Below are 57671 nucleotides of genomic sequence, written 5' to 3'. Positions count from 1 at the left end.
CACCACGTTGGCGCCGCTGAAGCTGCTGCTGTAGGCACCCGAAGCGAGGATCTGGTTGGCAGGGATCTGCGCGAACAGCTGCACGGACTGCGCACCGCTGCCGCCGGCCAGCAGCGGCACGTTGTAGCTCATGGTCAGTTCCTGCGCGGGTGGCGTGCCGCGTGGCACCAGGCCGGTGGCCTGGCTGTAGCTGGCGGTGTTGTACAACTGGAAGTTCATGGTGTTGCTGGTGGAGGTGGACATCGTGCGGAAGGTGGCGCTGCTGCCGCCGCCACTGCCTGCGCCGATACCCACGCAGACGCGTACGCCGGTGGTGGCCAGCAGGCTCAGTGCGGCAGTAGTGCAGGTCACTGTGATGTTCAGCGTCGCCGCCGTAGGGCCGGGAGCATTGCTGTTGATGTTGCCGAATGGCAGGGTCGGGTTCGCGGTTGCCGTGCAGACCGCTGTCGCCCGGGCCGGTAGTGCCGCGAGCAGGCCGACGACCAGCAGCATGCCGAGCAGCAGCACCCTCACGGCGCCACCTCCGGGATGCACAGCAGCGGTGCCGGCTTCGGCCGGGCGCCGGACGCCACCACCTTGGGCTGGTCGGGTACCTTCACCCGGCACTGGCCGCGGCTGGTGGTGATGTACAGCACGCTGCCGGCAGCAACGTCTTCCAGATACAGCAGGCCGTCATAGCCCACCGTGGCCTGGCGTCCATCGGGCAGCTGCACTTCGCTGCCCACTTCCAGTGGCTGCCCGTCCATGCCCTGAAGCGTCAGGCTCAGCGAGGGGCGCGAGCGCAACTGGAACGTCACGTGGGTACCGGCGCGCTGGCGCGGTGTCACCCAGTCTTCGATGCGGTCGGCACGCATGTCCTCGGGCAGGTCCAGGGTGTCGATCGAGACCCGGTTGCGCTGCCAGGACAGCAGCGGACTGACCAGCAACAGGCCACGATCATCGGTGACGCCGATCAGGCGGTTCTCCAGCCGCACCGGCACGCCGCCGACGCCGTTGGTGCTGATCACCGCGAACGCGTCGGAGACCTCGCGGGTGGCGAACGCGTGCCCGCCCATCCAGACCAGGCTGCCACTGGCGCTGCCGTAGGCATAGTTGAGCCCGCCCTGGCGCGAGGCGCCGAACGAGTAGCGGCCGACGTCATTGAGGATGCCGACTTCGGCCAGGCCACCATTGCCGTCCTCGCCGTGGCGCAGCTGCGCGCGCCAACCGATACCGCCTGCACTGCCATCGCCGGGCACCGGCTGGGTGACGTCGGCCACCCAGCTCTGGCTGTCGCCGTTGCGCTGGCTGGACAGGCTGGCCTGGCGGTTGTTGCCCAGGCTGGCGGTCACCGACAGATAGATGCTGCGGTCATCACTCCGGTCCAGGTTCTGGTTCACCGACAGGTAGGCCGACCAGCGTTGGCTCCAGGTGCGCGACCAGAACAGGCTGGCATAGCGGTTGTCTTCGCCATCGGGGTAGCGCAGGCGCAGGTAGCTGGCGCTGAGCGTGCCCAGCCGCAGCAGATCCAGCCCGACCGTGGCCTGTTCGCTGATGCTCGGCGGCAGGTTGCCCTGTAATGCGCCCAGGTCGCGGTAGTCGCCGTGGCTGCGCACGCTGCGTAGATTGAAATTGAGGCGACGGTTGTTCCAGCTGTAACCCAGTGCCCACTGCCCGCCCTGCAGGCCGTGGTAATTGCTGTGCGCATAGGCCGCGTTGAACACGCCGGCGCCGCCCAGCAGCCACCAGCCGCCGATGCCGGCCTGGGCCAGGCCGCCTCCGCCCTCGGCATGCGCTTCACCGGTAAAGGTATCGCTGATGCCGCCGCGCCAGCTGGCACTGGCCACGGTGCGATCGTCGTAGGCGAAGGAGCGCTGGCCGAAGTCTTCGCGCAGCTGGCCAACACCGACCGACCAGTCCGACAGGCCCTTGGCCAGCAGCTGCTGGGTGCCATAGAAGCTGAAATCCAGGGTCTGCATGCGGCCGAACGCATCGGTCACCACCACCTGTGCGCTGCCGGTGCCGCTGATGCCCGGTTGTGCCGCCAACTGGAACGGGCCGACCGGGACCTGGCCGCTGTACTGGCGCAGACCATCGACGTACAGCTCGACCGTGGACGGCACCACCGCCTGGCCGAGGAAACTGGGCGTGGGGGTCAGTACACGATAGGGCTGCAGGCCGTAGTTACGACCGATCTGCAGGCCACCCAGGCGTACCGGCCGGGTCCAGTCGACGAAGCCGCTGTAGAAATCGCCGACCTCCAGCGTCATCGCCTGGTCGGGGAAATCCAGGCTCCAGCGCGTATCCAGGCGCACGCTCTCACCGCGCCAGCGACGGTCGCCTGGCTGCTGGTAGCGCCGGCTGACCGCGGTGTTTTCGAAGGTACCGTTGCCGACGCCGAACAGGCGCAGTTCCGAGCTCAGGCTGAGGTTGCCGAGCGTATCCACCCGGCTGCCATACACGTCGTAGTTGAGCAGCAGCCCGGGTGAGGCACTGCCTGCGGGGGCGCGCGTCTGCGGGCGGCTGAGCACGGTGGTCGGCAAGGTCAGCTGGTCCAGCGGCACGTCCAGCGCCAGGGTCTGCAGGCGTGCGTCATAGCGCACCACCGCGCCGCTGATCTGGTCCAGGTACACCGGTGCATCGCCGTGGGCGTTGAAGCCGAGCTGGCGCAGTACGTCGGGGCTGGCCTGCAGGCGGCCACGGTTCTCGATGAAAGGCAGCAGTCCGCGTGGGGTGCTGTTGAGCGAAACGTCCAGGTACAGCGTCTGGTTGGCGGTCAACGGTGTGGGCGGTGGCAGGATCGCATCGGCGGAGATGCCTGATACATCGGCGGCGGCGGTGGCCGCTGCACCGGACACATCGGCGGCTTGGATCGCCGCGGGAGCCAGGGCAGCAAGCAGCGCGCCCATCAACGCCTCAGCGAGCCGATGGGGGCGACAGCGGCGTCTGTTCCGACTCGCCATTGAGCTTGGCCGTGATCTGGTCGTTGTCGCGGTCGATCGCCGTGCGCTCGATCGGCCAGCGCATCACCTGCCCGGGCAGCACGTAACCCAGCAGTCCGGGATGCACGATGCGCGGGCGCGTGGCACTGCCCAGCGCGAGATCGGCGATCTGCGCATAGCTGTTGCCCGCGTTGGCCACCTCGACGCCGTTGCGGCCATCGGGCAACTGCACCAGGCGGGCCTGCAGCTGCGGCGCAAGCTTGCCGGCGGCGGGCTGCACGAACACCGGTATCGAATAGCGCAGTACGAACTGCATGCCTTCGGCGCGGGTGGCCAGATCGGGCACCTCGTCGACAATCAACCGGTAGTGCTGCTGTGCAGGCGGTGGCGTCCTGTCCGGACGCATCACCCGGACCAGCTGCTGCTGTCCGGCAGCCAGTTCCTGCATCGGCGGGGTGACCACCAGCTCATCGGTGGGCAGCAGTTGCTCCTGGCCGCCCTGCTGCACCCAGCGGAACACCCGCACCTGCAGCTTCACCGGCGAGGTGCCGCTGTTGGTCAGCCAAAGCTCGCCGGCACGCTGGCGCGCTTCCAGCTGCAGGCTGGTCGGGGCGACCTGCAGGCTGGTGGCTCCGGCCGGGGCGGCGAGTACCAGGCTCAGGACGAGCAGCGCCACGCCGGTGGCGCGCCACGGGCGGGGTCCGGCCATGCGGGCGTACTCCATCAATAGGTGATCGTGGCGGTAACCGTATCCAGGTAGTTACCGGTCGCCGGGTTGTTCGTGCTCAGGTTCAGGATCTGGCCGTAGACGATGTAGGGCACCGCCAGGCCGGTGCCGATGCCAGCCTGGGTGTTGGTGCCGGAGGTGGCGCCCCAGACCAGGGTGTGCGCGGCGTCCTGGTACAGCTGGTAGCCCACGAAGTTGTTGGCGGTCACCGCGGCGTTGGTGTTCTTCATCCGGCGGGTGGTGACGTCGTTGGCGGTGCTGGCATTGGCGCCCGCATTCAGCGAGATCGTGTAGGGCGTCAGTGCCGAGCACTGGGCGGTCACCGTGCCCTGGCCCAGGGTGGGGGTCGCGGTGGTCGAGGCCGCCGTGCCGAAGTCGACGTTGGTGGCGGCAGCAGCCGTGATCGTGCAGGCCTTGGTGACCACCAGGGTGACATTGAAGGTGGTGGTGTCTGCGGCCAGGGCCGGGCTGGACAGCAGGACCCCGGCCAGGGCCCAGACAAGCGGGGAACGAAGCGCGGATCGCATGGACAACCTCCCTGACCCGAAGGTCCGTTGAACAAGGCGAAGGCGGCACGATCGGCACCGCTTCGGCGACGGTGACCCCAGCTTAGGTGGCGTAAGTGTCTGTATTCCGTGATAAACAGGGAGGCGAAAGGGTGGCGGCGATCACGCTTTCACTTTCCTTGCCGGAACCGTGCATGGCCCGGATCGCCAGTTGGGTGGCGTTCGTTCAGATTGCGGCCGGATCGGCGATAATGGGGGCCATGAGCGTGAATCTGAAAACCCCGCAGGAAATCGAGATGATGCGAATCGCCGGCCGCATGGCCAGCGAAGTGCTCGACATCGTCACCCCCCACGTCAAGCCCGGTGTCACCACCGAGGAACTGGACCGCATCTGCCACGACCACATCGTGAACGTGCAGGGCGCCGTTCCGGCCAACGTCGGCTACCGCGGCTTCCCGAAGACCGTGTGCACCTCGGTCAACAACGTCATCTGCCATGGCATCCCCAGCGAAGGGAAGGTGCTCAAGGATGGCGACATCATCAACATCGACGTCACCGTCATCAAGGATGGCTGGCACGGCGACACCAGCCGCATGTACTTCGTAGGCACGCCGTCGGTGATGGCCCGCCGCCTGGTGGAAACCACCTACGAAGCCATGTGGCGCGGCATCCGCGCGGTACGACCGGGCGCGACCCTGGGCGACATCGGCCATGCCATCCAGAGCTATGCCGAAGGCGAGCGTTTCAGCGTGGTGCGCGAGTACTGCGGCCACGGCATCGGCAAGGTCTACCACGATGAGCCGCAGGTGGTGCATTACGGCCGCCCGGGCCAGGGCCTGGTGCTGCAGCCGGGCATGACCTTCACCATCGAGCCGATGATCAACGAGGGCACCCGCTACAACAAGGTGCTGCCGGATGGCTGGACCGTGGTGACCAAGGACCGCAAGCTGTCGGCACAGTGGGAGCACATGATCGCGGTCACCGAGACCGGCGTGGACGTGCTGACCCTGTCGCCGGGCGAGTCGCAGGTCTCCTGAAGATGCTGCCGGCGAGTTCGCTGCTGGACACGCCGGCCGCGTCGCCCAACGACCCGGACTGGGCTGCTGCCGCGCGCCAGGCGCTGCAGCAGGCCGATGCCCGCCTGTACCGCCGCTTCGACCAGGGCGACAACATCGAGCGCCTGCTGGCGCTGCGCGCGCGTGCCGCCGACCATCTGATCCGCCTGGCGTGGCAGCGTTGCCTGCCGGCCGATAGCGGGCTGTCGTTGTTCGCGGTGGGTGGCTACGGCCGCGGTGAGCTGTTCCCGCGGTCGGACATCGACCTGCTGGTGTTCGGCGATCCGCCGGCACAGTTGGCGCATGAATCGGCACTGGCACGCCTGTTCGCACTGCTGTGGGACTGCGGGCTGGCGGTCAGCCATGCGGTGCGTTCGGCGCCGCAGTGCCGCGAGGCGGCGGCGGACCAGACCGTGCTGACCGCGCTGATCGAGGCGCGCCCGATCCTGGCCGATGATGCGGCGCGCCGCGCGCTGCGCGAGGCCATCGACGATCGGGAACTGTGGCCGGCACGCGCGTTCTTCCTGGCCAAGCTGGAAGAGCTGCGCAACCGCCACCAGCGTTTCGGCGACACCGCCGACAACCTGGAACCGGACCTCAAGGATGGCCCCGGTGGCCTGCGTGATCTCAACACGCTGGGCTGGATGGCACTGCGTGCCTTCGGCGTGCGTGACCTGGAGGCGCTGGTCGGGCTCGGTCATCTGGGCGCTGACGAAGCGGCGGCGCTGAAGCGCGAACGTGCGGTGCTGGCGCGGCTGCGCTTTGGCCTGCATCTGGTCGCGCGTCGCCCGGAAGAGCGCCTGCGTTTCGATTACCAGAAGACCCTGGCTGCACGCCTGGGCTTTGAAGACGATGCCGAGAATCTCGGTGTCGAGAAGATGATGCAGGGCTTCTACCGCGCTGCGCTGGTGGTGCGCCGGATCAGCGACCGCCTGCTGCAGCGCTTCGAGGAACAATTCGATGGCGAGGCCCAGCCGGAACCGCTGACCGTGGGCTTTTCCCTGCGCCGTGGCTACCTGGCGGCCAACGAGGCCGACTGGCCGCGCGGTGATATCGGCCAGGTGTTCGCGCTGTTTGCCAGCTGGGCCAACAACCCGCAGGTGCGCGGCCTGCATTCGCTGACCGCGCGCGCGCTGGCCGAAGCGCTGCCGCTGTTGCCGGCCTACGACCAGGCCGACGCCGATGCGCGCGAGCAGTTCCTGGCGCTGCTGCGCGGCCAGCGCCCGGTCGATACGCTCTCGCGCATGGCGCGGCTGGGCGTGCTTGGCCAGTGGATTCCCGCCTTCGCCCAGGTCAGCGGGCGCATGCAGTTCGACCTGTTCCATGTCTACACCGTCGACCAGCACACGCTGATGGTCCTGCGCAATATCGGCCTGTTCGCCAGCAGCCGTGCCGACGAGCGCTTCTCGATCGCGCATGAAGTGTGGCCGCGCCTGCGCAAGCCGGAGCTGCTGCTGCTGGCCGGCCTGTTCCATGACATCGCCAAGGGCCGTGGCGGCGACCATTCGGAGCTGGGCGCGGTGGACGCGCGCGCGTTCTGCCAGGCGCATGCGCTGAGCACGTCCGATACCGAACTGGTGGCGTGGCTGGTCGAACAGCACCTGCGCATGTCGGTGACCGCGCAGAAGCAGGACATCGCCGACCCGGAGGTGATCCATCGCTTCGCCACCCTGGTCGGCAGCCGCGACCGCCTGGACTACCTGTACCTGTTGACCTGCGCCGACATCGCCGGCACCAGCCCGAAGCTGTGGAATGCCTGGAAGGACCGCCTGCTGGCCGACCTGTACTTCGCCACCCGGCGCGCGCTGCGCGAGGGGCTGGAACACCCGGTGCCGGCGGCCGAGCGCGTGGCCGAAGCGCGTGACAGCGTGCGCGCACTGGTGCGCGAGCGGGGTTACGACGATGCCACCATCGACCGCCAGTTCGCGGTGATGCCCGACGAAGGCTTCATCCGCCTGCGCCCGGAGCAGCTGGCCTGGCAGGCCGCCGCGCTGGTGCCGGTGAAGCAGGGCCAGGCGCTGGTGAAGGTACGCCGGATCAGTGTCGACGACCCCGCGCTGGAAGTATTCGTGCATTCGCCGGACCGCGACGGCCTGTTCGCCGCGATCGTGATGACGCTGGACCGCAAGGGCTACGGCATCCACCGCGCACGCGTGCTGGACGGTCCGGCCGATACCATCTTCGATACCTTCGAAGTGAACCCGGCCGATACCTTCGCCGATGGCAGCAGTGCCAACCTGGAAGCGGCGCTGCGCGAGGCACTCAGCGGTGACCTGTCGCGCCTGCGGCCGTCACGCCGGGTGGTGCCACGGCAGCTGCGGCACTTCCGTTTCGCCCCGCGCATCGAGTTCCGCGATGAGCCGGGCGCAACCCGTTTTGCCCTGGTCGCCCCCGACCGCCCCGGCCTGCTGGCCGATGTGGCGTTCGTGCTGCGCAACCAGGGCCTGCGCGTGCATGATGCGCGCATTGCCACGTTCGGCGAACGCGCCGAAGACACCTTCGTGATCAGTGACGAACACGACCTCCCCCTGACTGAACCTGCCCGGCAGCAGCTGCATGACGCGATGCTGGCCTGCCTGGACCCTGATCGAAACGCCGGAGACCCCGCCTGATGGCCACCAAGCCCGCCAAGAAGACCGCCGCGACCCCCAAGAGCGCAGCGGCCCGGAAACCTGCTGCCGCCGCACCGGCCGCGAAGAAGACCACCGCGCCGAAGAAGGCTGCTGCGGTGAAGGCCCCGGCGAAGAAAACGGCGGCGGTGAAGCGTGCTGTGAAGAAGCCGGCGCCGGCCAAGAGCGCCGAAGCCGTCCGCGCCGAAACCATCGCCCGCAAGTCGCTGCGCAAGCCGTCGGCCCCGGGCGTGGAAGAACTGAAGTTCGGCATCGAGAGTGCCTTCGAGCGCCGCGCCACCTTGACCCTGCATGAGCTGGAAGGCTCGACCAAGCCGCTGGTCAACCGCGTGATCGACGGCCTGGAAAGCGGCGAGTTCCGCGTCGCCGAGCCGGACGGCCAGGGCGGCTGGAAGGTCAACGAGTGGCTGAAGAAGGCCGTGCTGCTGTATTTCCGCGTCAACGACATGGCCGTGGTCGACGCCCGCCCGGCGCCGTTCTGGGACAAGGTCGAATCGCGCTTCGCCGGCTATGACGAAGCGAAGTTCCGCCGTGGTGGCGTGCGCGTGGTGCCGGGCGCGATCGCCCGCCGCGGTACCTACTTCGGCAAGGACGTGGTGCTGATGCCGAGCTTCACCAACATCGGCGCCTACGTCGGCGAAGGCACCATGGTCGATACCTGGGCCACCGTCGGTTCCTGTGCGCAGATCGGCCAGCACTGCCACCTGTCCGGCGGCGCCGGCATCGGCGGCGTGCTGGAGCCGCTGCAGGCCAGCCCGACCATCATCGAGGACCACTGCTTCATCGGTGCCCGTTCGGAAGTGGTTGAAGGCGTGGTGGTCGGTCACCACAGCGTGATCGGCATGGGCGTGTTCCTCAGCCAGAGCACCCGTATCTACAACCGTGCCACCGGCGAAATCACCTACGGCTACATCCCGCCGTACAGCGTGGTGGTGTCCGGCTCGCTGCCGAGCAAGGACGGTACCCATTCGCTGTACTGCGCGGTGATCGTCAAGCAGGTTGATGCCAAGACCCGCAGCAAGACCAGCGTCAACGACCTGCTGCGCGGCCTGGCCGACTGAAGGTGGCTGCGCCGGAGGATCTGGCGCAGTCCGCGATCTACCGGCATCCGTCCGACACCCTGTTCGGGCGGATGCTGCCGCGCCTGCTGCACGCCCCGCGCTGGACCCGGCTGCGCCGCGCGCTGTCGCGGCGCTGGCCGATGCCGGCGCTGGTCAGTGACGTGCGCGATGTGGTCTACGTGAGCTGGTGGGTCGACGTGCGCCACGCACCAACGCCACCGCCGGGCCATCATTACGTGGTCCATGCCGGACGTACGCCTTACACCATCCTCAGTTACCGTCACGGCCACTTCGGGCCGGCGTTGGCCGGGCCGCTGCGCTCCCTGATGCCGTCGCCAAGGCAGAGCAACTGGCGCTGGTACCTGCGTCGTGATGACGATCCGGACGGGACACCGGTGGTGCTGTTCGATCGCAACGTGATGGACCAGCTGGCCTTCGTCGCTGGCGCGCGCGCTTTCAGCGATGCCATGCAGCCACACCTGTCCGCGCGCTTCGAGCATGTGGTGCGCGCCGATGGCGGTGGGCACACCCGGATCGAAGGCGGGCAGGGCAGTGCGCCGGGGCTGCACCTGCAGTGGCAGGCCGCTGCGGGCTGGAAGGATGCGGCGTGGACGGCCGCCTTCAGTGACCATCAGGCCCTCCTGCGTTTCCTCACCTGCCAGGACGAGGCCATCGCCCGCACCTGCGACTGTCGCTGGGCCAGCACCCGCATCGCGCTGCCGGTGGAGATCGACAGCCTGCAGCCGCTGCAGCTGGATGGCGAGCTGCAGTGCCCGCGCCTGCAGGCGATGGGCGTGAACCTGGCCGAGGGGCTGGCCTTCCTGCTGCCACGGGTGCCGTTCCGGGTCGTGTCCGAGCGCCTGTTGTGAGATTCTGGCCCTCTGTTTTCCAGCATCACAGATGGCCATGAGCACCACTGTCTACGGTTTGAAGAACTGCGATACCTGCAAGAAGGCGACCAAGTGGCTGGACCGCTTCGGCGTGCCGTACACCTTCATCGACTACCGCGACAACAAACCCAGCCCTGAAATGCTGCTGGCGTGGGCAGCGCAGCTGGGTGGCCTGGCCGCGATGGTCAACAAGTCCTCCACCACCTGGCGGCAGCTGCCGGACAACCGCAAGGCCGCCGATTCCGAGGCCGAATGGAAGCTGCTGCTGCGCGAGTACCCGCAGCTGATCAAGCGCCCGCTGGTGGTCACCGCCGACGGCACGGTCAGCCAGGGTTTCAGTGACAACGGCTTCAAGGCCCGCTTCGGTGTGGGTGACGCATGAGCGCGGTCCTCGACCTGACCTGCGAACTGATCGCACGCCCCTCGGTGACGCCCGATGATGCTGGCTGCCAGGTCCTGCTGGCGGCACGCCTGAAGCAGGCCGGGTTCCAGTGCGATCACCTTCGCCTGGGCGAGGTCGACAACCTGTGGGCGACCCACGGGCAGGGCGCGCCGGTCCTGGTCCTGCTGGGCCATACCGACGTGGTGCCAACGGGCCCGCGCGAGGCCTGGACCAGCGACCCGTTCACGCCGCAGATCCGCGATGGCGTGCTGTATGGCCGTGGCACCGCCGACATGAAGGGCAGCGTGGCCGCGTTCGTGGTGGCCGCCGAGCAGTTCGTCGCCGCGCATCCCGATCATCCCGGTACGCTGGCGGTGCTGCTGACCAGCGACGAGGAAGGCGACGCCATCGATGGCGTGCGCCACGTCGCGCGACTGTTCGCCGAGCGCGGCCAGCGCATCGACTGGTGCATCACCGGCGAGCCGTCGTCGACCACGGTCCTGGGTGACCTGCTGCGCGTGGGGCGTCGTGGCAGCCTGTCGGCCAAACTGCGCGTGCAGGGCGTGCAGGGCCACGTGGCGTATCCGGAAAAGGCACGCAACCCGATTCACCAGACCGCTCCGGCCCTGGCCGAACTGAGCGCGCGGCGCTGGGATGACGGCTACGAGAGTTTCCCGCCGACCAGCCTGCAGATCTCCAACATCCACGCCGGCACCGGTGCCAACAACGTGATTCCCGGCGAGCTCGAAGTGGATTTCAACATCCGCTACAACCCGCACTGGGATGCGCCGAAGCTGGAGGCGGAGATCACCGCACTGCTGGACCGGCATGGCCTGCAGTACACGCTGAAGTGGCACCGCAGCGGCGAGCCGTTCTACACCCCGGAAGGCACGCTGCGCGCCACCGCGCGTGCGGTGCTGGCCGAGCACATCGGCCGTGCCCCGGAAGAAAGCACCGGCGGCGGCACGTCCGATGCGCGCTTCATCGCGCCGCTGGGTGCGCAGTGCATCGAAGTGGGGCCGGTCAACGCCAGCATCCACCAGGTGGACGAGAACGTGCGCGTGGACGATCTGGAAGCGTTGCCGGGGCTGTACCAGCGCCTGGTGGAACGGCTGCTGGCGTGAGCCTGCGACGGTGGGTGCCGACCGTTGGTCGGCACGCCTCCTGCCGGGCTCGGCTCTACTCCGAAAAAATGAAGAACGGCGGCTCGACTGCCTTCTTCCAGTAACTCGGCGCGGCCATGTAGAAGTACTGCGCCTCGGCCTTGGCAAACCAGCGCGCCGCCGCCTCGGTGTCCTTCTCCACCCCCGGCGCACTACGGCCCAGCAGCAGTCCGGCGAAGTACTGGCCGAACACATTGCCCTTCTCACCGGCGCGCTGGTAAAGCCGCAGCGCACGCGCCGGATCGCGCGGCAGTCCCATGCCCTTTTCCAGCAGCGCGCCCAGGTCTACCTGCGCTTCGGCGTCGCCACGCTCGGCGCGGCGCTGGATCTGCGCAACCAGTGGATGCACGGTGGCTCCCTGTGCTGCTACCGCATCCGGTAGATGTGACGATGAACTCGGGTAGCGCTCGTAGATCATTCCGCGCAGGTCCCAACGCAGCGCCTGTTGCGCGTCGCCCCGCTGACGATAGGCCTTGGCGAGCCCGTGGAACGCATAGGGATTGCCGTGGTTGGCGGCCGCCAGATAGGCGCGCTCGCCACGTCGCCAGGACGCGCGCAGCACCGGCGACGGGTTGATGTGGGGGCTGTCGGCATGGCGCAGCGTGCCGGAGGTCCAGATCCGGCCCAGTGCTTCTTCCGCCCTGGTGTTGTGGAAGGTCCAGGGTGTGACCGCGGCGGCACGCTCGTAGTAGGCGATGGCGCGCGGGTCGTTGAAGCGCTCGAAGGTTTGCGCGGTATCGAAGGCACCGTCGAAGCTGCCGTCGGTTCCGCGTTGTTCCAATGCCTGCTGCTGGGACTGCGGCAGGGTAGAAGGCGGGGCCAGGGTCTGGCAGGCCGTCAGGCCCAGGCAGAGCAGGGCAGCCAGTGCCCCGGTGCGTCCATTGCGGTGTTGCATTCCTGTTACACGGTTCAGGGCGCGCCATTATGCGCTCCAGGCGTGGTTGCCGACGCAACTGTTGCGCCGCGCCGGAAACCGGGGTAGGGTCGATGCCATGTCGATCCGCCTGGCCACCGCCGTCAATAACAACAACCGCAATAATCTGCGCGCGAATAATCGTGCGCGGCCGATGCGGGACTGCGCCCTGGGTAGATAGACAGCAACACACGCCCGGACACCAGAAAACCCGCATCAGCCGATGCGGGTTTTTTTGTGCCCGGGCGCAGCCCACCCGGGCCTGGATGGCCGGTCGAACACCTTCCCACCCGTGAAATTCCCCAACAGGAGCTCCCCCATGTGTTCGATCTTCGGAATCTTCGGCCTGCAGGCCGGTGACGATCTTCCTTCCCTGCGCCGCCATGCGCTGGAACTGTCGCAACGCCAGCGCCACCGTGGCCCCGACTGGAGCGGCGTGTACATCGACGAAGGTGCGCTGCTGGTCCACGAACGGCTGGCCATCGTCGATCCGGCCGGCGGTTCGCAGCCGCTGCTGTCGGCCGATGGCCAGCTGGCGCTGGCAGTGAACGGCGAGATCTACAACCATCAGGCATTGAAGGCGGCGCTGACCACCGCCTATGACTTCCAGACCGGCTCGGATTGCGAGGTGATCAACGCGCTGTACCGCCAGGGCGGCTCGCCGGCGCAGTGGCTGGAGCAGCTCAACGGCATCTTCGCCTTCGCGCTGTGGGACCGTGACAGTGGACGCGTGCTGGTGGCGCGCGACCCGGTCGGCGTGGTGCCGCTGTACTGGGGCCACGATGCCCAGGGGCGCCTGCGCGTGGCCTCGGAAATGAAGGCGCTGGTCGATACCTGTGCCGACGTCGCGCAGTTCCCGCCGGGACACTACTTCGACAGTGCCCGTGGTGAGCTGGTGCGCTACTACCAGCAACCGTGGCGCGACTATGCCGACGTGCAGGGCCGCCAGGCGGATCTGGCCGAACTGCGCCAGGCCTTCGAGCATGCGGTGGAACGCCAGCTGATGAGTGATGTGCCGTACGGCGTGCTGCTGTCCGGTGGCCTGGACTCGTCGCTGGTGGCGGCGGTGGCTGCGCGCTACGCACGTCGCCGCATCGAGGATGGGGGGCAGACCGAAGCCTGGTGGCCGCGCCTGCACTCGTTCGCGATCGGCTTGAAGGGCTCGCCTGATCTGGCCGCCGCTGCGATCGCCGCCGAAGCGCTGGGTACCGTGCATCACGGCTTCGAATACACCTTCGAGGAAGGCCTCGATGCGCTGCCGGAAGTGATCCGCCACATCGAGACCTACGACGTCACCACCATCCGTGCATCGACGCCGATGTTCCTGCTGGCACGACGGATCAAGGCGATGGGCGTGAAGATGGTGCTTTCCGGCGAGGGCAGCGACGAGATCTTCGGTGGCTACCTGTACTTCCACAAGGCGCCGGATGCGCGCGAATTCCACGACGAGCTGGTGCGCAAGCTCGACGCGCTGCACAACTACGACTGCCTGCGTGCCAACAAGTCGATGATGGCCTGGGGCGTGGAGCCGCGCGTGCCGTTCCTCGATCGTGAGTTTCTTGATGTGGCGATGCGCTTCGACGCCGCGCACAAGATGGTCGGTGCCGGCTTTGGCGGCCGCCGCATCGAGAAGGCGGTGTTGCGCGAGGCGTTCGACGGCTACCTGCCGGACAGCATCCTGTGGCGGCAGAAGGAACAGTTCAGCGATGGCGTCGGCTACGGCTGGATCGACGGGCTGAAGGCGCATGCCGAGGCGCAGGTGAGCGACCGTGTACTGGCGGCGGCCGACAAGCGTTTCCCGCACAACCCGCCGCAGACCAAGGAGGCGTACTACTACCGCCACCTGTTCGAGCAGTTCTTCCCGAGCCGCGCGGCTGCCGAGACCGTGCCAGGCGGCAAGTCGATCGCCTGTTCGTCGCCGGCGGCCATTGCCTGGGACGCCAGCTTCGCTGCGGCTGCAGACCCCTCGGGCCGCGCGATCGCCGGCGTGCACGAGCAGGCGCTGGCCTAAGCCCCCAAAAAAGGGGACGGAGGGGATTAAGTCGTTAGTGGCACAAACGACTTAATCCCCTCCGTCCCCTTTTTGTATGATCGCCCCCTGCGCATTGGGGAATGTTCATGGACGTACAGGCAGGCGGCAACGTGCCGCCCACGAAATGGGGATGGCGTTATCTGGCCTGGGCCGGTGTCCCGCTGCTGGCCGGCGTGCTGCTGGCGCGGTATGCCGGGCCGGCGGCGCCCGAGGCGGTCGCCCGTGCCACGGTTGCTGCCGAAGGCAGCTGGGCGCAGCATCTGGCGTCACCGCTGGGCCTGTTCCTGCTGCAGCTGCTGGTGTTGCTGCTGGTGGCCAAGGGCGCAGGTGCGCTGCTCAAGCGCTTTGGGCAACCGGCGGTGATCGGCGAGATGGCCGCAGGCCTGATGATGGGGCCGCTGGTGCTCGGCAGCCTGTTGCCGCAGTTGCATGGTGCCCTGTTCCCGGTCAGTTCGCTGGGCCCGCTGGGAATGCTCAGCCAGCTGGGCGTGCTGATGTTCCTGCTGGTAGCCGGTGCCGAGCTGGACCTGGCGGCGCTGCGTGGGCGGCGACGCTTCGCCTTCACGGTCAGCCATGCCGGCATCGCGGTCCCGTTCGTGCTCGGCGTCGCCCTCGCGATCTGGCTGTATCCGCAGCACGGCCCGCAGGGCGTGGGCTTCACTGCATTCGCGCTTTTCGTTGGCATTTCGATGAGCATCACGGCCTTCCCCGTGCTGCTGCGCATCCTTGCCGACCGCGGCATCACGCAGACGCCGCTGGGGCAGACCGCCATCGCCTGCGCGGCATTGGGCGATGCCACCGCATGGTGCCTGCTGGCGCTGATCGTGGCGGCTGCACAGGCCAGCGGATGGCTGCCGGCAAGCCTCAACCTGCTGTGCGTGGTCGCCTTCATGGCGCTGATGCTGGGGCTGGTGAAGCCGTGGTTCGCGCGCCAGCAGATCGCACCGGGCCGTGAAGGGCGCTGGCTGCTCGGCATCCTGCTGCTGTCGCTGGGCAGTGCCCTGATCACCGAGATGCTGGGCATCCACGCGCTGTTCGGTGCCTTCGCTGCGGGCGTCGCGGTATCGTCCAACGCGCAGCTGCGCGACCTGTTGATGGCCCGCGTCGAACCGTTTGCGGTGACCCTGCTGTTGCCGTTGTTCTTCGCCATGACCGGCCTGCGCATGCGCGCCGATGCGCTGCAGGCCAGCGACATCGTGTTGTGCGGGGTGGTGATCGTGGTGGCCACGGCGGGCAAGCTGCTGGGTACCTTCAGTGCTGCACGCAGCGCGGGCATGCCCACGCGCGAGGCGTGGCGGCTGGGTGCACTGATGAACACCCGTGGCCTGATGGAGCTGATCGTGCTCAACCTGGGTTACGAGCTGGGGCTGCTCGGCGACCGCCTGTTCGCGGTGCTGGTGATCATGGCGCTGGTGACCACGGCGATGACCGGGCCGCTGCTGAACCTGATCGAGCGTCGCAGGGCTTGAGCGTTGAACGGTAGTGCCGGCCGCTGGCCGGCATCCATGCCGGTGTGTCCAGCATCATGAGGTTGCCGGCCAGCGGCCGGTACTACCGCGCCGGCACCAGCGTCATCGTGTGCTGTGCCTTGCCAGGCAGGAACGGCGTCGGCCGCCCATGCACCCAGTCTTCGTGGCCGGCGCCCCAGTACGGCGACAGCGGGTGCCCGCTCTGTCCGCCGGGCATGTGCACGATGCCGTCGGCCTCGTGGCCGGGCGAGACCACCATGCGTTCGGAGGCACCGAAGTTGGGCGTCTGCACGCGTGGCATGTCACGGTCGCCGGGCAGCTGGTCGGCGGGCATGCACAGCCAGCGCTTGGCGACCTCGGGCAACGCCCGTGCGATGGGGTGGCAGAGCGCCGCGGTGTTGCGTTCGCCCCAGGTGCGCTTGGCCAGCGGGCCCTGCTTGGCCAGCTCGCTCTCGGTGCGGCGTGCGGCATCAAGCAGCAGCGTGTCCCAGCTGTCGTAGGCCGGTGGCAGCAGATTGGCGGGGCGCTGCTGCAGCATCGGCCAGGCCACACCTTCCAACTGCGCCAGGCGCGGATCCAGATAGTCATCGCCCAGCTGTGCGTTGGCCGGCGCCAGCAGTGCATCGGACAGGGTATCCATCACCTGCGTGCGGAACTCGCGCACCACCCGGTAGCTGACCGAGCTGGCCGAGGCCCGGCCGCCCCACTGGTGACTGACCGCCTTCAAGCGCTTCAGTGCAGGGTCGTCACTGCGTTCGATGACGTCGTGCAGCAGGGCCCACCAGCGCTGCAGGAACACGGCGCGGTCGTCGAGCTGGATCGCCAGCAGGTCGTGTTCGTCGAAGCGCTCCTGGATCGCCAACAGGTCGCGGATCTGCCGCGCACGGGCGCCGAGGTCATAACCACCGTTGCCGACGGTAGCCAGCGCCTCGCCGTCGAGGACACGACCGTTGGCGGTCCACAAGCGATGGTTGGGGGGATCGATCAATGCCGGCGAGGCATCACTGCGGATCGGCCACGGCGCACAGTCCTGGTTGCTGGCGGCGGTGAAGCCCGCAGGCGCACAGCCGGGACCGCGATCAGGGCGGGCGCCGATCAGCCGCCAGGCGATGCGTCCGCTGCGGTCGCCGACCACCAGGTTCTGTGCGGGAATGCCGGCGCGGTCGGCGAACTGCAGGGCACCGTTCAGGTCAGCGGCACGGGCCAGGTCACCGAAGTCCAGGCGCACCGCACCGGGCAGGTGGGCGACCCAGCGCAGCGCATCGCCGCTGCCGTCGGCATGGGTATGCAGGATCGGACCCCAGGCGGTTTCGCGCACCGGGAACAGCACGTCGGCCTGGCCAGCCACGGCGATGCGCTCTTCATGCACGGTCACTGCGGCGTTGGCCGGTTCAGTGCGGTAATCGGCGGTGTCGATGTAACTGTTGGTGAAGCCCCAGGCCACGTGCCCGTTGCTGCCGACGATCACCGCCGGCAGGCCGGGCAGGGAGAAGCCGGTGACGTCGACCTGGCCGCCCGCGGCCTGCGGGTCGGGATAGCGCAGGCGCACACGGAACCACAGGCCGGGCGCGCGCAGGCCCAGGTGCATGTCGTCGGCGACGATCGCGCGACCGTCGGCGGTGAGCGCACCGGCCACCGCGAAGTTGTTGCTGCCGATGACATCGGCCTCTTCCTGCGCGGTGCCCGGTTTTCCATTCAACGTGCGCAGATCGAGCTGGCTGGCATCGGGGAGCGCGGCGTTGCCGGTCGGTTCGCCGAACAGCGGTGCATCCCATTCGGTGCCGTCGTGGGCAATCAGCGCGTACAGCGCGGGCGGCACCACTGCGCGGATGCGGCTCAGTGCAAGCTCGGTCTGGTTGTCCGGGTCCTGCAGGTCGGCATACATGGCCAGCCCGGCCAGCACGCTGTCGCTGGCCTGCCACGGTTGCGGCGACTGCCGCAGCAGCAGGTAGGCCCATGGCCGCACCGAGAGATCAGCAAGGCCTTCGTTGACGCCGTCCACATAGGCGCGCACGACCGCACCGTTGCCGCCCAGCGCGGTATCCAGATGCGCTTCGGTACGGGCGCGCAGGCGGTGCACGCGCATGCGCTTGTCAGCGTCGATGGCCTTCGGGCCAAACAGTGCGGACAGTTCGCCGGCCGCGCTGCGGCGCATCAGGTCCATCTCGAAATAGCGTTCCTGCGCATGCACGCGGCCGAGTGCGCGCATCGCGTCGGCCTGGCTGCCGGCAGTGATGGTGACCACGCCCAGCGCATCGCGCTCGATGGTGACCGGCTTGGCCAGCCCGGGCAGCGCATGCTCGCCGTCCAGGTCGGCCAGGCTGCCACGCAGCAGCAGCCACAGGACCAGTGCGGTAACCAGCACGATGGCGACCAACACGCCCAGCACCCAACGCCATGTACGTCGCATCGCACGTCCTTTCCGAACTCGTGGGCCGATTGTAGCCGCAGGCGCAACTGCGACTGATTCCGATTAGATCACCGTATTTTGAAATGCGGCACCCTATGCCACATCGATTCACAGGAGCCCCCCCATGAAAGGCAACCCGGACGTCATCGCCTGCCTGAAGGAACTGCTGCGCGGCGAGCTTGCAGCCCGCGACCAGTACTTCATCCATTCCCGCCGCTACGAGGACCAGGGCCTGTTCGCGCTGTACGAACGCCTGAACCACGAGATGGAAGAGGAAACCCAGCACGCCGATGCGCTGCTGCGCCGCATCCTGTTCCTCGGCGGCGACCCGGACATGCGCCCGCATGCCACCGAGCCGGGCAAGACCGTGGAAGAGATGCTGCAGAAGGATCTAGACACTGAATACGCGGTTCGGAACAATCTCGCCGCCGGCATGAAGCTGTGCGAAGAGAACGGCGACTATGTGAGCCGCGACATCCTGCTGGCGCAGCTGAAGGACACCGAGGAAGACCACGCCTGGTGGCTGGAGCAGCAGCTGGGCCTGATCAAGCGCATCGGCCTGGAGCTGTACCAGCTGAGCAAGATCGACGGCAACGGCGCCCCGGCGCACTGACCGCAGGTGGCGCCGGGCCATGCCCGGCGACTACCCGGTAGAGCCGACCGCTGGTCGGCTGCTCTGCGAAATGCAGCCGGCCAGCGGCCGGCTCTACCAGAAGAAGCACAGCGTTCTGTCGCCCGCCAGCACCGGAGCACCGCCAGCCAGCCTTCGCCAGCCAGCCGCTCCATCGCCCGCCAGCCGACAACGAAAAAGCCGGGGAATGCCCCGGCTTTTTCGTGTCCGGGGTCGGATCCGTTTTCAACGAAAACGGCTCTGACCCCATTGGGATCGAAAACGCCAACCGAGGTTGGCGTCTACCGGGGTAATGCGTGTCAACCAAGGTTGACACCCACCTCAACCAAGGCTGACACCCACCACGGGCAGGGCCCCAGCCCTTACTCCACCGACAACCCTTCCACCTTCTGCCAGCCGCGCGGCAGCAGGTGGCCGCGGGTGGCGCGGGCGCCGAGGTAGGCATCCAGCTCGTTGAACTTCAGGCCCATGGTGCGCTGGCCGCTGCGTACCTGCAGGGTCTGCCCCGGGCTGATCGCCACGATGGCGACCACGCGTTCAGTGGCAAGCTTGGCCTTCGGGATCTCGATGATCTTGTTGCCCTTGCCCTTGTCCAGTTCCGGCAGGTCGTTGGCGGCGATCGCCAGCAGGTTGCCGGAACTGGTCACCGCCACGATGCGGTCGGTGGCGACGTTGGCGACCACCGATGGGGTCAGCACCGACGAACCCGCAGACAGGTTCAGCATCGCCTTGCCGGCCTTGTTGCGGCCGATCAGGTTCTCGAAGCGGGTGACGAAGCCGTAGCCGTGGGTGGAGGCCAGTACGAAGCGGGTGTCCGGTTCGGCGCTGGCCAGGGTCACGAAGCTGGTACCCGCTGCCGGCGAGAAGCGCCCGGTCAGCGGTTCACCGTTGCCACGCGCGGAGGGCAGGGTGTGCACCGGCGTCGAGTAGGCGCGGCCCTCGCTGTCGAGGAACGCGACCTGCTGGGTGCTGCGCGCACGCACCGCGCCCTGCAGGGCGTCTCCGTCGCGGTAGGACAGGGCGGATGCATCGACGTCGTGGCCCTTGGCGGCACGGATCCAGCCCTTCTCCGACAGCACCACGGTCATCGGCTCGCTCGGTACCAGCTCGGTCTCGTCGATGGCCTGCGCGGCCTGGCGCTGCACCAGCGGCGAACGGCGTGCGTCGCCGAACTTCTTGGCGTCGGCGGTCAGTTCGTCGCGGATCAGCTTCTTCAGCTTGGCCTTGCTGTCGAGGATGCCGAGGATCTTCTCGCGCTCCTTGGCCAGCTCGTCCTGCTCGCCACGGATCTTCATCTCTTCCAGGCGGGCCAGCTGCTTCAGCTTGGTTTCCAGGATGTACTCGGCCTGGTCGTCGGACAGGCCGAAGCGCGCGATCAGCGCCGCCTTCGGTTCGTCCTCGGTCCGGATGATGTGGATCACCTCGTCCAGGTTGAGGAAGGCGACCAGCAGGCCTTCCAACAGGTGCAGGCGGCGCTCGACCTTCTGCAGGCGGTGCTGCAGGCGGCGGGTGACGGTGTTGCTGCGGAAGGTCAGCCATTCGCTGAGCAGCATCTTCAGGTTCTTCACCTGCGGACGGCCGTCCAGCCCGATCACGTTGAGGTTGACGCGGTAGCTGCGTTCCATGTCCGTGGTCGCGAACAGGTGGCCCATCAGCTGGTCGGCGTCGACACGGTTGGAACGCGGCACCAGCACCACGCGCACCGGATTGGCGTGGTCGGACTCATCGCGGATGTCTTCCAGCCACGGCAGCTTCTTGGCGCGCATCTGCGCGGCGATCTGCTCGATCACCTTCGACGGCGACACCTGGAACGGCAGCGCGGTGACCACGATGTTGTGCGCTTCCTTGGTGAAGGTCGCACGTGCGCGCACACTGCCGTTGCCGGTTTCGTAGATGTTGCGCAGGTCGTTGGCCGCGGTGATGATCTCGGCGCTGGACGGGTAGTCCGGGCCCTGCACGTGCTCGCACAGGTCGCGCACGCTGGCGTCGGGGTTGTCCAGCAGGTGCAGCAGCGCGCTGACGATCTCGTTGAGATTGTGCGGCGGCACGTCGGTGGCCATGCCCACGGCGATGCCGGTGGTGCCGTTCAGCAGCAGGTGCGGCAGCCGCGCCGGCATCCAGGTCGGTTCCTGCAGGGTGCCGTCGAAGTTCGGTGCCCAGTCGGTGGTGCCCTGGCCCAGCTCGCCCAGCAGCACTTCGGCGATCGGGGTCAGCTTGGATTCGGTGTAACGCATCGCCGCGAACGACTTCGGGTCATCGCTGGAGCCGAAGTTGCCCTGGCCCTCGATCAGCGGGTAGCGGTACGAGAACGGCTGCGCCATCAGCACCAGCGCCTCGTAGCACGCGCTGTCGCCGTGCGGATGGTATTTACCGATGACGTCACCGACGGTGCGCGCGGACTTCTTCGGCTTGGACGCGGCATTCAGGCCCAGCTCGCTCATCGAATAGATGATGCGGCGCTGCACCGGCTTCAGGCCGTCGCCGATGAACGGCAGGGCGCGGTCCAGGACCACGTACATCGAGTAGTCGAGGTAGGCGCGTTCGGCGTACTCGCGCAGCGGCAGTTGTTCGAATCCGTGGAACACGGGGCGGGCAAGTTCGGTCATGCGGCGTTGTTACCTGTTGTCGGGAGGCGGCGACGGCGGTCGCCGCTCGCAATCCTGTGATTATCCGGATGCGGCGGGGGATGCCAAGCCGCGCGCAGGGTCCAGCCCGGTTTCCAGGCCGTGTCCGGCCCGTGCCAGGTAGCGCCCCGGCGGCAGCCCGAAGTGGCGGCGGAACACGGTGACGAAGGCGCTGGCGCTGCTGAAGCCCAGCGCGTGGGCGATGTCGGCCACGCTTCGGCCGTCGGTCAGCTGGCGCAGGGCCTCGGACAGGCGGGCCTGCTGCCGCCACTGGGCGAAGCTGAGCGTGGTCTCGTCGCGGAAGTGACGGGTCAGGCTGCGCGGCGACAGGCCGGCCCAATGCGCCCATTCGGCCAGGCTGCGCTCGTCGGACGGGTCGGCCAGCAGCTGCGAGGCGATCTTCAGCAGGCGCCGGTCGTGCGGCATCGGCAGATGCATGCGCTGGCGCGGCGCGGTGCGGATCTCATCCAGCAGCACCTCGATGATGTGCTGGCGCTCGGGCGTGGTGCCATAGCCCAGCGGCCATTCGCAGATGCGGTCGGCCAGCGCCTGCGCCAGCTTGGACAGGCCCAGCACGCAGGGATCGGCGGGCAGGGTGGCGCAGGCCGGCGCGGCCAGAGCCATGCCCCAGCCGCGTAGCGGGCCGTCCAGGGTGACCGTATGCGGCTCCAGCGGCGGCATCCAGCCGGCCGAGCCCGGCGCCAGTGACCACGTGCCGTGCGAGGTCCGGGTGGTCAGCAGGCCGCGTTCGACACAGATCAGCTGCGCGCGCTGGTGGTGGTGCCAGTCCACTTCGCGGACCAGGCCCAGGGGGCTGTCGAAGCGGAAAGCGACAACCGGCGGCCCGTCATTGCGCTCGAACCAATCCAGCGCGTCGTCGCGCAACAACCGCTTGGAAGGGGGGATTTCTGCCTTGTTCATCATATCCGCTGGCTGAAATGTGTCATCCATTGGCTGAATTGTACTACCGGGCCACCTGACCAGATCATTAAGGTAGGCGCCTTCATTGATCCAGCCCGCTGCTGCAACACAGCATTCGATGCCAGATCGAATATTTCCATTGAGAAATATTTTTTTTGGAAGAGAATGCTCCCCCATGATCTGTCCTGCAACCACTCCCCCCAGCTTCGGCCTGCTGCTGCGCCAGGTGCGCGACGGCCTGGTCCGTCAACTCGACGCATCCATGGCCGAAGAAGACCTGGGTATCGGCTTCACCCATTACATCGGGTTGAAGGTGCTTTCCAACATGGCCCCGTGCACGGCCAACGAGCTGGCCCAGGCCATCGACCAGGTGCCCAGTGCGGTGACCCGCTTGCTGGACAAGCTGGAGTCGCTGGGCTGCGTCCGCCGCGAACCGCATGCCCAGGACCGGCGTGCGCTGCAGATCGTGCTGACCGATGAAGGCCGCGCACTGTGGGCGCGGCTGAAGCTGCGCGGCGACGCGGTGATGGATTACGCCCTGCGTGATCTTTCCGCCGACGAGCGCACGCTGCTGCTGTCCCTCCTTACCCGAATCCGCGATTCCCTGACGACCCCATGAACCCGATCCCGCATTCCACTCTCCGCCGGTCCGGGCGCGCGCTGCTGGTGTCAGCGCTGGCCCTGGCCCTGGCCGCCTGCGCCAGCAGTCGTGGCCTCAACCCGCAGGGCCACCTGCTCGACGTGGACAGCCTGCACAGCGAACGCACCCTGGCCGACACCGACCTGAGCGCCACCGGCTTCCCGGCGCAGGACTGGTGGAAGGCACTGGGCGATGCGCAGCTGGACGCCCTGGTTGCCGAAGGCCTGGCCGGTCACCCGAGCCTGGACGCCGCCGATGCGCGCCTGCGCCAGGCCCAGTCGCAGGTGGGTACCGCGCGTGCCGATCGTCTGCCGAGCCTGTCGGTGTCCGGTGGCTATACCGGCCTGCGCCTGCCTGAGTCGATGGCAGGCAGCGAGATGGGTGGCCACTACGCCGGCAGCAGCCAGGTCGCCTTCGACTTCAGCTATGGCGTGGACCTGTGGGGTGGCAAGCGCGCTGCCTGGGAAGCGGCCGTGGACGGCGCCCATGCCGCCACTGTCGAAGCCCAGGCTGCACGCCTGAACCTGTCCACCGGCATCACCCAGGCCTATACCGACCTGGCCTATGCATGGCAGCTCAATGACGTGGCCGAAGAAGAGCTGGGCCGCTCGCAGAAGTCGCTGGAACTGACCCGCCAGCGCCGCAGCGCCGGCATCGACAGTGATCTGCAGGTGCGCCAGGCCGAGGCCCGCGTGCCCGCCGCGCAGCAGCAGGTGCAGGCCGCGCAGCAGCGCATCGATGCCGCCCGCACCGCGCTGGCCGCGCTGGTCGGCAAGGGCCCGGACCGTGGCCTGTCGATCCAGCGCCCGCAGGCACTGAACCCGATGGCACTGCAGTTGCCGGGCGTGCTGCCCAGCGAACTGCTGGGTCGTCGCCCGGACATCGTTGCCGCGCGCTGGCGCGTGGAAGCGGCCGACAAGCAGATCAAGGTAGCCAGGACCAAGTTCTACCCGAGCTTCAACCTGACCGCGCTGGCCGGCGTGGTCGCCCCGAACGTGGGTGACCTGCTGAAAAGCAGTTCAACCTTCGCCTACATCGGCCCGGCGCTGAGCCTGCCGATCTTCGAAGGCGGCAAGCTGCGTGCCAACCTGGCCAACACCGATGCGCAGTACGACCTGGCGGTGGCCAACTACAACCAGACCGTGCTCGATGCACTGCGCGACGTCGCCGACCAGGTCAACGCGGTGCGTTCGCTGGCGCAGCAGGCGCACTCGCAGCAGCAGGCAGTGGATACCGCTCGTTCGGCCTTCGACCTGGCCCAGCAGCGCTACCGCGCCGGCATCGGCAGCTACCTGGACGTGCTGACCGCACAGTCCACCCTGCTGCAGTCGCAGCAGCAGCTGGCCGGCCTGCAGTCGCAGCAGGTGCAGACCTCGGTACGCCTGAGCAAGGCGCTGGGCGGTGGTTTCCAGCCCACTGACGCCGACCGCGCACCGATCGCCTCCCATTCCGATTCCTCGCATTCCTGAAGACTTCCGCCATGAGCCAGACCCAAGACACTGCGGCCCCGGCCGCCCCCAACCGCCGCGGCAACCTGCTGCGCGGCCTGTTCGTGATCGTCGTGCTGCTGCTTGCCGCACTGGCGCTGTGGTACTTCATGTTCGGCCGTTGGTTCGAAGAGACCGACGACGCCTACGTGCAGGGCAACCAGGTGCAGATCACCCCGCTGGTGGCCGGTACCGTGGTCGCCATCAACGCCGATGACGGCATGCGCGTGGAGCGCGGCCAGCTGCTGGTACAGCTGGATCCGGCCGACACGTCGGTGGCGCTGCAGCAGGCCGAAGCCAACCTGGCCAAGACCGTGCGCCAGACCCGTGGCCTGTACCGCAGCGTGGAGGGCGCGCAGGCGGACTTGAACGCCCGCCAGGTGACGCTGAAGCGCGTGCGCGAAGATTTCGCCCGTCGCAAGGACCTGGCCGCCACCGGTGCCATTTCCAATGAAGAACTGGCCCATGCCCGTGACGAGCTGGCCGCTGCCGAAGCCGCCGTGGCCGGTTCGCGCGAGACCGTCGAGCGCAACCGCGCGCTGGTCGACGACACCGTGATCGCCACCCAGCCGGACGTGCAGGCGGCCGCCGCGCAGCTGCGCCAGGCCTTCCTCAACAACGCCCGCGCCGGCATCGTTGCGCCGGTCACCGGTTTCGTCGCCCGTCGTTCGGTGCAGGTCGGCCAGCGCGTGCAGCCGGGCAATGCGCTGATGGCCGTGGTGCCGACCGAGCAGATGTGGGTCGAGGCCAACTTCAAGGAAACCCAGCTGCGCCACATGCGCCTGGGCCAGGAAGTGGAACTGAAGTCGGACCTGTACGCCGGTGACGTGAAGTACAAGGGCCGCGTCCAGAGCCTGGGCCTGGGCACCGGTTCGGCGTTCTCGCTGCTGCCGGCGCAGAACGCCAGCGGCAACTGGATCAAGATCGTGCAGCGCGTGCCGGTACGCATCGCCATCGATGCCAAGCAGCTGGCCGAGCACCCGCTGCGCATCGGCCTGTCGATGAAGGCCGAAGTGAGCCTGCGCGACCAGAAGGGCGAAGTGCTGCCGAGCACCCCGGCCAAGGGCACGGTGTTCGACACCGACGTGTATGCCAAGCAGCTGCATGATGCCGATGAGGTGATCCACACGATCATCCAGGGCAACCTGCCGCAGCAGGCGAAGGTGGGCTGAGGTCGCCATGTCCGCACAAGCTCCAGCCGCGCCCGGCGCTCCGGGCGCACCGGCGGCGCAGGGTGCGGCCTCCGGGTTCCTGCCGCCCAGCGTCGCCCTGTGCACCGTGGGCCTGGCGATGGCGTCGTTCATGCAGGTGCTCGACACCACCATCGCCAACGTCTCGCTGCCGACCATCGCCGGTAACCTCGGTGCCAGTTCGCAGCAGGCCACCTGGGTCATCACCTCGTTCGCGGTCAGCACGGCCATCGCGCTGCCGCTGACCGGCTGGCTCAGCCGCCGTTTCGGCGAACGCAAGCTGTTCGTCTGGGCCACGCTGGCCTTCGTCATCACCTCGCTGCTGTGCGGCCTGGCGCAGAGCATGGGCATGCTGGTGCTGTCGCGTGCGCTGCAGGGTTTCGTGGCCGGCCCGATGTACCCGATCACGCAGTCGCTGCTGGTGTCGATCTATCCACGCGAGAAACGCGGGCAGGCATTGGCGCTGCTGGCGATGATCACCGTGGTGGCGCCGATCTGTGGGCCCATCCTCGGTGGCTGGATCACCGACAACTACAGCTGGGAATGGATCTTCCTGATCAACGTGCCGCTGGGCATCTTCGCTGCACTGGTAGTGGGCAACCAGCTGAAGGGGCGCCCGGAGCACATCGAGAAGCCGAAGATGGACTACGTCGGCCTGGTCACCCTGGTGATCGGTGTCGGTGCGCTGCAGCTGGTGCTCGACCTGGGCAATGACGAGGACTGGTTCTCGTCGATGAAGATCGTGGTGCTGGCGTGTGTGGCCGTGGTCACGCTGACAGTGTTCCTGATCTGGGAACTGACCGACAAGGATCCGATCGTCGACCTGAAGCTGTTCCGGCATCGCAACTTCCGCGCCGGTACGCTGGCGATGGTGGTGGCGTACGCGGCGTTCTTCAGCGTGGCGTTGCTGATCCCGCAGTGGCTGCAGCGTGACATGGGCTACACCGCGATCTGGGCGGGCCTGGCGACGGCGCCAATCGGCATCCTGCCGGTGATCATGACCCCGTTCGTGGGCAAGTATGCATCACGCTTCGACATGCGCATGCTGGCCACGGTGGCGTTCATCGTGTTGTCGATGACCAGTTTCCTGCGTTCGAACTTCAACCTGCAGGTGGACTACAACCATGTAGCGGGCGTACAGCTGATCATGGGCATCGGCGTCGCGCTGTTCTTCATGCCGGTGCTGCAGATCCTGCTGTCGGACCTGGATGGGCGCGAAATCGCGGCGGGCTCCGGCCTGGCCACCTTCCTGCGTACGCTGGGCGGCAGTTTCGCGGCGTCGCTGACGACGTGGCTGTGGGCGCGGCGCACCCAGGTGCACCATGCCGACCTGACCGAGCACATCTCGGTCTATCAGCCGGGGATGCAGGACCAGGTGGCAGCGATGGGGCAGGGCGACCTGCAACATGGCGCAGCGGTACTGAACAACATGATCAACCACCAGGCATCGCAGATGGGCTTCAACGACATCTTCTTCCTGCTGGGCTGGATCTTCCTGGCGATCATCGCGTTCCTGTGGCTGGCCAAACCGCCGTTCGGCGCAGGCGCAGGTGCGGCCGCCGGTGGCGGGCACTGATTGATTGTTGTTGCTGAAAAACGAAAACCCGCCGTAAGGCGGGTTTTTTGTTTGCAGTCCCACTGTTAGTGGACGACTACGGAGTTGGCTCAGATTCAGCGGCTCGCTTCAGCATCGCTGCGGCCCTATCGAGTTTGGAGGTGAAATCGATAAGGGCTGCACTGAGCAGGAATGCACCCAGCAGCGAGAACGCGACGGCGTAAGGGAATTGATTCCACTGCTCCCAGAGCCCATATTCGACCCCTTTTTGGTAAATGGGGGTTGATGCCGCAGACAGGCCGACAATAACTGCGGTAAGGCCGTGACGTCGCATCGCCAGTGACGACTCCAGTACGTACTGCTCTGCGCGCAGCCTCAAATCGGATTGGGCGAACGGGCGGAGAGCAAGCAAAACGCTTTCGGCATGCAGTCCGCGGCGATCAATTGCGGCATGCATGGATTGAGAGCCATTGAAGAGCGCAACGATGGCTGTCGCTGCGGTGACTGCCACCCACAACAGTCCTAACACAAGGATCAGGATCGCAATCCCCCACGCCATAAGGCGCAGATCCGGATGTGGTGCCAAGCCCCATGCAACGGCGACCGCAAGCAAAATTACCAGGAAGACCGCATAGACTGACAGTACCACGCGATCAAAGGTACTCAGGAAGGTCTTCTGACCGCTGTCGAACAGGATCTTGAAAAGTTCTTTCGAGGGCGGAAGAGGCTGTGATGGTGGCGAAGTCGACTGTTCAGGCATCGTCATCTGCTCATGGGCAAGGCACACAAGAATGAGGGCAGCGAGTCTCGGGGGACGAGACCATCATCCGAAGTTGCCGAATCGTCACTCGTCCGTTTGGAGGAGCCAAACCCCGGAAATGAAAAAACCCGCTTGCGCGGGTTTGATCATTTGCTGAGTCATGGTGCCCAGGAGAGGACTCGAACCTCCACGAAGTTGCCCCCGCTAGCACCTGAAGCTAGTGCGTCTACCAATTCCGCCACCTGGGCGACTCAGGAGACGAATTATGGGGAACGACAGAAGATGTGTCAACAACATTTCACACTTTTTTCTGCGGCTGCACGCCCAGGTGATGCAGCAGGCTGCGCATCGCCGGTGACAGCTGCGTCCACTCGGCAAAACACGCACACAGGCGACGTTGTGCCCATGCATCGGCGAGCGGCACGGCGACGGTACGCGTGCTGCGCCGATGCTGGCGGGCGATGGTTCGCGGCACGATGCCGACGCCAATGCCGTGGCCGACCATGATGCACACGCCTTCGAAGGTCTTCATGCGGATGCGCACGTCCAGGCGCCGCCCGATGTCGCGCGCCTGGTCCTCGATGTAGGTCTGCAGTGCATTGCCATCGGCCAGGGCGACGAAGGTCTCGCCGGCAACCTCGGCGAAAGCCACGTTGCGCCGCGATGCGAAGCGGTGGTCTGCGGGCAGCAGCATCACCAGTGGATCTTCGGCGACCACATGCTGCTGCAGGCCGGCAGCGTCGACCGCATCACTGATGATGCCGGCCTCGGCCTGGCCAGCGCTGATCGCACGCACGACTTCGGGGCTGGTGCGCTCCAGCAGTTCCACGTGCAGGCGTGGGCGTTCGGCCAGCCACGGTGCCAGCCGCGAGGGCAGGTAGTTGGTCAGTGCTGCGGTGTTGGCATAAAGATGCAGGGTGCCGCGCGCACCATGCGCGAACGCCTGCAGTTCGCCGCGCAGCTGCGTCTGCTGCTGCAGGATCAGGCGTGCATGGTGGGCGAGGGCGGCGCCGGCTTCAGTCAGGCTGACGCCACGTGGATGCCGGTTCAACAGCGGGGTGCCGGCATCGGCTTCGATCGTGCGCAGGCGTTCGCTGGCCGAAGCCAGTGCCAGGTTTGCCTGCGCTGCGCCGGCCGTGATGCTGCCCGCCTCGGCAATCGCCAGGAACAGGCGCAGGTCGGCGATATCCATCCGCATGTGATGCCCTCATCGCAACGCCTGCGCCTTCGGGTCAGCCGAAGGCGAGGCTGGGAAGACCGCATTGTGCGCCGAGCGGCCGGTCGATCCAATGAAGGCATGAATGAATCGATGTACTTCTACGTGCTGCTGGTGGTGGTGTTCGTGCTGGCCGGTGTGGTCAAGGGCGTGACCGGCATGGGGTTGCCGACCGTGGCGATGGGTCTGCTCGGTGGCACGCTGTCGCCGGTGGCGGCGGCATCGATGCTGTTCATCCCCACCTTTGTCACCAATGCGTGGCAGCTGTTGTCCGGGCCGTCGCTGGGCCACATCGTGCGGCGCCTGTGGCCGATGATGCTGGCGGTGGTGGTGGTGACGCTGGGTTCGGCAGCGCTACTGGTGCGGGTCGATCGTACCTGGTCGCGTGTTGCACTGGGCGTGGCGCTGGTGGTCTATGCGGCCTATGCCCTGCTTGCGCCGGTGTTCCGCGTGCCGCAGCGGCGCGAGCGTTGGCTGGGGCCGCTGGTGGGGGCGTTGTCGGGCGTGGTGACCGGCGCCACCGGCGTGTTCGTGATGCCGGCGGTGCCGTACCTGCAGTCGCTGGGGTTGCAGCGCGAGGAGCTGGTGCAGGCGCTGGGGCTGGCCTTCACCGTGTCGACGATTTCGCTGACCACTGGCCTGGTGCTGCACGGCGCATTCGGCATCCAGCAGCTGGGGCTGAGTGCCTTGGCGGTGCTGCCGGCATTGCTGGGCATGTGGCTGGGGCAGGTGATCCGGCAGCGGATCAGTGCCCGGGTGTTCCGTGCCTGTTTTCTCGGGTTCCTGCTGCTGCTCGGCCTGGAGCTGGTGCTGCGGCCGTTGTTCTGACGGTGTGCGCGGTCGGCGCTACAAAAGCCCGAATCACAGGCAAGAAAAAACCCGCTTGCGCGGGTTGTTTTCTTTCTCGACATGGTGCCCAGGAGAGGACTCGAACCTCCACGAAGTTGCCCCCGCTAGCACCTGAAGCTAGTGCGTCTACCAATTCCGCCACCTGGGCGTCGAGGAGCGAGATTATGGGGTGTTGTTATGGGGGTGTCAACACTTTTTCTGGATCCGGGGTCGGATTCCGTTTCGTGTGCGAAACGGGCTCTGACCCCATCCAACGCGCTTGGGGTCAGGGCCCTTTCCTTTGGAAAGGGATCCGACCCTGTCGCCGGATGACAGGCAAAAAAAATCCCCGCCGAAGCGAGGAGTTTTTTCGTTGGTGCCCAGGAGAGGACTCGAACCTCCACGGTTTTACCCGCTAGTACCTGAAACTAGTGCGTCTACCAATTCCGCCACCTGGGCGTTCCAGAGGCGCAATTGTGAAGATGAATCCGCAGACTGTCAACGATTTCCAACAAATATTTCACGCGGCACCTCCAACGGTGAACGCTGACCCGTTCTGCACGCCGTCAACGGCTACCATGTAGGGCGATGACTACCAAAAAACCAAGCAAGGGCGGGAGCACCTCCCGCAGCCAGGCCCCGAAGAAGGGCGCCAAGGCGGGCACAGCCCGCGCCACCAAGCCGGGCAAGCCGTTGCCGGGCTGGTTCCCTGAATTGAATGAAGGCGGCGCACCACCGCGTGGCCGCAAGGTCCGCAGTAGCGACGCACCGGGCCCGGCCCCGGGCCGCAAGCTGCCGCCGACCGGCAAGGTGATCGACGATCCCTATGCCGCCCGCGAAGCCGAGAAATACGAACAGCCCATCGCCAGCCGTGAGGCCATCCTGGCCTTGCTGGAGCGCTGCGAAGGGCCGCAGACCGCCGAGGAACTGGGCGCGCGCCTGGGCCTGACCGCTCCGGACCGGGCCGAGGCGCTGTCGCGCCGGCTCGGCGCCATGGTCCGTGATGGCCAGCTGGTGCAGAACCGTCGGGGTGGCTTCGCGCCGATCCAGACCCTGAACCTGGTCACCGGCGTGGTGATCGCCAACCCGGAAGGGTTCGGCTTCCTGCGCCCGGTCGAAGGGGGGGACGACCTGTTCCTGCCGCCGTATGAAATGCGCAAGGTCATGCACGGCGACAAGGTGCTGGCCCGCGTGACCGGCATCGATCATCGCGGTCGCCGCGAAGGCAGCATCGCCCGCGTGCTCGAGCGTGGCATGACCCGTCTGATCGGTCGCTTCAGCATCGAGATGGGCATCAACTACGTGGTGCCCGACGACAAGCGCGTGCAGCGCAACGTGCAGGTGCCGCCGGACCAGACCGGTGGCGCGCGCGATGGCCAGCTGGTGGTCTGCGAACTGACCCAGGCGCCGGACAGCCGCCGCCCGCCGATCGGCCGCATCATCGCCGTGCTCGGCGACAAACTGACCGCCTCGCTGGTGGTGGAAACCGCCATCCACGGCCATGAACTGCCGTTCGAGTTCCCGCAGGAAGTGCTGGACGAAGCCGCCTCGGTGCCGCTGGTGGTCGAACCGGCGATGATCGGCGACCGCGTCGATCTGCGCAGCACGCCGCTGGTCACCATCGATGGCGAGGATGCCAAGGACTTCGACGACGCGGTGTACTGCGAGCCGAATGCCGATGGCTTCCGCCTCGTGGTGGCGATTGCCGACGTCTCGAACTACGTTCGCCCCGGTACGCCGCTGGATGAAGAGGCGCAGAAGCGCGCCACGTCGGTGTACTTCCCGGGCTTCGTGGTGCCGATGCTGCCGGAGACACTGTCCAACGGCATCTGCTCGCTGATGCCGAAGGTCGACCGCATGTGCTTCGTCTGTGACATGCAGATCGACCGCGACGGCCTGGTCACGCATTCGCGCTTCTACGAAGCGGTGATGAACTCGCATGCGCGCCTGACCTACACCCAGGTGTGGAAGGCGGTGGGCGAGGACGATGCCGATACCAAGGCCTGGATGGGCGACCTGCTGCCGCAGGTGCAGCGCCTGCACCAGCTGTACAAGGTGCTGTCCAAGGCGCGTGCCAAGCGTGGCGCCATCGAGTTCGAAAGCAGCGAAGTGCGCTTCGTGCTGGACAACCGTGGTGAAGTGACCCAGGCCGGCATGCTGGTGCGCAACGACGCGCACAAGCTGATCGAGGAATGCATGATCGCGGCCAATGTGGAGGCGGCAAAGTACCTGCTGTCGCGTCACGTGCCGGCCCCGTACCGCATCCACGAGAAGCCGCCGGAAACCAAGTACGCCGACCTGCTGGAATTCCTCAAGGAGTTCAAGCTGAGCCTGCCGCCGTGGTCGAAGGTGCGCCCGGGCGATTACACCAAGCTGCTGAAGAAGATCCGCGACCGCCCCGATGCCACGCTGCTGGAATCGGTGCTGTTGCGCAGCCAGAGCCTGGCGATCTACAGCCCGGAAAACCACGGTCACTTCGGCCTGGCACTGGAGGCGTACGCGCACTTCACCTCGCCGATCCGCCGCTATCCCGACCTGCTGGTGCACCGCGCGATCAAGCACGCGTTGTCCGGCAAGCCGCTGGACAAGTTCACCTACAACGCGCGCGAAATGGCTGCGCTGGCGCTGCAGTGCTCCGAGCGCGAGCGCCGTGCCGATGAAGCCGAGCGCGAGGTCGACGAGCGCTACCGCGCGGCGTGGATGGAAAAGCACGTGGGCGGCCAGTTCGACGGTGTGATCAGCGGTGTGACCAGCTTCGGCCTGTTCGTGGAGCTTGATGAGTCGAAGGTGCAGGGCCTGGTGCACGTGACCCAGCTGCCGCAGGACTATTACAAGTTCGACGCGACCCGCAAGACGCTGACCGGCGAGCGCCGCGGCAGCAGCTACCGGCTGGGTGACCGCGTGCGGATCCTGGTGCTGAAGGCGAGCATGGAAGAGCGCAAGATCGACTTCCGCCTGGTCGAGCACAAGGGTGAGGACGAGGGCGATGGCCTGCCGCCGCTGCCCGAGCGTGGCAAGCCGGCCAAGCGCACCAAGAAGCAGTATTGAAAGGTGTGCCGACCAACGGTCGGCACCCACCGCTCGTCAGGTGGGTGTCGACCTTGGTCGACACGATCTTCTGGAGGAACTCACCATGCAGGGCCAACCCGAATACAGCGGCGGCTGCCAGTGCGGCGCGATCCGCTTCCAGGCACGTGGCGAGCTGACCGACAGCTCGATCTGCCATTGCCGGATGTGCCAGAAGGCCTTCGGTGCCTACTACGCGCCGCTGGTGTCGGTGCGCGGCGCGCAGTTCAGCTGGACCCGCGGCCAGCCGCGCTATTTCCAGTCGTCCAATGTGGTGCGGCGCGGCTTCTGCGCCGACTGCGGTACGCCATTGACCTATGAGGCGCCCGATGGCGTGGCGGTGGCTGCCGGCGCGTTTGACGAACCCGAACGCCTGCCGCCGACGATCCAGTATGGGGTCGAGCGCAAGCTGCCCTTCGTCGACCGCCTGGCCAGCCTGCCGGCGCGACGTACCGAGGAAGACATCGCCGCGCTGGACTTCCTGGCCACGATCGTGTCCCACCAGCACCCCGACCACGACACCCCGCACTGGCCGCCGCGCAGCCGGTAATGCGCCTGTAGCGCCGAGCCCACGCTCGGCTGCTCCGGGTTCAGGCTTCATCGGCTCCCGCCAGCCGAGCATGGGCCCGGCTCCACAGAGGGCCGGTCGCAGCGCCCGGCCCGCCGATGCTCTACCATAGCCACCCCCTTTCCGGTCCCCGCCCGCATGAGCAAGAACAGCCAGTGGATTGTCGGCGTCAACGCCGTCGCCTCCTCCATCGAGAACGACGCCGAGAACGTCCGCGAAGTGCTGGTCGAGGCCGGTGCGAAGAACCCGCGCCTGACCGAAATCGAGGAAAACGCCCGCCGCAAGGGCATCGACGTGCGCAAGGTGAACAGCCAGGCGCTGGACGGTGTCGGCGGTTCGGTGCGCCACCAGGGCGTGGCTGCACGCTATGCCGCCGCCCGCACCTACAGCGAGAACGAGCTGGAAGGCCTGGTCACTGCAGCCGAGGGCAAGGCCCTGCTGCTGGTGCTGGACGAGGTGCAGGACCCGCACAACCTGGGTGCCTGCCTGCGCTCGGCCGCCGCCGCCGGTGCGACTGCAGTGATCATCCCCAAGGACAAGTCGGCCACGGTCAATGCCACCGTGCGCAAGACCTCGGCCGGTGCCGCCGATCTCATCCCGGTGGTGGCGGTGACCAACCTGTCGCGCTGCCTGAAGGACCTGCAGAAGCAGGGCGTGTGGATCTACGGCCTGGCCGGCGAAGCCACCGCCTCGCTGTACCAGCTGGACCTGAAGGGCAACATCGCCCTGGTGCTGGGTGGCGAGGCCGATGGCCTGCGCCGCCTGACCCGCGAGAACTGCGATGGCCTGGTCAAGATCCCGATGCCGGGCGAGATCGAGAGCCTGAACGTGTCCGTCGCCGCCGGCGTCAGCCTGTTCGAGGCTGTGCGCCAGCGCGGTTGATCGGCAGGAGGGGCCCTGCCGACCAAGGTCGACACCCACCGGGTAGTCGCCAACCTGGGTTGGCGCTCTTGCCGCCTCACCCCGCGCTGCCGCCCAGTGCCTTGAACAGGGTGACGTCGTTGTTCAGCTGGCCCTGGCGCACGCGCGCCAGCGACAGCTCGGCATCACGCCGGGTCTGCTGCGCTTCCAGCCAGGTGCGCAGGTCGGTGGCACCCACGCGGTAGCGCACTTCCTGCGCGCGCTCCACTTCGACCGCTTCGTCATACGAAGCCTGCGAGGCCGCCACCTGGCGCGCCAGCTGCTCGCGTGCGGACAGCGCGTTGTCCACTTCCGAGAGTGCGGTGTACAGCGTCTTGCGGAAATTGGTCGCGGCGATCTGGTAGCCGGTGCCGGCAATGTCGGTATCCAGCTGCGCGCGCTGCAGGTTGAGGAACGGCAATGACAGGCCCGCACCCAAGGTGGCCACCGGATTGCGCAGCACATCGCCCAGCGACGTTGCACTGGAGCCGAGGCTGCCGGTCAGGCTCAACGCCGGGTAGTACTGGGTGGCCGTGACCTTGATGGTCTTCAGGCTGTTGCGCAGGCGCAGTTCGGCCGCGCGCAGGTCGGGACGGCGGCCGAGCAGGTCGGTCGGCAGGCCTTCGTTGATCCCGGGGCTGCGTGCGGCCAGCAGGTCCTGCGGTTCGTCCTGCTGGGGCCAGGGCGTGCCGTCCAGCAGCACGGTCAGTGCATTGCGCACCTCCACCCGCTGCTGCTCCAGTGCGCTCTGCGAGGAGCGCTGCGACTGCAGGTTCTGCAGTGCCTGGCGTACTTCCAGGCGCGATACCGCACCGGCGTCGAAGCGGGCCTGGACCAGTTCGCGGGTACGTTCCAGCCGCTCCAGGTTGGCCTGGCCGGTGGCGATGGACTGGTTGAGATAAGCCAGGTTCCAGTACTGGGTGATGGTGTCGCCGATCACCAGCAGTGCGGTGTTCTGCCGGTCTTCCTCGCTGGCCTCGGCTTCCCAGCGGGCGATGTCGCGCTGGGTCCGCAGGCGGCCCCACAGATCGACCTCCCAGCCCAGCGAGACGCCGGTGGAATAGCTGCGGCGCCAGTCGTCAGCCTGGTCGGTGGCGCGGCTGGCGCTGCCACTGACCCCGGAGGACGAAGGCTGCGGCCACAGCGCGTTGCTGGCCAGGCCGGCCTGCAGGCGCGAACGCTGCACGGCCAGGCCGGCGGCGGCCAGATCGCTGTTGGCGGCCAGCGCCTGCGCCACCAGGCGGTCCAGGCGCTCATCGCCGAAGCCGGTCCACCAGGTGTCCTGGCGGATGTCGCGGCCCGGTGTATCCAGGCTGCTGCGCGGGTCGTCGGCCGCTGCGTTGAGGGTGGCATCGCCACGCCCGTAGCTGGCCGCCACGTCGGGGGCCTGCACCGGGTAGCGGCCCACTGAGGCACAGCCAGAGAGGGCGAGCAGAACAGCGCCCACCAGCAGCAGGCGCGAGGGAGCAGGGAAGGGCAGTCGGGTCATCATCTTCATTCGCGGGCCAGGGCCTCCACCGGGTCGAGCTGCGCGGCATTGCGCGCGGGCAGGAAGCCGAACGCCACGCCGATCAGGGTCGAGCAGGCGAAGGCGGCAACGATCGAGGCGGTGGAGAACAGCACCTGGAAGTCGCTGGCGAAGCGGCCGATCATCGAGCCCAGCAGCAGGGCCAGGCCGATGCCGAGCAGGCCACCGAGCAGGCACACCAGCACCGCTTCGATCAGGAACTGCTGGCGGATATCACTCTGCCGTGCACCCACGGCCATGCGCACCCCGATCTCGCGGGTACGCTCGGTGACCGACACCAGCATGATGTTCATCACGCCGATGCCGCCGACCAGCAGCGCGATGGCGGCGATGGCGCCGATCAGCAGGGTCATCGTGCGCGTGGTCTGCTCGATGGTCTGGCGGATCTCGGCGCTGTTGCTGAGGAAGAAATCCTCGGTGCCATGGCGCATCGTCAGCAGGCGGGTGATCGCTTCCTGAGCCGCATCCATCGGCGTGTCGTCGTCCACGCGCACGGTGATGCTGGAGACGTGGCTCTGGCCGAGCATGCGCGACATCACCGTGGTGTACGGCACCCACACGCTGAGGCTGGTGCTGCCGCCGAAGCCGAAACTCTGGCGCTTGGCCACGCCGACCACGCGCGCCGGCACGTTGCCGAGCAGGATCACCTGGCCGACCGGGTCGACATCGGGGAAGAACTGGGTCTGGGTGTTCTCGTCGATCACCGCCACCTGGCCCAGGCCCTTCACCGCGTCGGTATCGAAGAAGCTGCCGCTGAGCAGGGTTACGCCCTTGACCCGGAAGAACTGTTCACCGACGCCGCTGACCTGGGCGGTGGAGGACTGGTTGCGGTAGCGGGCGGTGACCGAGGTCGACACGCTGGGGGTGGCGCTGTCCACGTAGCTCTGCTTTGCCAGTGCATCGGCATCGCTGGCCTTGAGCGTCTGCACCCGCGCCGAGCGCATGTCGCCGAAACCGCGGCCGGGATAGACGTCGATGGTGTTGGTGCCGAGCGCGCTGATGTTCTGCAGGATCTGCTGCTGCGAGCCGTTGCCCAGCGCCACCACCGAGACCACCGAGGCGATGCCGATGATGATGCCGAGCATGGTCAGGAAGGTGCGCAGCCGATGTGCGTTCATCGCCAGCAGGGCCATGCGGAACGCTTCGGTGAAGCGGTCGCGCGCCGCCCGCCAGCTGTTGCCGCGGGCCACGCCGGTGCTGGCCTCGCGCTGCGCGCGGTAGGTCGGTGCGTTCGGGTTGGTGCGGTCGGCGATGATCTCGCCATCGCGGATTTCGATGATGCGCTGCGCGTGTTCGGCCACGCTCATGTCGTGGGTGACGATGATGATGGTGTGGCCTTCGGCGTGCAGCTCGCCGAGGATCGCCATCACTTCCTCGCCGGATTTCGTGTCGAGCGCGCCGGTCGGTTCGTCGGCCAGGATCACCTCGCCGCCGTTCATCAGGGCACGTGCGATCGACACGCGCTGCTGCTGGCCGCCGGACAGCTGGCCCGGCTTGTGATGCATGCGGTCGCTCAGGCCCAGCCGCTGCAGCAGCTGCTCGGCACGGGCGTTACGCACTGCGCCCGGGCTGCCGGCATACACCGCCGGTACTTCCACGTTGCCGCGCGCATCCAGGTCGCCCAGCAGGTGGTAGCGCTGGAAGATGAAGCCGAAATGCTCGCGGCGCAGTTCGGCCAGCTCGTCCGGTTCCATCTTCCCGGTTTCGCGGCCAGCCACCTGGTAGCTGCCACGGGTGGGGCGATCGAGGCAGCCGAGGATGTTCATCAGCGTCGACTTGCCCGAGCCGGACTGGCCGACGATGGCCACCATCTCACCGGCGTGGATGTCGAGGTTGACGTCGCGCAACACGGCGATCACATCGTCGCCGGCCGGGAATTCGCGTCGCAGGTCGCGCAGGCGCAGCAGCGGCGCCGTCGTGCTCATCGGCGCCCCATGCCCGGGCCGCCGACCCGCATCTGCATGCCGCCGCGGTTGCCGCCGCCGGCGCTGGCACCGGCCGCACCAGCTTCGCCCACCACCACGCGCTCGCCTTCCTTCAACCCGGACAGGATCTCGGCCGAGGCGCCGTTGTTGATGCCCACGGTGACCTTGCGCGGCTGCGGCTGGCCATTGCCGTCCAGCACCCGCACCATGCGCTCGTCGCCACGGCGCTTCGGTCCCAGTGCCACCGCCGGCACCATCAGCGCGCCCTTTGCCTGCTTGAGCAGCACCGAGACCTGCGCGGTCATGTCGATGCGCAGCGTGCCGTCCGGGTTCTCCACGTCGAACAGCGCGTTGTAATAGACCGCGCTGCTGGAGCTGGAACTGGAGGAGCTGCTGGAGCTGGACGAATTCTCGTTGGCGATCGAGGCCGGCGCCGGATTGATCTGGCGCAGCGTGGCGTGGTACTTGCGGTCCGGGTCACCCAGGGTGGTGAAGTACACCGGCATGCCGGCCTTGATCTTGACCACGTCGGCCTCGGAGATCTCGGCATTGACCGTGACCACGTCCAGCCGCGCCAGCATGACGATGGTCGGCGCGGTCTGGTTGGCGTTCACGGTGCGGCCTTCCTCGGCCACCACCGCCACCACGGTGCCGTCCATCGGCGCGGTGATGCGGGTGTAGGCCAGGTTGGCGCGGGCGGTGCCCAGCTCGGTTTCGCGGCCCTTGATCTGCGCCTCGTAGGACTGCAGCTGGGCGCGGGCGGTCTTCAGCTGCGCCTCGGCGGCATCGTATTCCTGGCGCGAGGTGGCCTCGGCGGCCAGCATCTGCTGCTGGCGCGCGAACTCCAGTTCGGCCTGGCGCAGGGTGGCCTGCTGCACGGCGCGCTGGGCGGTGACCTGGTCCAGCGAGGCCTGCGCGTTGAGCACCTGGTTCTGCTGGGTGGTGGCATCGATCTCGGCAATCAGGTCGCCTTCCTTCACGGTGTCGCCCAGCTGTACCTTCAGCGACTTGATCTGGCCCGAGGCCTGGGCGCCGACGCTGACCAGCTTGTAGGCGTCGATCACGCCGGTGGCCTCCACCGTCTGCTCGATGTCACCACGGCTGACGGGCGTGGTCGCCACCGCCGGGGCGGTGGGCTTGCGCAGCAGCCACCAGGCGGCTGCGGCGACGGCAAGGGCAAGCAGGGCGATCAGTATCAGGCGACCCCGGCGGGTCGCGGGCAGCAGGCGGAACGTCACGTCGTGGCTTCACTCTCGGGGCCGCAGGGGCGGCGTTGGTGGGCATTGTGAAGACCGGGCGATGGGCGGCTCAATCCTCGGGGTATGTCTCTATGTAACACTGTCGGTGAATACGCGTAACCACAGGTATCCCACCCATGGGTGGATACACTGGTACGCATTGCCCCGGATGCGGTTCAGCTGCCGACACGGGATGATCGCGACATGGAGACTGAAAACACGATGCATCGACTGCTGATCGTCGACGACGACAACGACATCCGCACCCTGCTGGCCGAACAGCTTGGCCGCGCCGGCTACCAGGTGAGCACGGCCGCCGATGGCACCGCCATGCGCCAGTTGCTGGACCGCGAGCACGTGGACCTGATCGTGCTCGACCTCAACCTGCCGCGCGAGGATGGCCTGACCCTGTGCCGCGACCTGCGCGCGCGCTCGAACACGCCGGTGATCATGCTGACCGCGCGTGCCGAGCCGATCGACCGCGTGCTGGGCCTGGAAATGGGCGCTGACGACTACCTGGCCAAGCCGTTCGAACCGCGCGAGCTGCTGGCGCGCATCCGCAATGTATTGCGCCGGACCGAGGCGCTGCCAGCCAACCTGGAGCCGCTGGCGGTGCGCCGTGCGCGCTTCTCGCGCTGGGTGTTCGATCTGGAACATCGCCACCTGGTGGACCCGGACGACCGCGTGGTGGTGCTGTCCGGCGCCGAGTTCCGCCTGCTGCGGGTGTTCATCGCCCATGCCAACAAGGTGCTGTCGCGCGAGCAGCTGGTCGCGCTCAGCAGCGGCCGCAACTACGAGGCACAGGACCGCGCCATCGATCTGCAGGTCAGCCGGCTGCGCAACAAGCTGGGCGACGATGGTGGCCCGGACGGACTGATCAAGACCGTCCGCAACGAAGGCTATGTACTGGCCTCCTCGGTGAACCTGGAATAAGCCACGATGAAGCGCCTGCGCCATTTCCTGTCCTCGATGGTCGGGCGGTTGTTCGTGATCCTGCTGCTGGGCATGAGCGTGGCCGCGATCGGCGCGACCATGCTGGCCACCTCCAAGCGCCAGCAGGAGTTCGAGCGGCAGAACCTGAACCGCATCGCCGACCGCCTGCAGGGCTACGTCAACCTGCTCGACGGCAATCCCGAACTGCGTGAGCGCCTGCTCGAAATCGGTGGGCCGAGCGTCCGCGCGCTGCAACCGGGTGCGCGCCTGGGGCGGGCCGATACCGCGTTGATGGAAGTGCTCGATGACCGGCCCGGCCCGGTCGCACGCGCGCATGTGCACTTCGCTTCGTTCCGCTCCTGCATTCCCAAGCTGCAGGATCTGCTGCCGCCGCCGCCGCCCGGGCATCGCAAGCGCCCGCGCGAGCGTGATCCGGCGTTCATCCCGCCCAAGTGCCGTGCGGTCGACGTGACCCTCAACGACGGCACGTTGCTGAAGCTGGCGCTGGATTCGCCGGCAGTGGCGCACAACGGCATCCTCGCCGTTGACCCGTGGTTCCTGACCCTGCTGGTGCTGGCGATCGCGGTGCTGGCCTACATCGTCGCGCGCATCGCCAGCGCCCCGTTGCAGGAGCTGGCCGCCGCCGCCGAAGACCTGGGCGATGACCTGCAGCGCGATCCCCTGCCGCTGCGCGGCCCGCGTGAAGTGCAGCGTGCCGCCGAAGCCTTCAACGCCATGCAGCACCGCCTGCAGCGGCACCTGGCCGAGCGCACGCAGATGCTGGCGGCGATCACCCATGACCTGCAGACCCCGCTGACCCGCCTGCGCCTGCGCCTGGAGAACGTCAGCGACGAGGTGCTGCGCGAGCGCCTGATTGGCGATCTGGCCGCGATGCAGGCATTGGTGCGCGAAGGCCTGGAGCTGGCGCGCAGTGCCGAGAGCGCCGAGCAGCGTGCCGCACTGGACCTGGATTCGCTGCTGGAAAGCATCGTTGAGGACACGGCCGAGGGTGGCGGTGATGTCGTCTTCGAAGGTGGCAGCGGAGCGGTGTTGATGCTGCGTCCGCTGGCCATGCACCGCCTGTTTTCCAACCTGGTGGACAACGCGGTGATGTATGCCTACCGGGTGCGGGTACGGGTCGAGCGCAGTGGCGGTGCGATCACTGTAGTGGTGGCCGACGACGGCCCCGGCCTGGCCGAGGATCAGCTGGAAGCCGTGTTCGACCCGTTCGTGCGGGTGGAGACCTCGCGTTCGCGCGAAACCGGCGGCGCCGGGCTGGGCTTGACCATCGCCCGCGCCCTGGCCGAGAAGGATGGGGCGCGGCTGTGGCTGCGCAACCGCGCCGAAGGTGGGCTGGAGGCCGTGGTGCAGTGGCCGGCCAGTGCACAGGTGACGCCGCCGGGGCGCGCGGGCTGAGCCTTCGCGGTTGCCGATGGTGACGCCGTGGGCCGGGTTTGGCCTATCATCTGCGCATCTTCCCAGTTCCCCCCCGATGAACCAGCCCGTTCCCGCCGGCATGCCATTCCGCGCTGCCCGGCAGTTCCCGCATGCTGCCAGGCCCGGCAGCCCTGCCTGGCCGCCGCCGCTGCACTGATGGCCGGACAGGGGGACATCGGGCGCTGGGCGGAGCGCTGCGGATCAGGTATCGGTCGATGGCTGCGGCAGGGCCTGCTGTGGCTGCTGCTGGCCCTCGCACTGCCGGTGGCAGCGCAGGAGGGGGCACCGCCACTGCGCGACTACGCCATCGATGTATGGACGTCGCGCAACGGCCTGCCACACAACTCGCTGCGCGATATCGCGCAGACCCCCGAAGGCCACCTGTGGTTCGCCACCTGGGAAGGCCTGGTGCGATACAACGGCCTCGATTTCACCGTGTTCGACCGCAGCACCCGCCCGGGGCTGCGCGACAACGGCATCGGCGCGCTGTTCGTCGACCGCCAGGGCGGATTGTGGATCAGTGATTCGCGCGGCAACGTCAGCCACCGCGGCAACGACGGCCAGTGGCGTGTCTGGGAGCACCAGGCCGATACCCCGCAGGTACTGATCCAGTCCATGCAGATGGACAGCCAGGGCCGCCTGTGGCTGCTGTATGAAGGCAAGGGCATCGGCTATCTGGCGCCGGACACCGGCATCGTCTACCAGGCCCCGGCCGCCGATCTGCCGATGGCGATGAGCTTCACCAAGCTGGTGGTCGATGCGCAGGACCGGGTCTGGGCCGGCACGCTGGACGGGCTGGTGCTGCGCGACAACGACGGCGTGCTCAAGCGGGCACCCGCGGCGTGGGGACTGGGTGCCGGCAGCGGCCTGTCGTGGCCGTACCGCGCTCCGGACGGCGCGCTGTGGATCGTCGCCGGCGAGCGCCTGTACCGGGTGGACGATGATCAGCTGGTGCTGATGCACCGCCTGCCGGGGCAGCTGCACCTGACCTCGATGCTGCAGGACCGCCACGGTGACCTGTGGCTGGGCACCGAGAACCAGGGCCTGCTGCGGATCTCCGCACATGGCCTGGAGCGGCTGCCGGCGGGCCTGAACCTGCCGGGGGGACGCGTGGTCAGCCTGCGCGAGGATGCCGAGGGCAGCATCTGGGTCGGCGCCAACGGTGGCCTGTACCGCCTGCGCGAAACGCTGTTCAGCAGCTACACCGAGCGCGATGGCCTCAGTGGCGACTATGTGCGCACCGTGTTCGAGGACCGCGACCGCCAGCTGTGGGTCGGCAGTGCCAGCGGCCTCGACCTGCAGACCGCCGATGGCCGCTTCCGCGCGATGCCGCTGCACAATCGCGGCGGCAAGGCACCTTCGGTGCTCAGCCTGGCACAGGGCCCGGACGGTGACCTGTGGGTTGGAACGTTCGGCGATGGCGTCTACCGTCTTGGCCGCGACGGCCGGCTGCGGCACAACTATGCCGCCGCCGATGGCATGCCGGGCGGCAACATCCGCGCGATCAGCGTGGACCCGCAGGGCGTGGTCTGGGCCGGTACGCAGAAGGGCGTCGTCCGCATCGATGGCGACCGCGTGCAGGTATCAAAGATGGTGGGCATGCCCAGTGGCCTGATCACCGCGCTCGAGCACGATCATCAGGGCAACCTGTGGATCGGCACCATCGAGGGAATCCGCGTACTGCGTGGCGACCACGTGCAATCGATCGACCTCGCGCCGCTGGGCGGCGGCCGCAGTGTGTTCGGCTTCCACCAGCTGGGCGACGCGATGTGGATCAGCAGCGACCGCGGCCTGTACCGCTGGCGGAACGGCACGCTGGCGCGGGTGGGGCTGGAGCAGGGCATGCCGGTGGATGCGGTGTTCCAACTGGTGCCGGATCGCCTTGGCAATGTGTGGATCAGCAGCAATCGCGGTGTGCTGCGCACCGACATGGCCACCCTCAACGCGGTGGCCGATGGCCGCGCACCGCGGGTGGTGGTGGAGCGCTACAACGAGATCGACGGCATGGCCAACGCGCAGGCCAACGGCAGCTCCGGGCCATCGGCGATCCTGCGCCAGGACGGCACGTTCTGGGTGGTCACCGCCGGAGGCCTCAGCACCGTCGATCCGCAACGCCTGCAGCGTTTCCGCGAGCGTCTTTCACCACCGGCAGCGATTGAAAGCGTGCAGGTGGATGGCGCACCGGTGCATTGGGAAGGCCCGGACCGCAACTACATTCCCGGCGGCCGCCGCTTGACGGTGAGCTATGTCGGCCTGAGCTACCTGATGTCCGACCGGATCCGCTACCGCACGCGGCTGGACGGCCTGGATGCGGGGTGGGTCGAACGCGGCCCGCAGCGCAGCGTGGAGTTCGTCGGCCTGCCGCCGGGCGACTACACCCTGCACGTGGCCGCTGCCCATCCGAGTGGCAGCTGGGGCCAGCAGGAAGCGGTATGGAGCTTCACCGTGGAGCCGTTCTGGTGGCAGCGGCGCAGCGTGCAGGTGCTGGGTGGGCTGTTGCTGCTGGCCGGGCTGGTGGCGCTTTACCGGCTGCTGCTGCAGCAGCTGAAGGCCAGCAACCTGCGCCTGGCACGGCGGGTGGATGAAGCCACCTTTGACCTGCAGGCCAAGACCGTGCATCTGCAGGCGCTGAACCAGGAAAAGACCGAACTGGCCGAGCGCCTGGCACGCCAGGCCGAGGCCTTCGAACGGCAGGCCCGCGAGGATGCGCTGACCGGCCTGGCCAACCGCCGTGCCTTCGATGAAACCCTGGCCCGCGACTTCGCGCGTTCGCAGCGCAGTGGTCATCCGCTGTGCCTGGTGGTGCTGGACATCGACCACTTCAAGGACGTCAACGACCGCCACAGCCACAGCATCGGTGATGCCGTGCTGGTGCAGGTGGCGCGGTTGATCGCCGCCGCCAGCCGCGATTCGGACCTGCCGGCGCGGACCGGTGGCGAAGAGTTCGCGCTGCTGCTCAACGACACCCGCCTGGAGGAAGCCGCACAGTTGTGCGCGCGCCTGCGTGGCCTGTTCCATGACCACCCCGACTGGGCCGGTGTGGACGGCCTGCGTGTGACCTTCAGTGCGGGGCTGGTGGAGCTGGATGCCGACGACCGCACCCCGGCGCTGCTGTACCAGCGTGCCGACCGCGCGCTGTACCGCGCCAAGAGCGACGGCCGCGACCGCACGAGCATCGGTTGATCGCATCCACGCATGGCGTGGATCTACTGGAGTGCCGTACCAACCGGCGGTGCCGACCAATGGTCGGCACCCACCAAAGAAGTGACCCACCACAGAGGTCGTCGGCAGCCCCCAACAAGCGCAGCGACCCGCTGTTGCTCCTGCTTTTCTGATCTTTCCGTGGCGCCCAGCAACGTGTCCGTGGCCGGACGGGTGGGCTGCGCAGAGGCGTGAGCCGCATGGATGCGGCGACCGAGCTTACATGGACGTACTTGCAGCGTCCCCTGCGCAGTCCACCCGTCCGGCCCAACTGATGATTCGCTTCACGCCACGAGGGGCTCCGCCGTTGGCCGCTTCACCGCGGCCAGGCGTTGGCGATGGTGCAGAACAGCCGCGCGGTCTGCTCGGTGTCATACACCGCGCTGTGCGCCTCGTTGGCATCCCAGCCCAGCCCGGCGGCGGTGGCCGCACGCGCCAGCACGGTCTGCCCGTAGGCGATGCCGGCCAGGGTCACTGTGTCGAACACGCTGAACGGATGGAACGGATTGCGCTTGTGACCGGTACGTGCCACCGCCGCATTGACGAAACCGAGATCGAAATGGGCGTTGTGGCCGACCAGGATCGCGCGCTGGCAGCCGTACTTCTTCATCGCCGCGCGTACCGGGGTGAAGATGTGATCCAGTGCGGCCTTTTCTTCCTTGGCCAGCCGGAACGGGTGGTCGAGGATGATGCCGGTCACTTCCAGCGACTTCGGGTCGATCTCCAGGCCTTCGGCCGGCACCACGTGGGCGCTGGCGGTCTGGCCGGGGTAGAGCAGGCCGTTCTCGTCCATCTCGATCGGCACGGCGGCGATTTCCAGCAGCGCATTGCGCTGGCTGTCGAAGCCGCCGGTTTCCACATCCACCACCACCGGCAGGAAGCCGCGGAAGCGTTGTGACATCGCGCGCTGCGCCTGGGGTACTGCGGAATCGGGAGCGGCGGCAGGTGCGGGGGTGGGGTCAGTCATGCGTGAATTCTAGCAGAGCGACCCTGAGCGCCCGGCCAGCCTGTGGCGCACGGGTTCCCTGTGCAGGAGCGTGTCGACCAAGGTCGACACCCACCGGCGCACCGCATGCTCAGGATTCCGGTAGGTGCCAACCTTGGTTGGCACACGACGCGCCGACCAAGGTCGGCATCTACCGGACTGCTGGCCGCGCAGGCGTGGCCGAGGGAGACCATCGCGCCAACCATGCATCCACGCTCAGCCTGCCGGCGCCGGTGAAGATCAGCGGCAGCAGCATCGCCATGAACAGCACCGGCAGCTTGAAGTTGCCGAAGCCCTGGTCAGTGATCGCATAGCCCATGGCGAGGTCGGCCAGCGAGTTCCACTCCATCGGCCAATGCACCGCATAGGTGGCCACAACGGTCAGCACCAGCAGGCTGGCTGCGGCAAACCGGGTGCCGAAGCCAACCAGCAGGCAGGCCGCGCCGATCAGTTCGAACCAGGTGGCGAGCTGCCAGTTCAGGGTGGCCGGCAGCTGGTCGAACGGGAAGGGGAAGGCGTCCTGCAGGTCGGCGAACCAGTTCTGGCCGTGCAGTTTCTCGCGGCCGGATTCGAAGTATTCCCAGGCCAGCAGCAGGCGCAGGCCGAGCGGGGCCAACCAGGGGGCGAGACGGTCCAGCTGGCCGCGCGCGGCGGCCAGGGTCGGGAGGTTCATCGGTGGTTCTCCGGGGGAAGGGGGCGTCAGCCGGGGACTGCGAGCGGGCCGATCACGCCGGCCTGCAGGAACTGCTGCAGAAGCGCAGCACCGGGTCCGGCCAGCGTGTCCTCGGCCAGGCCGTGCGCAGCAGCCAGTTGCTGCAGGTAGGCATGACCATCGAGGCCGGGGTGTTCGCCGATGCTGGACAGCAGGTACACCGCCAGCGGGCTGAGTACGGCAAAGCGCACCTCGCCATCGGCCTCGCGGCGTACCAGCAGGCCGGTCGGTTCGGGCGGCGGTTGTGACGGTGCGTCCTCGGCACCGAGCCGGTGCACCGGCCACTGGTACAGCAGCGGCCATGCCAGCGGCGAGCGCTGCAGCGGCACCCGCAGCGGGTCGATGTCACCGGGCGCCGGCAGCGGCTCGGCTGGAAGCTGGTACAGCGCGGTTTCCACCCACTCGTAATGAGCAAGTTCGGCCAACGCCGGGTGCGGCAGCTGTGGCTGCGCCTGCAGCCACTGCACGAATTCGGCGGCCAGTTCGGTGAACAGCGGCGTCTGGCAGCGATGGGTCGCGAAGTATTGGCGCACCAATCCGCTCCAGGCCGGTTCGCCGAGCAGGCGCACGCAGACCGGGAAGCCGTTGCTCAACAGGCCGAGCAGGTTGTTGAACAGCAGTCGTTGGTATACCGCGACCCGGCGTGGTTCCAGCCCGGCCGGTGGCGGCACGCCCTGCGGATCGCGCAGATGGGCAGTGAATGCGTGCTGCTGCGCGCGCAGCGTGTCGGGAGCATCAGCCATGTGCGCCCCCGGCGTGCGTCGCCTGCAGGCGGCGGATGGTCTGCAGCTCGCCCTGCAGTTCGGCGTAGGGTGGGAAGTTGAAATCGCGCTCGAGCAGGGTGGGGCGTGGGCCGATGCGCGCGTAGGTACGCGCCAGCAGCTCCCAGACCGGGTCGATCACCGCGCTGCCATGGGTGTCGATCTTCAGGTCCGGCGCCTCGTCCAGGTGCCCGGCGACGTGCAGGCAGACGATGCGCTCTGCGGGCAGCCCGGCAATGAAGGTGTCGGCGTCGTAGCCATGATTGCAGGCGTTGACGTAGACGTTGTTGACGTCCAGCAGCAGGTCGCAGTCGGCCTCGGCGAGCACGGCATTGGTGAAGGCCAGTTCGTCCATCGCTGGTTCCGGTGCCAGGTAGTAGGACACGTTTTCCACCGCGATGCGACGACCGAGCAGGTCCTGCACGCGGGCGATGCGCGCGGCGGTATGGCGCACCGCTTCGTCGGTGAACGGAATCGGCAGCAGGTCGTACAGGTGTCCGTCGTCGCTGCAGTAGCTCAGGTGCTCGCTGTACAGCGGCACACGGTGCTTTTCCAGGAACTGGCCGACCTGTTCCAGCAGCTGCGTATCCAGTGGCGCGCTGCCGCCCAGCGACAACGACAGGCCGTGGCAGCTCAACGGATGGCGCTGCGCCAGTTCGGCCAGTGCATCCCCAGTGGGACCGCCGACGTGGATCCAGTTCTCCGGCGCACATTCGAGGAAATCGAAGTCGCCCGCCGGTGCATCGCGCAGATCCCGCAGCAGCGCCCTGCGCAGCCCCAACCCGGCGGCCGCCGCATGAAGCGGCGACCGCAGGTGGACGGCGCTGGCGCGGACGTCAGTGCTTGGCACCGCACTTGCCTTCGCCGCACTTGCCCTCGGCCGACTTCTTGTCGCCGGACGTGGCCTTGGCGCCTGCCGCAGCACCGGCGGCCTTGCCCTTGTCGGCGCCGCACTTGCCTTCGGCACTCTTGCCGTCGGCACCACATTTGCCTTCGGCGTGCTTGGTCGCGTCGGCGGCCATCTTGGTATCTGCTGCCTTGGCATCGGTGCTGGCCTTGGCCGCCTGGCCGGCCACCAGATAGCCTTGGGCCAGGTCGCTCATGCTCAGCGCCGAGGCACTGGCGGTCATGCCCAGGCCGGCGGCCAGGGCGGTAGCAGTCAGCAGGGACAGGGTCTTGTTGGAACTGCTCATCGGTGGTGCTCCTGGGTGGTGTGGGCGGGTGCCCGGGTGGCCGGCAGGGGTGCCGGTGGAATCGATGGTGCAGCGATCCTACTCAACGAATCCTCGCCAAGACCTCAAATTTTCGTGAGGTTTGTTACAGAAGCATCCGGAAGGTTCGCACCGGGCAAGCCCGGCGCCCACAACGCGGGTGGAACACCCCAAAAAAAGAAGGCCGCTGTCACCAGGACGGCGGCCACCTTGGAGTCAACTCCGGTGTTGCAGTGCAGCGTCAGGGCTGGCCGGTGCTGGAGGTCTCGTCGCGCTTTTCACGCGGCGGCAGCGGCTGCTCGCCGTGCACCAGGAACCACACGTTCTCGGCGATGTTGGTGGCGTGGTCACCCACGCGCTCCAGGTTCTTGGCCATGAACAGCAGGTGGGTGCACGGGGTGATGTTGCGCGGGTCTTCCATCATGTAGGTCAGCAGCTCGCGGAACAGCGCGGTGTACTGCGCGTCCAGGCGGGCATCGTCCTCGCGCAGTTCCAGCGCGGCATCGGCGTCGTTGTCGCGGTAGGCGGCAATGGCACGGCGCACCTGCTGCGCAGCCAGGCGGCCCAGCGCACGCAGGCCCTGGATCTGCGGCAGCGGCGGCACCTTGCCCAGCGCGATCGAACGCTTGGCGACGTTGGCCGCATAGTCGCCGATGCGTTCGATGTCGGCCGGGATGCGCAGGCCCGCCAGGATCTCGCGCAGGTCGCGCGCCATCGGGCCACGCAGCGCCAGGCGCATCACGTCGTGGCTGATCTGCTGCTCAAGCGCATCGATCGCTTCGTCGTTGGCGATGATGCGATGGGCGGCGTTCTCGTCGCGCTTCTCGATCACGTCCATCGCCGCTTCGAGCTGAGCGACGGCCATCTCGCCCATGCGCACGATTTCGGCCACCAGGCGCTGCTGCTCTTCGTCGTAGCTCTTGACGATGTGGTCGTTGGGAAGGTTCATGGTCTGCAATCCGGGTAGAGCCAGGCCATGCCTGGCTGGAACATGTGGCGAAGGAACAGCGTCGATCAGCCGAAGCGACCGGTGATGTAATCCTCGGTCTGCCGCTGCGACGGCTGCGAGAAGATCACTTCGGTGCGGTCGTGCTCGATCAGGTCGCCCAGGTACATGAAGGCGGTGTAGTCGGACACGCGCGCGGCCTGCTGCATGTTGTGGGTGACGATCACGATCGTGTACTCGTTCTTGAGCTCTTCCACCAGCTGCTCGATGCGGCTGGTCGAGATCGGATCCAGCGCCGAGGTCGGCTCGTCCAGCAGCAGCACCGACGGGCGCAGGGCCACGGCACGGGCGATGCACAGACGCTGCTGCTGGCCACCGGACAGGCCCAGGGCGCTCTGCCCCAGCTTGTCCTTCACTTCGTCCCACAGTGCGCCCTGGCGCAGTGCCTGCTCGACGCGGTCAGCCATGTCGGCCTTGCTCAGCTTCTCGTGGTGGCGGATGCCGTAGGCCACGTTCTCGAAGATGGTCATCGGGAACGGTACCGGCTTCTGGAAGACCATGCCGACCTTGCTGCGCAGGCGGTTCATCGGGTACTTCGGCGACAGGATGTTCTCGCCGTCCAGCAGCACTTCGCCGCGCGCTTCCAGCTTCGGGTACAGCGCGTAGATGCGGTTGAAGATGCGCAGCAGCGTGGACTTGCCGCAACCGGAGGGACCGATCAGCGCGGTCACGCGCTTTTCCGGAATCTCCAGGTTGATGCCCTTCAGGGCGTGGAACTTGTCGTAGTAGAAGTCCAGTCCACGCGCAGCCAGCTTTACCGGCGACGGCGTGTGCAGGCTCTCGTGCGAGGACGGCACGGCGATGCGCTGCATCGGCACGGCGTTGGAAAGGTCATTCATGGCGTTATCCACGGAAAGGTCAGTCATGGGAGATACGGTTGCGCAGCAGGATGCCGCGGGCGGCAAGGCTGACCAGCAACACGAAGACAGTCAGCACCAGGGCACCGGCCCAGGCCAGCACCTGCCAGGATTCATACGGGCTGCCGGCGAACTGGTTCATCACCACCGGCACCGAGGCCATCGGCTGGAAGATGTTGTTGTTCCAGTACTGGTTGCCGAAGGCGGTGAACAGCAGCGGCGCGGTCTCGCCGGAAATGCGGGCCAGGGCCAGCAGGATGCCGGTGATGATGCCGGCCGAGGCACTGCGGTACAGCACCTGCACGATCACCTTCCACTGCGGGATGCCCAGCGACAGGGCTGCTTCGCGCATCTGCGAGGGCACCAGGCGCAGCATCTCGTCGGTGGTGCGCACCACCACCGGCAGCACGATGAAGGCCAGCGACAGGGCACCGGCGAACGCCGAGAAGTTGCCGCCGGTCTGCATCACGTACAGGGTGTAGACGAACAGGCCAAGCACGATCGACGGCGCCGACAGCAGGATGTCGTTGACGAAGCGGACCACGGTGCCGGCCTTGCGGGCGTTGCCGTACTCGGCCAGCCAGGTGCCGGCCAGCACGCCCAGCGGAGTGCCGATGCCAATCGCCAGCGCACACATCACGGCACTGCCGAAGAAGGCGTTGGCGAGGCCGCCTTCCTGCATCGGCGGCGGCGTCATCTTGGTGAACAGATCCCAGTTGATGCCGGCCAGGCCCTTGGAGGCCAGGGTGAACAGGATCCAGCCCAGGAAGAACAGGCCGAACAGGGCGGTGGCGCAGGAGGCGGCGATCGCAACGACATTGCCGATGCGACGGCGCAGGTACAGCGAATCAGCGGTGGTGGACATCAGTTGCCCTCCTTGCGGGACAGACGCATCAGCATCAGGCGGGCGATGGCCAGCACCACGAAGGTGACGATGAAGAGGACGAAGCCGAGCAGCAGCAGGGCCGAGCGGTAGGTTTCAGTGGCTTCGCCGAAATCGTTGGCGATCAGCGCGGCGATGGTGGTGCCCGGTTCCAGCAGCGACGGCGACAGGCGCACGCTGTTGCCGATCACGAAGGCCACCGCCATCGTCTCGCCCAGGGCGCGGCCGAGGCCGAGGAAGATGCCGCCGATCACCGCCGAGCGGGTGTAGGGCAGGACGATGTCCCAGCTCACTTCCCACTTTGTGGAGCCCAGCGCGTAAGCCGATTCCTTCAGGCGGGTCGGCACGGTCAGGAACACCTCGCGCATCACCGAGGAGATGAACGGAATGACCATGATGGCGAGCACGAAACCGGCGGTGAGCATGCCGATACCCAGCGGCGGGCCCTGGAACAGCGGGCCGATGATCGGCATCTCGCCCAGCGTTTCGTTGAGGAACGGGGTGACGTACTCGGTCATCACCGGCACCAGCACGAACAGGCCCCACATGCCGTAGATGATCGAGGGGATGCCGGCCAGCAGTTCGATGGCGGTACCGACCGGGCCGCGCAGCCAGCGCGGCGCGACTTCGGTGAGGAAGAAGGCGATGCCGAAGCTGACCGGCACGGCGATGACCATCGCGATGAGCGCGGTGACCAGGGTGCCGTAGATCGGGGCGAGCGCGCCGAACTTGTTTTCGACCGGATTCCAGTCGGCGGAGAAGAAGAAGCTCAGGCCCTGCATCTGCAGGGCATGACGGCCGCCCCACAGCATCGACAGTGCGGCGCAGGCCAGGGCGATCAGGACGAAGATGACGGTGCCGACCAGCACCCATCGGAACAGTTTGTCGTTGCGGGCATCACGCGTATCACGCGTGGACGGGGCGGCTACAGGCTGGGCGATGGCATTCATGGGGACGGCAGGGCCAGGAAGGGGCGGGGCGGCACGGCGTGGAAGAGGCGGTGCCCGCGCGGGGCGGGCACCGTCGTGACCATCACTTCAGGTCGGTCGCCCAGTAGGCCTCGATCTGCTTGACCAGTTCGGCCGGCAGCGGCACGTAGTGCAGCTCGTTGGCCTGGGCCTGGCCGTTCTCGAAGGCCCACTTGAAGAAGGCCAGGGTGTCCTGGTTGCGCTTGGCGTCCTTCGGCTGCTTCTGCATCAGCATGAAGTTGGTGGCGGTGATCGGCCATGCCTGCTCGCCCGGAGCGTTGGTGATGACCAGGTTGAAGTCCTTGGCGCTGGCCCAGTCGGCGCTGGCGGCTGCAGCGGCGAAGGTTTCCGCGCTCGGCTCGACCCAGTTGCCGGCCGCGTTCTGCATGGCGGTGTACGGCATGCCGTTCTGCAGCGCATAGGCCAGTTCAACGTAGCCGATGGAGCCCTTGATCTGCTTCACGTAGGAAGCAACGCCTTCATTGCCCTTGCCACCGACGCCGTCCGGCCACTGCACCGAGGTGCCTTCGCCGACCTTGCTCTTCCACTCCGGGCTGACCTTGGACAGGTAGTTGGAGAAGTTGAAGGTGGTGCCCGAACCGTCCGAACGGTGGACCAGGGTGATCTTGCCTTCCGGCAGCTTCACGCCCGGGTTGGCGGCGACGATGGCCGGGTCGTTCCAGGTCTTGACCTTGCCCAGGAAGATGTCGGCCAGCAGGGCGCCGCTCAGGCGCAGCTTGCCGGCTTCCAGGCCTTCGATGTTGACCACCGGCACCACGCCGCCGATGGCGGACGGGAACTGCGCCAGGCCGGCCTGGGCCAGCTCTTCGCTGCTCAGCGGCTTGTCGGAGGAACCGAAGTCGACGGTGCCGGCCTTGATCTGGGCGATACCGCCGCCCGAGCCGATCGACTGGTAGTTGATCTTGGCGCCGGTGCTGGCGTTGTAGTCAGCCGACCACTTGGAGACCAGCGGGAAGATGAAGGACGCGCCGGCACCGGACACTTCGGCGGTCACCTTGGCACCGGCAGCGGCCGGAGCGGCGGCACCGTCGGCAGCCGGCTGCTGCGCTGCCTGCTTGTCGCCACCGCAGGCCGACAGGCCCAGGGCGATGGCCAGGGAAAGGGCGGCAAGGCCGGCCGAGTGCAGTTTCATGGTCACTCCATAGCGGGGTAGAGCCGACGGCGTCGGCGGATGCGGCTATGAAATGATGTTTTTGTTACAGCCGTATTACGACCATGACAGAGGTGTCCTGGATCACGTTCTGACAAGGGTTTCACGGGGTTGGCTGCGATCCGGGAGACCCCCGGGGACCCCGGATCTGCGCACCGATATGACGGCCGGGGAAGGTAAAGCCGAACCCACGCTCGGCTCCGCCCGAGGCCGGGCCAGAATCAGCCGAGCATAGGCTCGGCTCTACAAGCGCTCTTGCTTTGCTCCTGCTCCTGCCTTCCATGACCCCACCGCGCCTGCGATGAACTGTCTAGAGGCGGTGGGCCAGGGCGTGCAGGACCGTCCACGGCATGGATGCCGTGGCCGAGCCCCCAAGGAGGGGTTTACGGCGTGTCCTGCACGCCCTGGCCAACCGACTCACCCACGGATCAGCGAAGGCGCAAACGCTCTTCACGATCACCCCCCAAAAACAAGAAGAGCGCGAGATCTCGAGGATCTCGCGCCCGGGGTGGGATCGGCGGGGGAGAGAGGACCCGCCGATCCCGTTCCTGCGGGGGAACGCGCTTACTTCAGGTTCTGCGACCAGTAGGTCTCGATCTGGCGGACCAGGCTGTCCGGCAGCGGCACGTAGTCCAGCTGGCGGGCCTGGGCGTCGCCGCTCTTGTAGACCCAGCGGAAGAACTCCTGGGTGGCCTTGCCGTTGGCAGCGTTCTTCGGCTTCTTGTGCACCAGGATGAAGTTGGTGGCGGTGATCGGCCAGGACTCGGCGCCCGGGGCGTTGGTCATCACCAGGTAGAAGTCCTTGGCGCTGGCCCAGTCGGCGCTGGCAGCGGCGGCGGCGAACGAGGCGTCGCTCGGCTGCACGAAGCGGCCGGCGGCATTCTTCATCGCGGTGTACGACAGCTTGTTCTGCAGCGCGTAGGACAGTTCGACGTAGCCGATGCCGCCCTTGATCTGCTTCACGTAGGCAGCAACGCCTTCGTTGCCCTTGCCGCCGATGCCGGCCGGCCACTGGACCGAGGTGCCTTCACCAACCGAGCTCTTCCACTCCGGGCTGACCTTGGACAGGTAGTTGACGAAGTTGAAGGTGGTGCCCGAGCCATCCGAACGGTGCACGACGGTGATCTTGGCGCTCGGCAGGGTCACGCCCGGGTTCAGCGCGGCGATGGCCGGGTCGTTCCAGGTCTTGATCTTGCCCAGGAAGATATTGGCCAGCACGGTGCCGTCCAGCTTCAGTGCGCCCGGGGCGATGCCGGCCACGTTGACCACCGGCACCACGCCGCCGATCACCGACGGGAACTGAGCCAGGCCCGAAGCCGCCAGTTCTTCCGGCTTCAGCGGGGCGTCGGAGGAACCGAAATCAACGGTCTTGGCCTTGATCTGCGCAATGCCGCCGCCGGAACCGATCGACTGGTAGTTGACCTTGTTGCTGGTGGCGGCGTTGTAGTCGGCCGACCACTTCGACATCACCGGGTAGATGAACGAGGCGCCCGCGCCGGTGATTTCAGCGGCGTTGGCGGCGAACACGGACGACGCTGCGAAGACGGCAACGGCAACGCGCGACTTGAAGGCGTGGATCACGGGGTGGCTCCTGGGTTGATTGGGATGCGGGGTTACCCGCCCGGCGCACATTCCATAACGGTTCGATGACAGCGCAGGGACCGTTGTATGACGCAACCGTTACAGCGCTGCCCGGCGCCCGCACAGCAAGGGCGTGAAGGTTCTGCGTGCTGCGCGCAACGTGATGACCAATGCGCCGGAGACGGACGTAAGTCGGTTGCGATCACGTTCTATATGTCGCTGAGGACCTGCCCGCTGTGGTCGTCAATGCCGTCCCGGCCCGGCATTCCGCAGTGATGCCGCGTCATCCACACGAAACCATCGATGCAGGTGAGGGCTGTGCGGCGGCCGGCCCGGGTCGAGACGCTGATCCGTGACGCCATATGCCGCAAGGGATCGACAAGCATGTGGCTATAAATGAGTCGTACGCATGACCGCACGAAGAAATCTGTGGTTGGTGCTCAATCTGTCATTCGGTTGTCATGGTTTTAACGGAACGTTCGCAAAACGCTTGACCGGCCTGCCGGCGTGGCGTTCTGCCCAAGCCATTCCAACCCTCTGGAGAAATCCAAAATGCGTTCCCATTTGCTCGCCGCCGCGGTCGTTGCAAGCCTCGGTCTGGTTTCCGCCGACGCCTTCGCAGCCCCCGCCAGCTCGGGCGTGTCCCAGGCACAGTTGCAGCAGCTGCAGGCACAGATCGCTGCGCTGCAGGCCCAGGTCCAGCAGTTGCAGAACGATTCGCAGGCGCTGCAGGCACAGTCCGATGCGCAGTCCGAAGTGAACATCACCCAGGCCCAGGCCCTGGAAGGTGCACAGAAGACCCAGACCAGCGTCGACAAGCTGGCCAAGCTGGTCAATGACAACAAGATCGGCGGTCGCATGTTCTTCGACCTGACCAACATCGACAAGACCAGCAACGGCAAGGACACCGCCGCCAGCGGCACCGGCCTGGACGTCAAGCGCTTCTACCTGACCGTCGACCACAAGTTCAACGACATCTGGTCGGCGAACCTGACCACCGACTTCCAGTACAGCTCGGCCATCGGCAACACCGAACTGTTCGTCAAGAAGGCCTACGTGCAGGGCAGCTTCGACCCGGCCTTCAACCTGCGCGTCGGTGCTGCCGACATGCCGTGGATTCCGTACGTCGAGAAGTTCTACGGCATGCGCTATGTCGAGAACACCCTGACCGACCGCCTGAAGTACGGCAACTCGTCCGACTGGGGCCTGCATGGCTTCGGCAACCTGGGCAACAACTTCAACTACGCGGTCTCGGTCGTGTCCGGCGCTGGTTACAAGAACCCGACCCGCAGCAAGGGCATGGACGTGGAAGGCCGCGCGGCCTATACCCCGAACGAGAACTTCGTGGTTGCTGTCGGTGGCTACAGCGGCAAGCTGGGCAAGGAAACCGACATCCAGAGCGCCGAGAACACCTATACCCGCGCCAATGCGATGGTGGCCTACGCCAGCAGCGACTTCCGCGTCGGTGGCGAGTACTTCCAGGCCAAGAACCTCAACAACGTGATGACCGTTGCCACCGACAAGACCAGCGGCTGGTCGGTGTGGGGCAGCGTGCGCGTCACCGACGGCGGCATCAACGTGTTCGGTCGTTACGATGACACTGACGTCAGCAAGACGCTGGACCCGACCCTGAGCGACAAGTACTGGAACGTCGGCGTCGAGTTCCCGGTCATGAAGAACCTCAAGCTGTCGACCGTGTACAAGTACACGCACCTGGCCAACGCCAGCGACAAGAAGAACGACAAGACCAAGGAATTCGGCGTCTGGGGCGACCTGTCGTTCTGATGTCCTGAAGTACCCTTGCCTACAAGCAAAGACGGCGGGCCTTGTGCCCGCCGTCTTTGTTTTGTCACACCACCAACGCGGTCACGCCTCGGCCGTGGTCTTTTCCTTGAACCGGCACAGGTCGGCGATCACGCAGCCCGGGCAATCCGGCTTGCGCGCCTTGCACACATAACGCCCGTGCAGGATCAGCCAGTGATGCGCGTCGAGCAGGAACTCGGCCGGAATCACCTTCACCAGTTTGTCTTCCACTTCGCGCACGTTCTTGCCTGGCGCCAGGCCGGTGCGGTTGGAGACGCGGAAGATGTGCGTGTCCACCGCCATCACCGGCTCACCAAATGCAGTGTTGAGCACCACATTGGCGGTCTTGCGGCCCACGCCCGGCAACGCTTCCAGTTCATCGCGATCACGCGGCACTTCACCGCCATGCTTCTCCAGCAGGATCGCGCAGGTGGCGATCACGTTCTTGGCCTTGGCGTTGAACAGGCCGATGGTGGCGATGTACTGCTTCAGCCCATCCTCGCCAAGCGCGAGGATCTTCGCCGGGGTATTGGCGACCGGGAACAAGCGGCGCGTGGCCTTGTTGACGCCGACGTCGGTGGCCTGCGCCGACAGCGCGACCGCCACCAGCAGCTCGAACGGCGAGCTGTACTCCAGTTCGGTCTTGGGGTGCGGATTGAGTTCACGCAGGCGGGTGAACATTTCCACCACGTCGGCGCGCGGCATGCTGCCACCGCGTCGCGCCGGCGCGCGCGGGGTCTTCTTCGCAGTGGCCATTACTGCTCCTTGCCAGCGGCGCGGGCCTTGGCCCGGGCCGCGGGCAAGAGGCCGACATTGCCCAGTCCCTTTACCACATTCCCGACGCCACTGACAGGACCCCCATCCCGTAGACGCATGCGTTCTTGAAAAAAAAAAAAAAAAAAATACAACTCCCCCCAATAATTCAG

General features: G+C 67.1%; 46 protein-coding genes and 3 tRNA genes (1 of these 49 running past the window's edge). 21 read left to right on the top strand and 28 right to left on the bottom strand.

All coding sequences use genetic code 11. The features are described 5' to 3' along the window. The 4 genes in view from EKL94_RS04265 to EKL94_RS04250 are tightly spaced (at most 7 nt apart) and all read right to left on the bottom strand, a layout consistent with a single transcriptional unit that may run on beyond the window. Positions 1-513 carry the start of a Csu type fimbrial protein gene (locus EKL94_RS04265; RefSeq protein ID WP_126928122.1) on the bottom strand. The gene continues 525 nt to the left of window position 1, outside the view, so the window shows 513 of its 1038 coding nt (coding positions 1-513); its start codon is at positions 511-513; its stop codon lies beyond the left edge, outside the window. After that, a complete protein-coding gene (locus EKL94_RS04260; protein ID WP_126928121.1) occupies positions 510-2888 on the bottom strand; it encodes a fimbria/pilus outer membrane usher protein in 2379 nt (792 codons plus the stop codon). The genes EKL94_RS04265 and EKL94_RS04260 overlap by 4 nt, the downstream gene beginning before the upstream one ends. A 7-nt stretch (positions 2889-2895) precedes the next feature. Continuing rightward, complete coding sequence (locus tag EKL94_RS04255) at positions 2896-3645, bottom strand: fimbrial biogenesis chaperone (RefSeq protein ID WP_126928120.1); 750 nt, start codon at positions 3643-3645, stop codon at positions 2896-2898. Further along, positions 3645-4175, bottom strand: a complete 531-nt coding sequence (locus EKL94_RS04250) for a Csu type fimbrial protein (protein ID WP_126928119.1) — start codon at positions 4173-4175, stop codon at positions 3645-3647. The genes EKL94_RS04255 and EKL94_RS04250 overlap by 1 nt, the downstream gene beginning before the upstream one ends. A 173-nt stretch (positions 4176-4348) precedes the next feature. Between EKL94_RS04250 and map the strand changes: the two genes are divergently transcribed. The 6 genes from map to dapE are packed head-to-tail and all read left to right on the top strand — an operon-like array spanning position 4349 to position 11296. Further along, the gene (gene map / locus EKL94_RS04245; protein ID WP_080291753.1) at positions 4349-5191 is read left to right on the top strand and encodes a type I methionyl aminopeptidase; all 843 of its coding nucleotides are present in this window, start codon (positions 4349-4351) and stop codon (positions 5189-5191) included. A 2-nt stretch (positions 5192-5193) separates the two neighbouring features. Then, positions 5194-7821, top strand: coding sequence for a [protein-PII] uridylyltransferase (locus EKL94_RS04240; protein WP_126928118.1), 2628 nt, complete (start codon positions 5194-5196; stop codon positions 7819-7821). Next, positions 7821-8900, top strand: a complete 1080-nt coding sequence (gene dapD / locus EKL94_RS04235; RefSeq protein WP_126928117.1) for a 2,3,4,5-tetrahydropyridine-2,6-dicarboxylate N-succinyltransferase — start codon at positions 7821-7823, stop codon at positions 8898-8900. The genes EKL94_RS04240 and dapD overlap by 1 nt, the downstream gene beginning before the upstream one ends. Positions 8901-8902: 2 nt before the next feature. Further along, positions 8903-9769: a hypothetical protein gene (locus tag EKL94_RS04230; protein ID WP_126928116.1), complete on the top strand. Its 867-nt coding sequence runs from the start codon at positions 8903-8905 to the stop codon at positions 9767-9769. 31 nt (positions 9770-9800) lie between these two features. Beyond that, positions 9801-10172 (top strand): arsenate reductase, encoded by a 372-nt coding sequence (locus tag EKL94_RS04225; RefSeq protein WP_185829986.1) that lies wholly within the window; start codon positions 9801-9803, stop codon positions 10170-10172. Further along, positions 10169-11296 carry a succinyl-diaminopimelate desuccinylase gene (gene dapE / locus EKL94_RS04220; RefSeq protein ID WP_126928114.1) on the top strand — a complete coding sequence of 376 codons (1128 nt, stop codon included), beginning with the start codon at positions 10169-10171 and terminating at the stop codon, positions 11294-11296. The genes EKL94_RS04225 and dapE overlap by 4 nt, the downstream gene beginning before the upstream one ends. A gap of 55 nt (positions 11297-11351) precedes the next feature. Here the strand turns inward: dapE and EKL94_RS04215 are convergent, their stop codons facing one another. After that, on the bottom strand, positions 11352-12230 hold the full coding sequence (locus EKL94_RS04215) for a tetratricopeptide repeat protein (RefSeq protein WP_126928113.1): 879 nt from the start codon (positions 12228-12230) through the stop codon (positions 11352-11354). 337 nt (positions 12231-12567) lie between these two features. Here EKL94_RS04215 and asnB point away from each other — a divergent pair, with 337 nt between their 5' ends. Then, the gene (gene asnB, locus EKL94_RS04210; protein ID WP_126928112.1) at positions 12568-14259 is read left to right on the top strand and encodes an asparagine synthase B; all 1692 of its coding nucleotides are present in this window, start codon (positions 12568-12570) and stop codon (positions 14257-14259) included. A gap of 101 nt (positions 14260-14360) precedes the next feature. Next, positions 14361-15749 (top strand): cation:proton antiporter domain-containing protein, encoded by a 1389-nt coding sequence (locus tag EKL94_RS04205; protein ID WP_126928111.1) that lies wholly within the window; start codon positions 14361-14363, stop codon positions 15747-15749. A gap of 82 nt (positions 15750-15831) precedes the next feature. Here the strand turns inward: EKL94_RS04205 and EKL94_RS04200 are convergent, their stop codons facing one another. Next, complete coding sequence (locus tag EKL94_RS04200) at positions 15832-18159, bottom strand: penicillin acylase family protein (protein ID WP_126928110.1); 2328 nt, start codon at positions 18157-18159, stop codon at positions 15832-15834. Positions 18160-18283: 124 nt separating this feature from the next. Between EKL94_RS04200 and bfr the strand changes: the two genes are divergently transcribed. After that, a complete protein-coding gene (gene bfr, locus EKL94_RS04195) occupies positions 18284-18772 on the top strand; it encodes a bacterioferritin (RefSeq protein ID WP_010486279.1) in 489 nt (162 codons plus the stop codon). 380 nt (positions 18773-19152) lie between these two features. Here bfr and parC read toward each other — a convergent pair whose 3' ends face one another. Together parC and EKL94_RS04185 are read right to left on the bottom strand one after the other, a co-directional pair. After that, positions 19153-21396 carry a DNA topoisomerase IV subunit A gene (gene parC / locus EKL94_RS04190; RefSeq protein ID WP_126928109.1) on the bottom strand — a complete coding sequence of 748 codons (2244 nt, stop codon included), beginning with the start codon at positions 21394-21396 and terminating at the stop codon, positions 19153-19155. A 60-nt stretch (positions 21397-21456) separates the two neighbouring features. Next, positions 21457-22338 (bottom strand): helix-turn-helix domain-containing protein, encoded by an 882-nt coding sequence (locus tag EKL94_RS04185; protein ID WP_185829985.1) that lies wholly within the window; start codon positions 22336-22338, stop codon positions 21457-21459. A gap of 172 nt (positions 22339-22510) precedes the next feature. Between EKL94_RS04185 and emrR the strand changes: the two genes are divergently transcribed. From emrR to emrB, 4 genes are read left to right on the top strand one after another with little or no spacing between them, the layout of a single operon-like run. Next, entirely contained in the window at positions 22511-22954 is a 444-nt protein-coding gene (gene emrR / locus EKL94_RS04180) for a multidrug efflux system transcriptional regulator EmrR (protein WP_126928107.1), read from the top strand. Next, positions 22951-24444, top strand: coding sequence for a multidrug efflux transporter outer membrane subunit EmrC (gene emrC / locus EKL94_RS04175; RefSeq protein ID WP_126928106.1), 1494 nt, complete (start codon positions 22951-22953; stop codon positions 24442-24444). The genes emrR and emrC overlap by 4 nt, the downstream gene beginning before the upstream one ends. Positions 24445-24455: 11 nt before the next feature. Continuing rightward, positions 24456-25634 carry a multidrug efflux MFS transporter periplasmic adaptor subunit EmrA gene (gene emrA / locus EKL94_RS04170; RefSeq protein WP_126928105.1) on the top strand — a complete coding sequence of 393 codons (1179 nt, stop codon included), beginning with the start codon at positions 24456-24458 and terminating at the stop codon, positions 25632-25634. 7 nt (positions 25635-25641) lie between these two features. Further along, entirely contained in the window at positions 25642-27228 is a 1587-nt protein-coding gene (gene emrB / locus EKL94_RS04165) for a multidrug efflux MFS transporter permease subunit EmrB (RefSeq protein ID WP_126928104.1), read from the top strand. Between the two features lie 76 nt (positions 27229-27304). Here the strand turns inward: emrB and EKL94_RS04160 are convergent, their stop codons facing one another. The 3 genes from EKL94_RS04160 to EKL94_RS04150 all read right to left on the bottom strand — a co-directional run bounded on the left by EKL94_RS04160 (position 27305) and on the right by EKL94_RS04150 (position 29165). Continuing rightward, positions 27305-27967 (bottom strand): hypothetical protein, encoded by a 663-nt coding sequence (locus EKL94_RS04160; protein ID WP_126928103.1) that lies wholly within the window; start codon positions 27965-27967, stop codon positions 27305-27307. A gap of 161 nt (positions 27968-28128) precedes the next feature. Further along, positions 28129-28215 (bottom strand) — tRNA-Leu (locus EKL94_RS04155). A 50-nt stretch (positions 28216-28265) separates the two neighbouring features. Next, positions 28266-29165, bottom strand: a complete 900-nt coding sequence (locus EKL94_RS04150) for a LysR family transcriptional regulator (protein ID WP_126928102.1) — start codon at positions 29163-29165, stop codon at positions 28266-28268. Positions 29166-29264: 99 nt separating this feature from the next. On the opposite strand from EKL94_RS04150, the gene EKL94_RS04145 reads away from it, so the two are divergent. Beyond that, the gene (locus EKL94_RS04145) at positions 29265-30011 is read left to right on the top strand and encodes a sulfite exporter TauE/SafE family protein (RefSeq protein ID WP_126928101.1); all 747 of its coding nucleotides are present in this window, start codon (positions 29265-29267) and stop codon (positions 30009-30011) included. An 82-nt stretch (positions 30012-30093) separates the two neighbouring features. On the opposite strand, the gene EKL94_RS04140 is transcribed toward EKL94_RS04145, so the two are convergent. Then, positions 30094-30180: transfer RNA gene (locus EKL94_RS04140), tRNA-Leu, on the bottom strand. A gap of 205 nt (positions 30181-30385) precedes the next feature. Then, a tRNA-Leu gene (locus EKL94_RS04135) sits at positions 30386-30470 on the bottom strand. Positions 30471-30599: 129 nt separating this feature from the next. Between EKL94_RS04135 and rnr the strand changes: the two genes are divergently transcribed. From rnr to rlmB, 3 genes are all read left to right on the top strand, one after another. Further along, positions 30600-33059: a ribonuclease R gene (rnr, locus tag EKL94_RS04130; RefSeq protein ID WP_126928100.1), complete on the top strand. Its 2460-nt coding sequence runs from the start codon at positions 30600-30602 to the stop codon at positions 33057-33059. Positions 33060-33144: 85 nt separating this feature from the next. Continuing rightward, complete coding sequence (locus EKL94_RS04125) at positions 33145-33627, top strand: GFA family protein (protein WP_126928099.1); 483 nt, start codon at positions 33145-33147, stop codon at positions 33625-33627. A 156-nt stretch (positions 33628-33783) separates the two neighbouring features. After that, a complete protein-coding gene (gene rlmB, locus EKL94_RS04120; protein WP_005408775.1) occupies positions 33784-34527 on the top strand; it encodes a 23S rRNA (guanosine(2251)-2'-O)-methyltransferase RlmB in 744 nt (247 codons plus the stop codon). 76 nt (positions 34528-34603) lie between these two features. On the opposite strand, the gene EKL94_RS04115 is transcribed toward rlmB, so the two are convergent. From EKL94_RS04115 to EKL94_RS04105, 3 genes are read right to left on the bottom strand one after another with little or no spacing between them, the layout of a single operon-like run. Then, the gene (locus tag EKL94_RS04115) at positions 34604-36043 is read right to left on the bottom strand and encodes an efflux transporter outer membrane subunit (protein WP_126928098.1); all 1440 of its coding nucleotides are present in this window, start codon (positions 36041-36043) and stop codon (positions 34604-34606) included. After that, positions 36040-37998: a MacB family efflux pump subunit gene (locus EKL94_RS04110; protein ID WP_126928097.1), complete on the bottom strand. Its 1959-nt coding sequence runs from the start codon at positions 37996-37998 to the stop codon at positions 36040-36042. The genes EKL94_RS04115 and EKL94_RS04110 overlap by 4 nt, the downstream gene beginning before the upstream one ends. Then, positions 37995-39236 (bottom strand): efflux RND transporter periplasmic adaptor subunit, encoded by a 1242-nt coding sequence (locus tag EKL94_RS04105; RefSeq protein ID WP_126928096.1) that lies wholly within the window; start codon positions 39234-39236, stop codon positions 37995-37997. The genes EKL94_RS04110 and EKL94_RS04105 overlap by 4 nt, the downstream gene beginning before the upstream one ends. A gap of 204 nt (positions 39237-39440) precedes the next feature. Between EKL94_RS04105 and EKL94_RS04100 the strand changes: the two genes are divergently transcribed. The 3 genes from EKL94_RS04100 to EKL94_RS04090 all read left to right on the top strand — a co-directional run bounded on the left by EKL94_RS04100 (position 39441) and on the right by EKL94_RS04090 (position 44789). Beyond that, positions 39441-40169: a response regulator gene (locus EKL94_RS04100; protein WP_005408779.1), complete on the top strand. Its 729-nt coding sequence runs from the start codon at positions 39441-39443 to the stop codon at positions 40167-40169. A gap of 6 nt (positions 40170-40175) precedes the next feature. Next, the gene (locus EKL94_RS04095) at positions 40176-41585 is read left to right on the top strand and encodes an ATP-binding protein (protein ID WP_126928095.1); all 1410 of its coding nucleotides are present in this window, start codon (positions 40176-40178) and stop codon (positions 41583-41585) included. A gap of 177 nt (positions 41586-41762) precedes the next feature. Beyond that, entirely contained in the window at positions 41763-44789 is a 3027-nt protein-coding gene (locus EKL94_RS04090) for a ligand-binding sensor domain-containing diguanylate cyclase (RefSeq protein WP_126928094.1), read from the top strand. Positions 44790-45123: 334 nt separating this feature from the next. Here EKL94_RS04090 and rnt read toward each other — a convergent pair whose 3' ends face one another. The 11 genes from rnt to pstS (EKL94_RS04035) form a co-directional block, all read right to left on the bottom strand. Then, positions 45124-45774: a ribonuclease T gene (gene rnt, locus EKL94_RS04085; protein ID WP_014036542.1), complete on the bottom strand. Its 651-nt coding sequence runs from the start codon at positions 45772-45774 to the stop codon at positions 45124-45126. Positions 45775-45943: 169 nt separating this feature from the next. Further along, on the bottom strand, positions 45944-46465 hold the full coding sequence (locus tag EKL94_RS04080) for an HvfX family Cu-binding RiPP maturation protein (RefSeq protein ID WP_121503829.1): 522 nt from the start codon (positions 46463-46465) through the stop codon (positions 45944-45946). Positions 46466-46491: 26 nt separating this feature from the next. Further along, on the bottom strand, positions 46492-47247 hold the full coding sequence (locus EKL94_RS04075; protein ID WP_126928093.1) for an HvfC family RiPP maturation protein: 756 nt from the start codon (positions 47245-47247) through the stop codon (positions 46492-46494). After that, positions 47240-48115, bottom strand: coding sequence for an HvfB family MNIO-type RiPP peptide maturase (locus tag EKL94_RS04070; protein ID WP_126928092.1), 876 nt, complete (start codon positions 48113-48115; stop codon positions 47240-47242). The genes EKL94_RS04075 and EKL94_RS04070 overlap by 8 nt, the downstream gene beginning before the upstream one ends. Further along, complete coding sequence (locus tag EKL94_RS04065) at positions 48102-48458, bottom strand: hypothetical protein (protein WP_123958374.1); 357 nt, start codon at positions 48456-48458, stop codon at positions 48102-48104. The genes EKL94_RS04070 and EKL94_RS04065 overlap by 14 nt, the downstream gene beginning before the upstream one ends. A 259-nt stretch (positions 48459-48717) precedes the next feature. Next, the gene (phoU, locus tag EKL94_RS04060; protein WP_014036547.1) at positions 48718-49425 is read right to left on the bottom strand and encodes a phosphate signaling complex protein PhoU; all 708 of its coding nucleotides are present in this window, start codon (positions 49423-49425) and stop codon (positions 48718-48720) included. 65 nt (positions 49426-49490) lie between these two features. Next, a complete protein-coding gene (gene pstB / locus EKL94_RS04055; protein WP_126928091.1) occupies positions 49491-50321 on the bottom strand; it encodes a phosphate ABC transporter ATP-binding protein PstB in 831 nt (276 codons plus the stop codon). Positions 50322-50340: 19 nt separating this feature from the next. Continuing rightward, entirely contained in the window at positions 50341-51204 is an 864-nt protein-coding gene (pstA, locus tag EKL94_RS04050) for a phosphate ABC transporter permease PstA (RefSeq protein WP_057498349.1), read from the bottom strand. Continuing rightward, the gene (pstC, locus tag EKL94_RS04045; RefSeq protein ID WP_126928090.1) at positions 51204-52172 is read right to left on the bottom strand and encodes a phosphate ABC transporter permease subunit PstC; all 969 of its coding nucleotides are present in this window, start codon (positions 52170-52172) and stop codon (positions 51204-51206) included. The genes pstA and pstC overlap by 1 nt, the downstream gene beginning before the upstream one ends. Positions 52173-52254: 82 nt before the next feature. Continuing rightward, positions 52255-53343 carry a phosphate ABC transporter substrate-binding protein PstS gene (gene pstS, locus EKL94_RS04040; protein ID WP_057501775.1) on the bottom strand — a complete coding sequence of 363 codons (1089 nt, stop codon included), beginning with the start codon at positions 53341-53343 and terminating at the stop codon, positions 52255-52257. A 582-nt stretch (positions 53344-53925) separates the two neighbouring features. After that, a complete protein-coding gene (pstS, locus tag EKL94_RS04035; protein ID WP_014646540.1) occupies positions 53926-54942 on the bottom strand; it encodes a phosphate ABC transporter substrate-binding protein PstS in 1017 nt (338 codons plus the stop codon). A gap of 552 nt (positions 54943-55494) precedes the next feature. Here pstS (EKL94_RS04035) and EKL94_RS04030 point away from each other — a divergent pair. After that, complete coding sequence (locus EKL94_RS04030) at positions 55495-56727, top strand: porin (RefSeq protein WP_054171361.1); 1233 nt, start codon at positions 55495-55497, stop codon at positions 56725-56727. An 81-nt stretch (positions 56728-56808) separates the two neighbouring features. Here EKL94_RS04030 and nth read toward each other — a convergent pair whose 3' ends face one another. Then, positions 56809-57501 carry an endonuclease III gene (nth, locus tag EKL94_RS04025; protein ID WP_032127899.1) on the bottom strand — a complete coding sequence of 231 codons (693 nt, stop codon included), beginning with the start codon at positions 57499-57501 and terminating at the stop codon, positions 56809-56811. Positions 57502-57671: the final 170 nt, after the last annotated feature.

Origin of the sequence: Stenotrophomonas maltophilia (assembly GCF_003970865.1) — a bacterium.
GTDB classification, from domain to species: Bacteria; Pseudomonadota; Gammaproteobacteria; order Xanthomonadales; family Xanthomonadaceae; genus Stenotrophomonas; species Stenotrophomonas maltophilia_AR.
The sequence above is the reverse complement of the archived record's forward strand: the minus strand, read 5'-3'. Positions and strand labels throughout refer to the sequence as shown.

Coding starts and splice junctions, on each gene's coding strand:
- EKL94_RS04260 (WP_126928121.1), bottom strand. CDS start 2,888: ATGGGCGCGCTGCTTGCTGCCCTGGCTCCCGCGGCGATCCAAGCCGCC.
- EKL94_RS04255 (WP_126928120.1), bottom strand. CDS start 3,645: ATGGAGTACGCCCGCATGGCCGGACCCCGCCCGTGGCGCGCCACCGGC.
- EKL94_RS04250 (WP_126928119.1), bottom strand. CDS start 4,175: ATGCGATCCGCGCTTCGTTCCCCGCTTGTCTGGGCCCTGGCCGGGGTC.
- map (WP_080291753.1), top strand. CDS start 4,349: ATGGCCCGGATCGCCAGTTGGGTGGCGTTCGTTCAGATTGCGGCCGGA.
- EKL94_RS04240 (WP_126928118.1), top strand. CDS start 5,194: ATGCTGCCGGCGAGTTCGCTGCTGGACACGCCGGCCGCGTCGCCCAAC.
- dapD (WP_126928117.1), top strand. CDS start 7,821: ATGGCCACCAAGCCCGCCAAGAAGACCGCCGCGACCCCCAAGAGCGCA.
- EKL94_RS04225 (WP_185829986.1), top strand. CDS start 9,801: ATGGCCATGAGCACCACTGTCTACGGTTTGAAGAACTGCGATACCTGC.
- dapE (WP_126928114.1), top strand. CDS start 10,169: ATGAGCGCGGTCCTCGACCTGACCTGCGAACTGATCGCACGCCCCTCG.
- EKL94_RS04215 (WP_126928113.1), bottom strand. CDS start 12,230: ATGCAACACCGCAATGGACGCACCGGGGCACTGGCTGCCCTGCTCTGC.
- asnB (WP_126928112.1), top strand. CDS start 12,568: ATGTGTTCGATCTTCGGAATCTTCGGCCTGCAGGCCGGTGACGATCTT.
- EKL94_RS04205 (WP_126928111.1), top strand. CDS start 14,361: ATGTTCATGGACGTACAGGCAGGCGGCAACGTGCCGCCCACGAAATGG.
- EKL94_RS04200 (WP_126928110.1), bottom strand. CDS start 18,159: ATGCGACGTACATGGCGTTGGGTGCTGGGCGTGTTGGTCGCCATCGTG.
- bfr (WP_010486279.1), top strand. CDS start 18,284: ATGAAAGGCAACCCGGACGTCATCGCCTGCCTGAAGGAACTGCTGCGC.
- parC (WP_126928109.1), bottom strand. CDS start 21,396: ATGACCGAACTTGCCCGCCCCGTGTTCCACGGATTCGAACAACTGCCG.
- EKL94_RS04185 (WP_185829985.1), bottom strand. CDS start 22,338: ATGATGAACAAGGCAGAAATCCCCCCTTCCAAGCGGTTGTTGCGCGAC.
- emrR (WP_126928107.1), top strand. CDS start 22,511: ATGATCTGTCCTGCAACCACTCCCCCCAGCTTCGGCCTGCTGCTGCGC.
- emrC (WP_126928106.1), top strand. CDS start 22,951: ATGAACCCGATCCCGCATTCCACTCTCCGCCGGTCCGGGCGCGCGCTG.
- emrA (WP_126928105.1), top strand. CDS start 24,456: ATGAGCCAGACCCAAGACACTGCGGCCCCGGCCGCCCCCAACCGCCGC.
- emrB (WP_126928104.1), top strand. CDS start 25,642: ATGTCCGCACAAGCTCCAGCCGCGCCCGGCGCTCCGGGCGCACCGGCG.
- EKL94_RS04160 (WP_126928103.1), bottom strand. CDS start 27,967: ATGCCTGAACAGTCGACTTCGCCACCATCACAGCCTCTTCCGCCCTCG.
- EKL94_RS04150 (WP_126928102.1), bottom strand. CDS start 29,165: ATGCGGATGGATATCGCCGACCTGCGCCTGTTCCTGGCGATTGCCGAG.
- EKL94_RS04145 (WP_126928101.1), top strand. CDS start 29,265: ATGAATGAATCGATGTACTTCTACGTGCTGCTGGTGGTGGTGTTCGTG.
- rnr (WP_126928100.1), top strand. CDS start 30,600: ATGACTACCAAAAAACCAAGCAAGGGCGGGAGCACCTCCCGCAGCCAG.
- EKL94_RS04125 (WP_126928099.1), top strand. CDS start 33,145: ATGCAGGGCCAACCCGAATACAGCGGCGGCTGCCAGTGCGGCGCGATC.
- rlmB (WP_005408775.1), top strand. CDS start 33,784: ATGAGCAAGAACAGCCAGTGGATTGTCGGCGTCAACGCCGTCGCCTCC.
- EKL94_RS04115 (WP_126928098.1), bottom strand. CDS start 36,043: ATGAAGATGATGACCCGACTGCCCTTCCCTGCTCCCTCGCGCCTGCTG.
- EKL94_RS04110 (WP_126928097.1), bottom strand. CDS start 37,998: ATGAGCACGACGGCGCCGCTGCTGCGCCTGCGCGACCTGCGACGCGAA.
- EKL94_RS04100 (WP_005408779.1), top strand. CDS start 39,441: ATGGAGACTGAAAACACGATGCATCGACTGCTGATCGTCGACGACGAC.
- EKL94_RS04095 (WP_126928095.1), top strand. CDS start 40,176: ATGAAGCGCCTGCGCCATTTCCTGTCCTCGATGGTCGGGCGGTTGTTC.
- EKL94_RS04090 (WP_126928094.1), top strand. CDS start 41,763: ATGGCCGGACAGGGGGACATCGGGCGCTGGGCGGAGCGCTGCGGATCA.
- rnt (WP_014036542.1), bottom strand. CDS start 45,774: ATGACTGACCCCACCCCCGCACCTGCCGCCGCTCCCGATTCCGCAGTA.
- EKL94_RS04080 (WP_121503829.1), bottom strand. CDS start 46,465: ATGAACCTCCCGACCCTGGCCGCCGCGCGCGGCCAGCTGGACCGTCTC.
- EKL94_RS04075 (WP_126928093.1), bottom strand. CDS start 47,247: ATGGCTGATGCTCCCGACACGCTGCGCGCGCAGCAGCACGCATTCACT.
- EKL94_RS04065 (WP_123958374.1), bottom strand. CDS start 48,458: ATGAGCAGTTCCAACAAGACCCTGTCCCTGCTGACTGCTACCGCCCTG.
- phoU (WP_014036547.1), bottom strand. CDS start 49,425: ATGAACCTTCCCAACGACCACATCGTCAAGAGCTACGACGAAGAGCAG.
- pstB (WP_126928091.1), bottom strand. CDS start 50,321: ATGAATGACCTTTCCAACGCCGTGCCGATGCAGCGCATCGCCGTGCCG.
- pstA (WP_057498349.1), bottom strand. CDS start 51,204: ATGTCCACCACCGCTGATTCGCTGTACCTGCGCCGTCGCATCGGCAAT.
- pstC (WP_126928090.1), bottom strand. CDS start 52,172: ATGAATGCCATCGCCCAGCCTGTAGCCGCCCCGTCCACGCGTGATACG.
- pstS (WP_057501775.1), bottom strand. CDS start 53,343: ATGAAACTGCACTCGGCCGGCCTTGCCGCCCTTTCCCTGGCCATCGCC.
- EKL94_RS04030 (WP_054171361.1), top strand. CDS start 55,495: ATGCGTTCCCATTTGCTCGCCGCCGCGGTCGTTGCAAGCCTCGGTCTG.
- nth (WP_032127899.1), bottom strand. CDS start 57,501: ATGGCCACTGCGAAGAAGACCCCGCGCGCGCCGGCGCGACGCGGTGGC.